Annotated in this window: 52 protein-coding genes and 1 tRNA gene (2 of these 53 running past the window's edge); 26 read left to right on the forward strand and 27 right to left on the reverse strand. The window is 72.3% G+C overall.

Going from position 1 to position 55,782, the window contains the following annotated elements; all coding sequences use genetic code 11:
- Positions 1-72: the beginning of an MFS transporter gene (locus tag ACZ6CV_RS31925; RefSeq protein ID WP_469254653.1), read on the reverse strand. The gene continues 1,248 nt to the left of window position 1, outside the view; the window shows 72 of its 1,320 coding nt (coding positions 1-72); the start codon lies at positions 70-72; its stop codon lies off the left edge, out of view.
- A gap of 186 nt (positions 73-258) precedes the next feature.
- On the opposite strand from ACZ6CV_RS31925, the gene ACZ6CV_RS31930 reads away from it, so the two are divergent.
- Genes ACZ6CV_RS31930 through ACZ6CV_RS31940 form a run of 3 tightly spaced genes read left to right on the forward strand, consistent with a single transcriptional unit; the run spans position 259 to position 3,323 of the window.
- Complete coding sequence (locus ACZ6CV_RS31930; RefSeq protein WP_469254776.1) at positions 259-1,026, forward strand: SDR family oxidoreductase; 768 nt, start codon at positions 259-261, stop codon at positions 1,024-1,026.
- Positions 1,023-2,705, forward strand: coding sequence for a class I adenylate-forming enzyme family protein (locus ACZ6CV_RS31935; protein ID WP_469254654.1), 1,683 nt, complete (start codon positions 1,023-1,025; stop codon positions 2,703-2,705). The genes ACZ6CV_RS31930 and ACZ6CV_RS31935 overlap by 4 nt, the downstream gene beginning before the upstream one ends.
- Positions 2,706-2,726: 21 nt before the next feature.
- Positions 2,727-3,323 carry a TetR/AcrR family transcriptional regulator gene (locus tag ACZ6CV_RS31940; protein ID WP_355810144.1) on the forward strand — a complete coding sequence of 199 codons (597 nt, stop codon included), beginning with the start codon at positions 2,727-2,729 and terminating at the stop codon, positions 3,321-3,323.
- Between the two features lie 89 nt (positions 3,324-3,412).
- Here ACZ6CV_RS31940 and ACZ6CV_RS31945 read toward each other — a convergent pair whose 3' ends face one another.
- The 3 genes from ACZ6CV_RS31945 to ACZ6CV_RS31955 all read right to left on the reverse strand — a co-directional run bounded on the left by ACZ6CV_RS31945 (position 3,413) and on the right by ACZ6CV_RS31955 (position 6,182).
- Positions 3,413-4,645, reverse strand: coding sequence for an acyl-CoA dehydrogenase family protein (locus ACZ6CV_RS31945; RefSeq protein ID WP_469254656.1), 1,233 nt, complete (start codon positions 4,643-4,645; stop codon positions 3,413-3,415).
- A 9-nt stretch (positions 4,646-4,654) separates the two neighbouring features.
- Entirely contained in the window at positions 4,655-5,701 is a 1,047-nt protein-coding gene (locus ACZ6CV_RS31950; RefSeq protein ID WP_469254658.1) for a phosphotransferase family protein, read from the reverse strand.
- A 184-nt stretch (positions 5,702-5,885) separates the two neighbouring features.
- Positions 5,886-6,182 carry a hypothetical protein gene (locus tag ACZ6CV_RS31955; RefSeq protein ID WP_362371111.1) on the reverse strand — a complete coding sequence of 99 codons (297 nt, stop codon included), beginning with the start codon at positions 6,180-6,182 and terminating at the stop codon, positions 5,886-5,888.
- 145 nt (positions 6,183-6,327) lie between these two features.
- Between ACZ6CV_RS31955 and ACZ6CV_RS31960 the strand changes: the two genes are divergently transcribed.
- Positions 6,328-7,263, forward strand: coding sequence for an NADP-dependent oxidoreductase (locus tag ACZ6CV_RS31960; RefSeq protein ID WP_469254660.1), 936 nt, complete (start codon positions 6,328-6,330; stop codon positions 7,261-7,263).
- Positions 7,264-7,313: 50 nt separating this feature from the next.
- On the opposite strand, the gene ACZ6CV_RS31965 is transcribed toward ACZ6CV_RS31960, so the two are convergent.
- The 6 genes from ACZ6CV_RS31965 to ACZ6CV_RS31990 form a co-directional block, all read right to left on the reverse strand.
- Positions 7,314-7,646 carry a DUF202 domain-containing protein gene (locus tag ACZ6CV_RS31965; protein WP_355810157.1) on the reverse strand — a complete coding sequence of 111 codons (333 nt, stop codon included), beginning with the start codon at positions 7,644-7,646 and terminating at the stop codon, positions 7,314-7,316.
- Positions 7,634-8,026, reverse strand: a complete 393-nt coding sequence (locus tag ACZ6CV_RS31970) for a YidH family protein (protein WP_355810159.1) — start codon at positions 8,024-8,026, stop codon at positions 7,634-7,636. Before ACZ6CV_RS31970 ends, ACZ6CV_RS31965 begins: the two co-directional genes overlap by 13 nt.
- 76 nt (positions 8,027-8,102) lie before the next feature.
- Entirely contained in the window at positions 8,103-8,642 is a 540-nt protein-coding gene (locus ACZ6CV_RS31975) for an NUDIX hydrolase (protein WP_469254662.1), read from the reverse strand.
- Between the two features lie 36 nt (positions 8,643-8,678).
- Positions 8,679-9,464, reverse strand: a complete 786-nt coding sequence (locus ACZ6CV_RS31980; protein ID WP_469254664.1) for a glucose 1-dehydrogenase — start codon at positions 9,462-9,464, stop codon at positions 8,679-8,681.
- Positions 9,461-10,120, reverse strand: coding sequence for a TetR/AcrR family transcriptional regulator (locus ACZ6CV_RS31985; RefSeq protein WP_469254666.1), 660 nt, complete (start codon positions 10,118-10,120; stop codon positions 9,461-9,463). Before ACZ6CV_RS31985 ends, ACZ6CV_RS31980 begins: the two co-directional genes overlap by 4 nt.
- A 341-nt stretch (positions 10,121-10,461) precedes the next feature.
- Entirely contained in the window at positions 10,462-11,349 is an 888-nt protein-coding gene (locus tag ACZ6CV_RS31990; protein WP_362371129.1) for a DMT family transporter, read from the reverse strand.
- 259 nt (positions 11,350-11,608) lie between these two features.
- Between ACZ6CV_RS31990 and ACZ6CV_RS31995 the strand changes: the two genes are divergently transcribed.
- From ACZ6CV_RS31995 to ACZ6CV_RS32005, 3 genes are all read left to right on the forward strand, one after another.
- A complete protein-coding gene (locus ACZ6CV_RS31995; RefSeq protein WP_469254669.1) occupies positions 11,609-13,264 on the forward strand; it encodes an FAD-binding dehydrogenase in 1,656 nt (551 codons plus the stop codon).
- Between the two features lie 155 nt (positions 13,265-13,419).
- Entirely contained in the window at positions 13,420-14,382 is a 963-nt protein-coding gene (locus ACZ6CV_RS32000; RefSeq protein WP_469254671.1) for a hypothetical protein, read from the forward strand.
- Positions 14,383-14,453: 71 nt separating this feature from the next.
- On the forward strand, positions 14,454-15,965 hold the full coding sequence (locus ACZ6CV_RS32005; protein WP_469254673.1) for an APC family permease: 1,512 nt from the start codon (positions 14,454-14,456) through the stop codon (positions 15,963-15,965).
- A 242-nt stretch (positions 15,966-16,207) separates the two neighbouring features.
- Here the strand turns inward: ACZ6CV_RS32005 and ACZ6CV_RS32010 are convergent, their stop codons facing one another.
- Both ACZ6CV_RS32010 and ACZ6CV_RS32015 read right to left on the reverse strand, forming a co-directional pair.
- Entirely contained in the window at positions 16,208-17,605 is a 1,398-nt protein-coding gene (locus ACZ6CV_RS32010) for a GntT/GntP/DsdX family permease (RefSeq protein ID WP_362371141.1), read from the reverse strand.
- A 131-nt stretch (positions 17,606-17,736) separates the two neighbouring features.
- Positions 17,737-18,252, reverse strand: coding sequence for a gluconokinase (locus tag ACZ6CV_RS32015; RefSeq protein WP_469254778.1), 516 nt, complete (start codon positions 18,250-18,252; stop codon positions 17,737-17,739).
- Positions 18,253-18,390: 138 nt separating this feature from the next.
- Here ACZ6CV_RS32015 and ACZ6CV_RS32020 point away from each other — a divergent pair, with 138 nt between their 5' ends.
- From ACZ6CV_RS32020 to ACZ6CV_RS32030, 3 genes are all read left to right on the forward strand, one after another.
- Complete coding sequence (locus tag ACZ6CV_RS32020) at positions 18,391-19,092, forward strand: FadR/GntR family transcriptional regulator (protein WP_362371143.1); 702 nt, start codon at positions 18,391-18,393, stop codon at positions 19,090-19,092.
- A 102-nt stretch (positions 19,093-19,194) separates the two neighbouring features.
- Entirely contained in the window at positions 19,195-19,602 is a 408-nt protein-coding gene (locus ACZ6CV_RS32025; protein ID WP_469254675.1) for a YchJ family protein, read from the forward strand.
- A gap of 339 nt (positions 19,603-19,941) precedes the next feature.
- Positions 19,942-22,806 (forward strand): peroxidase family protein, encoded by a 2,865-nt coding sequence (locus ACZ6CV_RS32030; protein ID WP_469254677.1) that lies wholly within the window; start codon positions 19,942-19,944, stop codon positions 22,804-22,806.
- Positions 22,807-22,909: 103 nt separating this feature from the next.
- On the opposite strand, the gene ACZ6CV_RS32035 is transcribed toward ACZ6CV_RS32030, so the two are convergent.
- Both ACZ6CV_RS32035 and ACZ6CV_RS32040 read right to left on the reverse strand, forming a co-directional pair.
- Positions 22,910-23,149, reverse strand: coding sequence for a hypothetical protein (locus tag ACZ6CV_RS32035; protein WP_469254679.1), 240 nt, complete (start codon positions 23,147-23,149; stop codon positions 22,910-22,912).
- Between the two features lie 39 nt (positions 23,150-23,188).
- The gene (locus ACZ6CV_RS32040; protein ID WP_469254681.1) at positions 23,189-24,247 is read right to left on the reverse strand and encodes a GlxA family transcriptional regulator; all 1,059 of its coding nucleotides are present in this window, start codon (positions 24,245-24,247) and stop codon (positions 23,189-23,191) included.
- A gap of 52 nt (positions 24,248-24,299) precedes the next feature.
- On the opposite strand from ACZ6CV_RS32040, the gene ACZ6CV_RS32045 reads away from it, so the two are divergent.
- From ACZ6CV_RS32045 to ACZ6CV_RS32065, 5 genes are all read left to right on the forward strand, one after another.
- Positions 24,300-24,731 carry a cupin domain-containing protein gene (locus tag ACZ6CV_RS32045; RefSeq protein WP_469254683.1) on the forward strand — a complete coding sequence of 144 codons (432 nt, stop codon included), beginning with the start codon at positions 24,300-24,302 and terminating at the stop codon, positions 24,729-24,731.
- A gap of 187 nt (positions 24,732-24,918) precedes the next feature.
- Complete coding sequence (gene kdpF / locus ACZ6CV_RS32050; RefSeq protein WP_355810199.1) at positions 24,919-25,008, forward strand: K(+)-transporting ATPase subunit F; 90 nt, start codon at positions 24,919-24,921, stop codon at positions 25,006-25,008.
- A gap of 8 nt (positions 25,009-25,016) precedes the next feature.
- Positions 25,017-26,726 carry a potassium-transporting ATPase subunit KdpA gene (gene kdpA, locus ACZ6CV_RS32055; protein ID WP_469254685.1) on the forward strand — a complete coding sequence of 570 codons (1,710 nt, stop codon included), beginning with the start codon at positions 25,017-25,019 and terminating at the stop codon, positions 26,724-26,726.
- Positions 26,723-28,921 (forward strand): potassium-transporting ATPase subunit KdpB, encoded by a 2,199-nt coding sequence (gene kdpB / locus ACZ6CV_RS32060; RefSeq protein WP_469254687.1) that lies wholly within the window; start codon positions 26,723-26,725, stop codon positions 28,919-28,921. Before kdpA ends, kdpB begins: the two co-directional genes overlap by 4 nt.
- A 7-nt stretch (positions 28,922-28,928) precedes the next feature.
- Positions 28,929-29,606: a potassium-transporting ATPase subunit C gene (locus ACZ6CV_RS32065; protein WP_469254689.1), complete on the forward strand. Its 678-nt coding sequence runs from the start codon at positions 28,929-28,931 to the stop codon at positions 29,604-29,606.
- A 37-nt stretch (positions 29,607-29,643) separates the two neighbouring features.
- Here ACZ6CV_RS32065 and ACZ6CV_RS32070 read toward each other — a convergent pair.
- A tRNA-Leu gene (locus ACZ6CV_RS32070) sits at positions 29,644-29,731 on the reverse strand.
- Positions 29,732-29,919: 188 nt separating this feature from the next.
- Between ACZ6CV_RS32070 and ACZ6CV_RS32075 the strand changes: the two genes are divergently transcribed.
- The 3 genes from ACZ6CV_RS32075 to ACZ6CV_RS32085 all read left to right on the forward strand — a co-directional run bounded on the left by ACZ6CV_RS32075 (position 29,920) and on the right by ACZ6CV_RS32085 (position 32,608).
- The gene (locus ACZ6CV_RS32075; protein WP_362371171.1) at positions 29,920-31,245 is read left to right on the forward strand and encodes a M20/M25/M40 family metallo-hydrolase; all 1,326 of its coding nucleotides are present in this window, start codon (positions 29,920-29,922) and stop codon (positions 31,243-31,245) included.
- Between the two features lie 187 nt (positions 31,246-31,432).
- Entirely contained in the window at positions 31,433-31,666 is a 234-nt protein-coding gene (locus ACZ6CV_RS32080) for a chaplin (RefSeq protein ID WP_355810214.1), read from the forward strand.
- Between the two features lie 138 nt (positions 31,667-31,804).
- On the forward strand, positions 31,805-32,608 hold the full coding sequence (locus ACZ6CV_RS32085; protein ID WP_469254691.1) for a chaplin: 804 nt from the start codon (positions 31,805-31,807) through the stop codon (positions 32,606-32,608).
- 157 nt (positions 32,609-32,765) lie between these two features.
- Here ACZ6CV_RS32085 and ACZ6CV_RS32090 read toward each other — a convergent pair whose 3' ends face one another.
- The gene (locus ACZ6CV_RS32090) at positions 32,766-32,954 is read right to left on the reverse strand and encodes a DUF5703 family protein (protein WP_355810220.1); all 189 of its coding nucleotides are present in this window, start codon (positions 32,952-32,954) and stop codon (positions 32,766-32,768) included.
- Between the two features lie 47 nt (positions 32,955-33,001).
- On the opposite strand from ACZ6CV_RS32090, the gene ACZ6CV_RS32095 reads away from it, so the two are divergent.
- The gene (locus tag ACZ6CV_RS32095) at positions 33,002-33,769 is read left to right on the forward strand and encodes a hypothetical protein (protein ID WP_469254693.1); all 768 of its coding nucleotides are present in this window, start codon (positions 33,002-33,004) and stop codon (positions 33,767-33,769) included.
- A gap of 64 nt (positions 33,770-33,833) precedes the next feature.
- On the opposite strand, the gene ACZ6CV_RS32100 is transcribed toward ACZ6CV_RS32095, so the two are convergent.
- A complete protein-coding gene (locus ACZ6CV_RS32100; RefSeq protein ID WP_469254695.1) occupies positions 33,834-36,122 on the reverse strand; it encodes a helix-hairpin-helix domain-containing protein in 2,289 nt (762 codons plus the stop codon).
- Positions 36,119-37,099 (reverse strand): aldo/keto reductase, encoded by a 981-nt coding sequence (locus tag ACZ6CV_RS32105; protein WP_469254697.1) that lies wholly within the window; start codon positions 37,097-37,099, stop codon positions 36,119-36,121. The genes ACZ6CV_RS32100 and ACZ6CV_RS32105 overlap by 4 nt, the downstream gene beginning before the upstream one ends.
- A gap of 186 nt (positions 37,100-37,285) precedes the next feature.
- Here ACZ6CV_RS32105 and ACZ6CV_RS32110 point away from each other — a divergent pair, with 186 nt between their 5' ends.
- Positions 37,286-38,341, forward strand: coding sequence for an LLM class F420-dependent oxidoreductase (locus tag ACZ6CV_RS32110; protein ID WP_469254780.1), 1,056 nt, complete (start codon positions 37,286-37,288; stop codon positions 38,339-38,341).
- 236 nt (positions 38,342-38,577) lie between these two features.
- Entirely contained in the window at positions 38,578-39,366 is a 789-nt protein-coding gene (locus tag ACZ6CV_RS32115; protein ID WP_469254699.1) for a ferritin-like domain-containing protein, read from the forward strand.
- 20 nt (positions 39,367-39,386) lie between these two features.
- Here ACZ6CV_RS32115 and corA read toward each other — a convergent pair whose 3' ends face one another.
- Positions 39,387-40,388 (reverse strand): magnesium/cobalt transporter CorA, encoded by a 1,002-nt coding sequence (corA, locus tag ACZ6CV_RS32120; RefSeq protein ID WP_469254781.1) that lies wholly within the window; start codon positions 40,386-40,388, stop codon positions 39,387-39,389.
- A gap of 62 nt (positions 40,389-40,450) precedes the next feature.
- Here corA and ACZ6CV_RS32125 point away from each other — a divergent pair, with 62 nt between their 5' ends.
- The 5 genes from ACZ6CV_RS32125 (at position 40,451) to ACZ6CV_RS32145 (ending at position 47,178) form a co-directional block, all read left to right on the forward strand.
- On the forward strand, positions 40,451-41,137 hold the full coding sequence (locus tag ACZ6CV_RS32125; protein WP_355810237.1) for a histidine phosphatase family protein: 687 nt from the start codon (positions 40,451-40,453) through the stop codon (positions 41,135-41,137).
- A 73-nt stretch (positions 41,138-41,210) separates the two neighbouring features.
- A complete protein-coding gene (locus ACZ6CV_RS32130) occupies positions 41,211-41,801 on the forward strand; it encodes a DUF3090 domain-containing protein (RefSeq protein WP_355810240.1) in 591 nt (196 codons plus the stop codon).
- Positions 41,765-42,586 (forward strand): SCO1664 family protein, encoded by an 822-nt coding sequence (locus ACZ6CV_RS32135; RefSeq protein ID WP_469254702.1) that lies wholly within the window; start codon positions 41,765-41,767, stop codon positions 42,584-42,586. The genes ACZ6CV_RS32130 and ACZ6CV_RS32135 overlap by 37 nt, the downstream gene beginning before the upstream one ends.
- A gap of 121 nt (positions 42,587-42,707) precedes the next feature.
- Positions 42,708-43,937, forward strand: coding sequence for a cysteine--1-D-myo-inosityl 2-amino-2-deoxy-alpha-D-glucopyranoside ligase (gene mshC / locus ACZ6CV_RS32140; protein WP_362371199.1), 1,230 nt, complete (start codon positions 42,708-42,710; stop codon positions 43,935-43,937).
- Positions 43,938-44,118: 181 nt separating this feature from the next.
- Entirely contained in the window at positions 44,119-47,178 is a 3,060-nt protein-coding gene (locus ACZ6CV_RS32145; RefSeq protein WP_469254704.1) for an NPCBM/NEW2 domain-containing protein, read from the forward strand.
- A 65-nt stretch (positions 47,179-47,243) separates the two neighbouring features.
- On the opposite strand, the gene ACZ6CV_RS32150 is transcribed toward ACZ6CV_RS32145, so the two are convergent.
- The 8 genes from ACZ6CV_RS32150 to glpK all read right to left on the reverse strand — a co-directional run.
- Positions 47,244-48,272, reverse strand: a complete 1,029-nt coding sequence (locus tag ACZ6CV_RS32150; protein WP_469254705.1) for a PAC2 family protein — start codon at positions 48,270-48,272, stop codon at positions 47,244-47,246.
- Positions 48,273-48,423: 151 nt separating this feature from the next.
- Entirely contained in the window at positions 48,424-49,095 is a 672-nt protein-coding gene (locus ACZ6CV_RS32155; RefSeq protein ID WP_362371208.1) for a FadR/GntR family transcriptional regulator, read from the reverse strand.
- A gap of 96 nt (positions 49,096-49,191) precedes the next feature.
- A complete protein-coding gene (locus ACZ6CV_RS32160) occupies positions 49,192-49,959 on the reverse strand; it encodes a ferredoxin reductase (RefSeq protein ID WP_469254707.1) in 768 nt (255 codons plus the stop codon).
- A complete protein-coding gene (locus ACZ6CV_RS32165) occupies positions 49,952-50,581 on the reverse strand; it encodes a sulfite oxidase-like oxidoreductase (protein WP_469254709.1) in 630 nt (209 codons plus the stop codon). Before ACZ6CV_RS32165 ends, ACZ6CV_RS32160 begins: the two co-directional genes overlap by 8 nt.
- Positions 50,578-51,927 carry an amidohydrolase gene (locus ACZ6CV_RS32170; protein ID WP_469254743.1) on the reverse strand — a complete coding sequence of 450 codons (1,350 nt, stop codon included), beginning with the start codon at positions 51,925-51,927 and terminating at the stop codon, positions 50,578-50,580. Before ACZ6CV_RS32170 ends, ACZ6CV_RS32165 begins: the two co-directional genes overlap by 4 nt.
- Before the next feature lie 59 nt (positions 51,928-51,986).
- On the reverse strand, positions 51,987-52,757 hold the full coding sequence (locus tag ACZ6CV_RS32175; protein ID WP_469254783.1) for a phosphorylase family protein: 771 nt from the start codon (positions 52,755-52,757) through the stop codon (positions 51,987-51,989).
- Between the two features lie 106 nt (positions 52,758-52,863).
- Complete coding sequence (locus ACZ6CV_RS32180) at positions 52,864-54,474, reverse strand: glycerol-3-phosphate dehydrogenase/oxidase (protein ID WP_355810263.1); 1,611 nt, start codon at positions 54,472-54,474, stop codon at positions 52,864-52,866.
- Positions 54,475-54,479: 5 nt separating this feature from the next.
- Positions 54,480-55,782, reverse strand: partial view of a glycerol kinase GlpK gene (gene glpK / locus ACZ6CV_RS32185; RefSeq protein WP_355810265.1) — the 3' portion only. The gene runs 242 nt beyond the window's last position; the window shows 1,303 of its 1,545 coding nt (coding positions 243-1,545); its start codon lies off the right edge, out of view — the gene reads right to left on this strand; it ends in the stop codon at positions 54,480-54,482.

Genomic DNA, 55,782 nt, shown 5'->3' on the forward strand with positions numbered 1-55,782 from the left:
GCGCAGCCGCTCGGGACTCGCCTCCGCGCCCTGGACCTGGGGGTTCTCTGTTGCTGTCGCTTCGCTGTGCACGAGCGGCACTCTCTTGGTGGATGCAGGGGGCAGTCAATACCTGGGACGCAGTGTCTCGGAGCGTGAGACCGGGCGTGCGGGAGCGGTGTGCGCCCGCCGGATTCCGGTACCCCCCGACCCCCTTTCGCCTCGACATACCGACTGGTTAGTCTGCCGGGGAGGCCGAGCCGCTGGCGAAGGAGAACCATCGTGGAGACCCTGCAGGACAAGGGAGTCGTCGTCACCGGCGGCGGAGGCGGCATCGGTGCCGCGCTGGCCCGCCGGTTCGCCGCCGCGGGAGCGCGCGTCGCCGTCAACGACCTGGACGGCGCCAAGGCGAAATCCGTCGCCGACGAGGTGGGCGGCGTCGCCGTGCCGGGCGACGCGTCCACGATCGTGGAGCAGGCCCGCGAGGCGCTCGGCGGCACGATCGACGTGTACTGCGCCAACGCCGGGCTCGGCTCCGGCGGCAGCGAGGCCGCGCCCGAGGAGGTGTGGGCCGCGGCCTGGGACGTCAACGTGATGGCGCACGTACGGGCCGCGAACGCGCTGCTGCCCGCGTGGCTGGAGCGCGGCGAGGGCCGGTTCGTCTCGACGGTCTCCGCGGCCGGCCTGCTCACCATGATCGGCGCAGCCCCGTACAGCGTCACCAAGCACGGGGCGTACGCCTTCGCCGAGTGGCTCTCGCTCACCTACCGCCACCGCGGCGTCAAGGTCCACGCGATCTGCCCGCAGGGCGTGCGCACCGACATGCTCGCCGCCACCGGCACCGCGGGCGAGCTCGTGCTCACCCCCACCGCCATCGAGCCCGCCGACGTCGCCGACGCGCTCTTCGCGGGCATGGCCGACGACCGCTTCCTGATCCTGCCGCACCCCGAGGTCGACGCGTACTACCGGGCGCGCGCCGCCACCCCCGACACCTGGCTGACCGGCATGAACCACCTGCAGCAGAAGTGGGAGGCGACCCAGCGGTGAACGACGTCGCCCCCACCGGGTCCCCGTACGCGGCCAAGCCCTGGCTGGCCCGGCTCAACGACGCCCAGCGCGGCCCCGTGCACCCCCCCGCCTCCGTGCCCCACGCCTTCCGGGCGGCCGTCGCGCGGGCCCCCGAGCACACCGCGCTCGCCTACTTCGACGGCAGGCTCAGCTACCGCGAGACGGACGCGCTCTCGGACTCCGTCGCCGGACACCTGGCCGCGCGCGGCATCGCCCGCGGCGACCGCGTCGCGATCCTCCTGCAGAACACCCCGCACTTCGTCCTCGCGCTGCTCGGCGCCTGGAAGGCGGGCGCGACCGTCGTCCCCGTCAACCCCATGTACAAGACCGCGGAGGTCGGGCACGTCCTCGCGGACGCCGGGGTGAGCGCGCTGATCTGCGCCGACCGCGCCTGGGAGACGTATCTGCGCGACACGGCCGCAGGCTCCGCGGTGCGCGTCGTCCTGACCGCCTGCCAGCTCGACCTGCAGAGCCGCAACGACACCCGCGTCCTCGACCTCGAACGGCTGCCCGTCCCCGGCGACGCCGACGACCTCGTCGCCGTCGCCCGGCAGGGGCTCCCCGCCCCCGGCGACCGCGAGCTGGGCCCCGCGGACGTGGCGCTGATCAGCTACACCTCGGGCACCAGCGGCACCCCCAAGGGCGCCATGAACACCCACGGCAACATCACCTACAACGCCGAGCGCCAGCGCGTCGGCGCCGGGATCCCGGAGGGCGCCTGCTACTTCGCGATGGCGCCGCTCTTCCACATCACCGGCATGGTCGCCCAGGTCGCCGCGTGCATCGCCAACGCCGGCACCCTCGCGCTCGCCTACCGCTTCGAGGCCGGCGTGGTCCTCGACGCCTTCGCCGAGCACCGCCCCGCCTACACGGTCGGGCCCTCCACCGCGTTCATGGCGCTGGCCGCCCACCCGGCGGCGACCCGCGCGCACTTCGACTCGTTCGCGATGATCTCCTCGGGCGGCGCGCCGCTGCCGCCCGCCCTGGTGGAGAAGTTCCGCGCCGACTTCGGCCCCTACCTGCACAACGGGTACGGCCTCACCGAGTGCACCGCGCCCTGCGCCTCCGTGCCGCCGGGACAGGAGGCGCCGGTCGACCCGGTCTCCGGCACCCTCGCGGTCGGCGTCCCGGGTCCCGAGACGGTCGTACGCATCCTGGACGACGCCGGCCAGGAGGTGCCGTACGGGGAGCACGGCGAGATCGTCGTGCGCGGACCCCAGGTGGTGCCGGGCTACTGGCGGCGCGCCGAGGCCACCGCCGAGGCCTTCCCCGACGGCGAACTGCACACCGGCGACATCGGGTTCATGGACCCGGCCGGCTGGCTCTACGTCGTCGACCGGAAGAAGGACATGATCAACGCGTCCGGCTTCAAGGTCTGGCCGCGCGAGGTCGAGGACGTCCTCTACGGCCACCCCGCCGTGCGTGAGGCGGCCGTCGTCGGGATACCCGACAGCTACCGGGGCGAGAGCGTCAAGGCGTACGTCAGCCTGCGTCCGGGCACCGGCACGGGCCCCGAGGAGCTCACCGCGTACTGCAAGGAGCGGCTCGCCGCGTACAAATACCCGCGCGACGTGGAGATCCTGCCGGAGCTGCCGAAGACGACAAGTGGGAAGATCCTCCGGCGGGAACTGCGTTCCCGCGCATCGAACGACACGTGACGCGAAAGGCAGGTGGCGGCAGTGGCCAGAACGACGGACGGTGACGGCACGCCCGTCCCGCAGCGCCTGCTGGCCGCCGCCACCAGGCTCTTCGCCGACCGCGGCTACGACCGCACGTCGGTGCAGGAGATCGTGGAGGCCGCCGGCGTCACCAAGGGCGCGCTCTACCACTACTTCGGCTCCAAGGACGACCTCCTGCACGAGGTCTACGCCCGCATGCTCCGCGTCCAGCAGGAGCGGCTCGACGCCATCGCCGACGCGGACGCCCCCGTGGAGCGGCGGGTGCGCGACGCCGCCGCGGACGTCGTGGTCACCACCATCGACAACCTCGACGACGCGTCGATCTTCTTCCGCTCCATGCACCACCTCAGCCCGGAGAAGAACAAGCAGGTCCGCGCGGAGCGGCGGCGGTACCACGAGCGTTTCCGCGCCCTGATCGAGGAGGGCCAGGAGGCCGGGGTCTTCTCCACCGCGACCCCCGCGGACCTGGTGGTGGACTACCACTTCGGCTCCGTCCACCACCTGTCCACGTGGTACCGCCCGGAGGGCCCGCTCACCCCGCAACAGGTCGCGGACCACCTGGCGGACCTCCTCCTGAGGGCCCTGCGGGCGCCCTAAGGGGCGCGGGGAGCTGCGCGAGCGGCCCTCGACGAGCCGCACGCGCCGTGGAACCTGCCGCGGCAGACGCGACCGCGCCCCTTGAGGCCCTACACGTACCGCTTCAACTCGCGCCGTGCGAGGGAGCGTTGGTGCACCTCGTCCGGCCCGTCGGCGAGCCGCAGCGTCCGCGCCGCCGCCCACAGCTCGGCCAGCGGGAAGTCCTGGCTGACGCCGCCCGCGCCGTGCAGTTGCACCGCGCGGTCGAGGATGTCGACCACCGCGCGCGGCGTCGCGATCTTGATGGACTGGATCTCCGTGTGCGCACCCTTGTTGCCGACGGTGTCCATCAGCCAGGCCGTCTTGAGGACGAGCAGCCGCAGCTGCTCCACGGCGACCCGCGCGTCCGCGATCCACTCCTGCACGACGCCCTGCCGGGCCAGCGGCTTGCCGAACGCGGTACGGGCCACCGCCCGCTCGCACATCAGCTGGATGGCCCGCTCCGCCATGCCGATCAGCCGCATGCAGTGGTGGATGCGGCCGGGACCGAGCCGCGCCTGCGCGATGGCGAAGCCGCCGCCCTCCTCGCCGATGAGGTGCGACACCGGCACCCGGACCCGGTCGAAGACGACCTCCGCGTGACCGCCGTGGTAGTGGTCCTCGTACCCGTACACCCGCATGGCGCGGCGCACTTCGAGGCCCGGGGTGTCGCGCGGGACCAGGACCATGGACTGCTGGCGGCGGATGTCGGCGCCGTCCGGGTCGGTCTTGCCCATCACGATGAAGATCTCGCAGGCCGGGTTCATCGCCCCGGAGATGTACCACTTGCGGCCCGTGATGACGTAGTCGTCGCCGTCCCGCTCGATGCGGGTGGTGATGTTGGTGGCGTCGGACGAGGCCACCTCGGGCTCGGTCATCGCGAACGCCGAGCGGATCTCACCGGCGAGCAGCGGCTCCAGCCAGCGCTTTTGCTGTTCCGCGGAGCCGAACTGCGCGAGCACCTCCATGTTGCCGGTGTCGGGCGCCGCGCAGTTCAGCGCGGTGGGCGCCAATTGCGGGGAGCGGCCGGTGATCTCGGCGAGCGGCGCGTACTGCAGGTTGGTCAGACCGGCGCCGTGCCCCGCGTCGGGCAGGCTGTGCTCATCCACGAAGAACAGGTTCCACAGGCCCTGCCTGCGGGCCTCGGCCTTCAACTCCTCGACCACGGCCGGGGTGTCCCACGGCGAGGTCAGCTCGGCGCGCTGCGCGTCGGCGACGGCCTCGGCCGGGTACACGTGCTCGTCCATGAAGGCGAGCAGCTTGGCGCGCAGCTCTTCGGTGCGGGCGTCGAATGCGAAGTCCATGGCGCTGTCTCAGCCTTCCTGTCGTGCCTGGGGGGTCTGGCCCCGGAGCGTGGCGCGGCCGTGCTCGATGAACACCGGCACCAGCTCGCCGATCCGGTCGAATCCCGCGCCGACCGTCTGGCCGAGCGTGTAGCGGTAGTGGATGCCCTCCAGGATCACGGCGAGCTTGAACCACGCGAACGCCGTGTACCAGGAGACGGCCGACACGTCGCGCCCCGAGCGCGCGGCGTACCGCTCGATCAGCTCGGCCGGGTCGGGGTGCCCTGGCGCGCCCGCCGTGGTGCTGACGGGGGAGTCCGGCACCTCCAGCTTCGCGCTGTACATCACCAGCAGCCCCAGGTCGGTGAGCGGATCGCCGAGCGTGGACATCTCCCAGTCGAGGATGGCCTTGATCCGGTCGTCGTCGCCGATCAGGACGTTGTCCAGGCGGTAGTCGCCGTGCACGACCGTCGGCGCGGGGGAGGCGGGCAGGGCGCGGCCGAGGGCGGCGTGCAGCTCGTCGATGCCGGCGAGCTCGCGGTTGCGGGAGGCGTCCAGCTGCTTGCCCCAGCGGCGCAGCTGCCGGTCGAGGAAGCCTTCGGGGCGCCCGAAGTCGCCGAGCCCGACCGCCGCCGGGTCCACGGCGTGCAGGTCGACCAGGGTGTCGACGAGACCGAGCACCGCGTCCCGGGTGCGCTCGGGGCCGAGCGGCGCGAGCTCGTCGGCGGTGCGGTACGGGGTGCCGTCGACGAACTCCATCACGTAGAACGGCGATCCGATGACGGACTCGTCCTCGCAGAGCAGCACCGGCGCGGGCACCGGCACGTCCGTCGGGTGCAGCGCCTCGATCACCCGGTGCTCGCGCCTCATGTCGTGCGCGGTGGCCAGCACATGGCCCAGCGGGGGCCGCCGCACCACCCAGCGCGAGGCGCCGTCCGTCACCGCGTACGTGAGGTTCGACCGGCCGCCCTCGATCAGCCGGGCGGTGAGCGGCCCGCCGACCAGGCCGGGCCGCTCGCGGTCGAGGTGGCCGCGCACCTGGTCGAGGTCGAGGCCCGGCGGGTGGTCTGCGCTCATCGTCTGCTCCTGATCGGACGGGAGGTGGCGGTGTTCCCCCTCGTGGTCCCCTCATGATGCCGACCAGTCGGTATGTCGTCCAGAGGCTGCCGGGCGCGAAGCCCCCGGAAACGCGTGATCCCCCGCACCAGCCTGCCATCCGGCGCCGGTACGGGGGAACCACGGGACACGTGCGGGGGAGGGGTCAGTGGTCGTCCCAGTGTCCGTCGTGCGCCGCGTGCCGGTGCCCGTCGTGGAGGTAGTCGACGTGGTCCCCGTGCGTCACGGCGTCGTGGCCGCAGCCGTCCCCGTGCTGGTGGTCGTGGCTCTGGTGGGCGGTGTGACCGGTCGGCTCGCACTCGTCGTAGTGGTCGGAGTGCAGCCGGTGCAGGTGACCGTCGTGCGCGTAGTCGACGTGGTCGCCGTGCGGCACCTCGGGGTGGCCGCAGGCCGGGCCGTGGATGTGGTCGTGCACCGGGTGTTCGTGGTGGAGCGTGGTCATGACGCGCACCTTCTGTGACTGCCGGGGAGGGGTTGACCCTCTCAGGCTAGCCCTTGATGCCCCATTAATTCCGTTATGGAACCCTGGGCGGTGTTCCCTTTCCCGCGTTTTCCCGCGTTTCCCCGACCCCTGCGAAGGCGACCCGATGAAGGCGATCAGCTACCGCGGCTACGGCGGACCCGACGTCCTGGAGTACGGGGAGGTGCGCGACCCCAAGGTCGGCCCCGACTCCGTCCTGGTGAAGGTGCGCGCCGCGGCCGTGAACCCCGTCGACTGGAAGTGCCGCCAGGGGCACCTCGACGGGCTCATCGACCCCGTCTTCCCCGTGATCCCCGGCTGGGACGTCTCCGGTGTGGTGGTCCAACCGGGCGCTTCGGTACCGGAGTACGCGGTCGGGGACGAGGTCATCGGCTACGTCCGCGAGGACTTCCTCTCGCGCGGCACCTTCGCCGAGTACGTCGCGGCACCGGTGCGCACCCTCGCCCGCAAGCCGCGCAACCTCACCTTCGCGGAGGCCGCGGGGCTGCCGCTCGCCGGGCTCACCGCCTACCAGGTCATCGGCGACGCGCTGCGGGTGAGCGAGGGTGACGTCGTCCTCGTGCACGCGGCGGCGGGCGGCGTCGGCTCGATCGCGGTACAGCTCGCCCGGCACGCGGGCGCCCGCGTCATCGGCACCGCGAGCGAACGCAACCACGACTTCCTGCGCGAGCTCGGCGCCGAGCCGGTCACCTACGGGGACGGCCTCGTCGACCGGGTCCGCGCGCTCGCCCCGGACGGCGTCGACGCGGCCTTCGACACGGTCGGCGGCGCCACGCTCAAGGCCTCCGCCGAACTGCTCGCGCCGGGCGGCCGGTTGGCGTCCATCGCGGACGGCGGGGTGGTCGACCTGGGCGGCGTCTACTGCTTCGTACGCCCCGACGCCGCGGACCTCGGGCACCTCACCGAACTGGTGGAGCAGGACGTGGTGACCGTCCACGTCGACGCGACGTTCCCGCTGGAGCGCGCGGCCGAGGCGCACCGGCTGAGCGAGGAGGGCCGCACCCGCGGCAAGATCGTCGTCACGGTGGACTGGGACGACTGAGCCCCGGGAGCCGAGGCACCGGGACGCGCCGGGGGCCACCACAAGGGCCTTCAGACCACCATCGCCGCCGCGCACACGGCCAGCGCGAGTGTGCACAGCGCCGCCGTCCGCGCGGCCCGCAGCGTCATCGTCCGGGGCTCGCGCGTGGTCAGGGCCACCATCCTGCGGTGCGCGACGGCGAGGAAGCCCAGCCACAGGAGCAGACAGACCGCGCAGGCCAGCACGCCCGGCGCGGTGGCCCCGGAGTGCAGCACCGCGCGGGCGGCGAGCACCGCGGCGACCGTGGCCGACAGCGTCGTACGGCGCCAGGCGAGCCGGGTGCGCTCCGGCTGCAGCCCCGGGTCGCGGGCGTCGTCCTCACCGGCCGATGTCACCCCGCCCACCCGAAGAGCACGACGATCACCATGGCCAGCGCCACCACGGCGACCGCCAGGCTCAGCACCGTCGGGAAGCGGCCGGCCGGCAGGTCCTCGCCGCGCCGCATGGCCCGCTCGCAGCGCACCCAGTGGTCGACCGCGCGCAGTGAGCAGAGCACGCCGGCGGCGAGCAGCGCGAGGGCGAGCCCGATCCGCCAGCCCCAGCGCAGGTCCGGCAGGAACTGGTCCACGGCGAAGCCGCCGCCGATCAGCGCGAGGGCGGTGCGCAGCCAGGCCAGGAAGGTGCGTTCGTTGGCGAGCGAGAAGCGGTAGTCGGGGGTGTCGCCCTCCTCGCGGATGCGCTCGGGGGCGAACCACAGCCTCAGACTTTGTACGAAATTGCTCACGGCCGCACCATAAGCCGTGCCGCCCGGCCGGTACGGAAGGGGCCTTGCGGGGCCTGACGCGCCGGGCGTGCGACGGTCAGCCGCCCGCGCGGAACGCCTGCAGGCGACGGTGGGCGGCCAGCCCGTCGGGCACCCACTCCCACTCGGCCAGCCTCCGCTCCAGCTCCTCGTCGGTGAGGAACGTGTGCCAGGCGACCTCCTCGGCCTGCGGGTCCACCGGAAGGTCGCAACGGACCTCGTAGAGGTACGACCACCAGCTGTGCCCCGCGCCGTCGTCGTACAGGAACGTGAACAGCGGGGTGGGACGCGGCAGTCCGTGCACCCCGAGCTCCTCCTCGGCCTCGCGCAGGGCCGCATCGTCGCACGACTCGCCGGCGCCGACCACACCGCCGACGAACATGTCGTACATCGACGGATAGACCAGCTTGGTCGCGGTGCGGCGGTGCACGAAGAGGCGGCCCCACGCGTCACGGACCTGGATGAACACACAGCGGTGGCGCAGCCCGCGCGCGTATGCCTCCCCGCGCGGGGCCTCGCCGATCACCTGGTCGTTCTCGTCGACGATGGTCAGCATCTCTTCGCGGGGATCGGGCGCGGGCCCACGGGACGACGTCATGGGCCCATCCAACCGCACACCCGCATCACTTCGGCCTCACTGCCCCATGACGTACTGCACCGTGGGCCCGGCCGTCCAGCCGCCGTCGACGGCGAGCTCCGCGCCGGTCACGTAGGCCGCGGCGGGGGAGAGCAGGAAGACCACGGCGCCCGCGATCTCGTGCGCCTCGCCGACCCGGCCCATCGGGGTGTTGGGGTAGTTGCCCTCACCCTTCTCGATGCCGACCCGGGCGGTCATCGGGGTGTACGTCATGCCGGGGTGGACGGAGTTGACGCGGACCCGGGCCGTGCCGAGCTCCACGGCGCCGATCTTGGTGAGGCCGCGGACGCCCCACTTCGACGCGCCGTACCCGGCGGTGAGCGCGAGGCCTATCAGGCCCGCGGCGGAGGAGATGTTGACGATCGAGCCGCCGCCGGCCTCCTTCATGGCGGGCACGGCGGTCTTCATGCCGATGAACACGCCGGTGAGGTTGATGTCGAGGACCTTGCGGAAGTGCTCGACGGACTCCGACTCCAGGAACTGGCCGGTGGATATCCCGGCGTTGTTGACCAGGCCGTGCAGGTCGCCGAACTCGCGTACGGCGAAGTTGACGACGGCCCGCCAGTCCTCCTCGGAGGTCACGTCGTGACGGACGAACCGGGCACGCTCGCCGAGTTCGGCCGCGGTGGCCCGCCCTTCGTCGTCGAGCACGTCGGTGAGGACGACGTTCGCCCCCGCGGCGACGGCCTGGCGCGCGGCCTCGGCGCCGAGCCCGCGCGCGGCGCCGGTGATGACGACGGTCCGGCCGGTGAGGTCGTGCGGATGGGTCTCCTGCTGGCTCATGAGGTGTCTCCAGGTCCAGGGGTGGGATGCGGGGCCAGCAACAGCGCCGCGGTCGTCTCGACGAGGTCGGCGAGGAAGACGTCCTCGCCGGTCAGGGGGGTGGTGCCGGCCAGGTACTGGCGGGCGCGGTCGGCCAGGGCGGCGCCGATCAGGGTGAGGGCGAGGTCGAGCCGTTCGAGCCGCAACGGCTCCGGGAGGCCGGGCGCGACCCGGCCGACCCGCTCCTCGACGTGCCCGATCAGCATCCAGTAGAGGGTGCCGTCGAGGGTGGGATGTGGGGTGCGGGTGCGGACACCGCTCTCGTGGCTGAGCTGGGCGGAGATACGGAGGCAGCGGCGCCCCCGCTCGGTACGCAATTCGCTCGCCTCGGCGTTCACCAGGGCGGTGAGCAGTCCACGCAGATCGGCCCCGGTACCGCCGACCCGCTCCAACTCGACGCCGAGCACCCGCTCCGTACGACGCTGGCGCTCGGCCATGACGGCATCGAGCAACCCGGCCCGCGAGCCGAAGTGGTACTGCACGGCTGAGGGATTGCCCTGCCCGGCCAGCCGAACGATGTCCCGCAACTGGCCCCCGTCCACCCCTTGAGCGGCAAACACCTCCTCACCGGCACGCAGCAATTTCTCGCGGGTCGCGGAACCGAATGTAGGGGCCATGGGTACGAGTATAATGCTGGCCATTATTAAAAACGAGGCCTGACGAAGAACATCAGAGCCCGTCCGGCGTCTGAGGAGGAGCAAGGCGCAGCCGGCGACGGAGTTCAGAAGCCGGTCCGGCGTTTGAGGACGAACTCGGCGGAGCCGGCGATGGAGATAAAAGCCCGTCCGGCGTTTGAGGACGAGCCTGGCGCAGCCGGCGACGGAGTTCAGAAGCCGGTCCGGCGTTTGAGGACGAACTCGGCGGAGCCGGCGATGGAGATAAAAGCCCGTCCGGCGCTTGAGGACGAGCCAGGCGCAGCCGGCGACCCCGCGCCCCGAGCAACGCAGGGCCGAGCCCCTCACCGCCGGTGAAGCACCCCCACAGGCCCCCGGCCATGACCCGGCATGGCCGGATGCATCCCGAGCAGCACCACCCCCACCACCACGGAGGCCAGCCCCGCCGCCTCCCAGGCGAGCGCCCCCGTGTCGGTCCGCAGCCGGTCGCCGAGGAATCCGACGCCGCAGGCGATCCCGGCCAGCGGCTGCGCGGCGGTCAGCGCGGGCAGCGACATCCGCAGCGGCGCCGTCTCGAAGGCGCTCTGCACCAGGACGAGCCCCACGACGCCGAGGACGAGCACCCCGTACGGCTGCCAGCCGGTGAGCACCTCCACGAACCCGCCCTCGGCGAACCGGTCACCCGTCACCCGGGTCAGCGAGTCCTGCACCCCGTACAGCAGCCCCGCCGCGACCGCCAGCAGCGTGGGCGCCGCGCCGAGCCGGGACTTCTTCGCGTACGCCGTCAGGACCAGCGCCGCGCCCACCATCACCCCGACGATGAGCCAGTGCCGCAGCGGGCTGGTGACCGCGTCGCCGCCGCGCGGCTCGCCCGCCACGATGAACGCGGTGACCCCGCCAGCGAGCAGCACGAGCCCCGCCCACCCCTGCCGGCCGAGCGGCTGGCCGGTCTGGTGGCGGGAGAGCGCGAGGGCGAACAGCAGCTGGGTGGCGAGCAGCGGCTCGACGAAGGAGATCTCCCCGCGGCCCAGGGCGAGCGCGCCGAGCACCATCCCGCACACCATCAGCCCGATCCCGGCCAGCCAGCGCGGCACCCGTACCAGGTCCAGGAGGAGCCGCAGCGACAGGAAGTCGCTCAGCGGCGCCTGGCGGGCCACGTTCTGCTGGAGCACGAATCCGAGGCCGAGACAGCAGGCGGCACCGACGGCGAGGGCGAGGACCAGGACCGACACGTCACATACCTGAGGAGTGGGGGCGGAGGGGGCTGGAACCGGGAGGGAAGGGGTGAGTGGGACGGGAAGGGTCAAGCCGGGGTGGAAGGGGGAGACTTGGCCCGACGATAGCGGCGATCCGTGCGCGCCGCTCCCCGGATCTTGACGGGTTCCCCCTCTCTGTCGGTTGACGTGCGTCACTCGGCTCTCCAGGATTCGACCTGTCCGGGATCTGACCGGTCGGTAACCTGGCAAGGCCCTGTCGAGGAGGACGAGCGCCATGGCGTACGACGCAGATGTGATCGTGATCGGAGCGGGGCTCGCCGGACTGGCGGCGACCGCGGAGCTCGTGGACGCGGGGCGCCGCGTCATCCTCGTCGACCAGGAGCCCGAGCAGTCGCTCGGCGGGCAGGCGCACTGGTCCTTCGGCGGCCTCTTCTTCGTCGACTCGCCGGAGCAGCGGCGGCTGCGGATCAAGGACTCGCACGCGCTCGCGCTGCAGGACTGGATGGGGACGGCCGGGTTCGACCGTCCGGAGGACCACTGGCCGCGCCAGTGGGCCGAGGCGTACGTCGACTTCGCCGCGGGCGAGAAGCGGTCCTGGCTGCACGGGCAGGGCGTGCGCTTCTTCCCGGTGGTCGGCTGGGCCGAGCGCGGCGGCTACGACGCACAGGGCCACGGCAACTCCGTGCCGCGCTTCCACATCACCTGGGGGACCGGGCCGGGGCTGCTCGCGCCGTTCGTGCGGCGGGTGCGCGCCGGGGCGGCCCGCGGGCTCGTCCAGTTCCGGTTCCGGCACCGCGTCACGGGGCTCGGGCGCAGCGCGGGCGACATCGACACGGTCAGCGGCGAGATCCTGGAGCCGTCGTCCGTCGAGCGGGGTCAGGCCAGCGGCCGCGCGGTGACCGGGAACTTCGAGTTCCGGGCCCAGGCGGTGATCGTCACGTCGGGCGGCATCGGCGGCAACCACGACCTCGTCCGCGCGCACTGGCCCGAGCGGCTCGGCACCCCGCCGGAGAAGATGATCTCCGGGGTGCCCGCGCACGTGGACGGCAAGATGCTCGGCATCGCCGAGGAGGCCGGCGGCCGGCTCATCAACCGCGACCGGATGTGGCACTACACCGAGGGCATCGAGAACTGGAACCCCATCTGGGAGCGGCACGGCATCCGCATCCTGCCGGGGCCCTCGTCCCTGTGGCTGGACGCCCGCGGCGACCGGCTGCCCGTGCCGCTCTTCCCCGGCTTCGACACGCTCGGCACCCTCGACCACATCATGAAGACCGGGTACGACCACACCTGGTTCGTGCTCAACCAGCGCATCATCGGCAAGGAGTTCACCCTCAGCGGCTCCGAGCAGAATCCCGACCTGACGGGCAAGTCCGTGCGCGGCGTCATCGACCGGGCGCGCGCCGACGTGCCGGGGCCGGTCAAGGCGTTCATGGACCACGGCGTCGACTTCGTCGTCGAGAAGGACCTCGGCGCGCTGGCGCGCGGCATGAACGCGCTCACCAAGGAACCGCTCATCGACGAGGCCGCGCTGCGCCGCACCCTCGCCGCGCGCGACCGCGAGATCGCCAACCCCTTCACCAAGGACCTCCAGGTGACGGCCATCCGGGGCGCCCGCAAGTTCCTCGGCGACCGGCTCATCCGTGCCGTCGCCCCACACCGGATCCTCGACCCCGCGGCGGGCCCGCTGATCGCCGTGCGCCTGAACATCCTCACCCGCAAGACCCTCGGCGGCCTGGAGACGGACCTCTCCTCGCGCGTTCTGACCGAGGGCGGCGAGCCGCTGCGCGGGGTGTACGCGGCCGGCGAGGCCGCCGGGTTCGGCGGCGGCGGAGTGCACGGCTACCGCTCGCTGGAGGGCACCTTCCTCGGCGGCTGCCTCTTCTCCGGGCGCACGGCGGGCCGCGCCGCCGCCCGCGCGGTGAACTGACCGGGCGGACGACGTCGAGTGGGGCGAAGTCGGCGGATCGTGGGACGAGTTGGTGAAGGGGGTTGACTTCGGCGGGCCTTGACGCGGAGCCGTGCCTACCGGTTTGCTGTGCGTGATCATCCGTACGCAAACCGCGCCGGGGAGGACGTCCCGCGGTGTCACCACCCCCACCCCCACTGGGGCGTTCCCGCAGAAAAGCCGCAGGGCACGCCTTCGACGCCGCACTCGACGACATCGAACTCGCCACCGCCCGGACGGCGTTGGCGCAGGGCCGCTGGACGGAGGTCCGTGCGCTGCTCGCCGCGACCGGCGACGACTGGGACCGCAGGGGCCACCGCTTCGACGTCCTCGCGCAGGAGCCCACCACCACCGCGTGGGCCCGCGACTGGCGGCTCGCCGAACCCGAGAGCCACGACGCCGAGGTGCTGCTCGCCTTCGCCGCGGTGCACCGGGCGCTGCGCGGCAAGGAGCGCTCCGACCGGGCGAGGGAGCGGTGCCGCGCCGCCGCGGCCGGCGCCCCCGCCGACCCGACGCCCTGGCTCGCGCTGCTCGTCCTCGAACGCTCCCTCGGCCGCGAGGAGGACGTCGTACGCCTCTTCGACGAGGTGCGGCACCGCCACCCCGAGCACCACCACGCCCACCACCTGATGGTGGCCAGACTCGCCGAGCGGCGCCCCGGCGCGGGCCAGGACCCGCTGCACGAGGTGTACGACTTCGCCGCCTGGGCCGCCGAACAGGCGTCCGCCGACTCGCCGCTCGCGGTCCTGCCGGTCGTCGCGCACGCCGAGCGCTACCGCGTCCTCGCCGCCGCAGGCCTGGAGTCCGCCGACCCCGTCAGGTCCGGGCACTGGGCGGGGCGTCGCGCCCGCGGGGTCATGAAGGGCGCCTTCGACTGGTGGCTGGAGTGGCGGACGCCCGAGGGGCCGGGCCATCCCCGCTGCCTCGTCGACCTCAACTTCCTCGCGCACGCCAAGTCCGGCGAGGGCAGGGCCGCCGAGGCCGCCGCGCTCTTCCACCGCATCGGACGGCACGCGACCCCGGCCCCCTGGTCGTATCCGGACCGGGACCCCTACGCGGCGTTCCGCGCCGCCCGGGCCGCCGCGTTCGGCGCGGCCTGACCCCCCGCCCCCGACCCCCGATCCGTAACCCCTCAGTACTCCCTCAGTACCCCTGAAAGGACTACCGCGCCATGGCCGGGATCAGCACGTACAAGGGACAGGAGCGGGCGCTGCGCGCGGGCCGGCTCGGCACGGCGGGCCTGTTGCTCTCCGTGCTCGCCGCGACGGGCCCTCTGATGGTCGTCGCCGGCGTCATGCCCACCACCTTCGGCGTGATGGGCGTCGTCGGACAGCCCCTGCTCTTCCTCATCCTCGGCGTCGTCCTCGCGCTCTTCAGCTTCGGATACGCGGAGATGAGCCGGCACGTGCACAACGCCGGCGCCTTCTACGCGTACATATCCCGCGGCCTCGGCGGCACCGCGGGTGCGGGCGCCGCCGTGGTCGCGCTCGTCGCCTACAGCGTCCTGCAGGCCGGCCTGTACGGCATGCTCGGCTTCGAGGTGTCCGGGCTCCTGCGGACGTACGCCGACGTCGAGGTCGCCTGGTGGATCCCGGCCCTGTGCGCCGTCGCCGTCGTCGCGGTCCTCGCCTGGCTGAAGATCGACCTCAACGCGCGCGTGCTCGGCGTGCTGCTCCTCATCGAGGTGGCGCTCGTCGTCGTCTTCGACATCGCGGCCGTCGTCGACCCGGCCAAGGAGGGCCTGTCGCTGCACGCGTTCAACCCGGACACGCTCACCGGCGCGGGCGTCGCCACCTCCCTGTGCTTCTGCATCGCCGCCTTCACCGGCTTCGAGCAGGCCCCCGTGTACGCGGAGGAGACCAGCCGCCCGCAAGTCGTGGTCGCCCGCGTGATGTTCTTCGCGGTGGGCTTCGTCGCGGTCTTCTTCGCGCTCAGCTCGTGGGCGCTCACCGTCGCGGCGGGGCCCTCCGGCATCGTCCCCGCGGCGCGCGAACAGAGCGCGGGGCTGCTCTTCGGGCTCACCGAGTCACGGCTCGGCGGGACGTTCACCGACGTACTGCACGTCCTCTTCGTGACCGGCATGTTCGCGGCGATCCTCAGCTTCCACAACGTGGTCGCGCGGTACGCGTTCGCGATGGGGCGCGAGAAATTGCTGCCCGCCGCGTTCGGCCGCACCAACACCTCCACCGGCGCGCCCGGCACCGGCTCGCTCCTGCAGACCGTCGTCTCCGTGGTCGTCGTCGCGGCGTTCGCGGTCACCGACGACGGCGCGGCGGGCGACCCGACGGCGCCCGTCCTGCACCTGTTCACCTGGGGCGGGAACATCGGGGCGCTCGGCGTGATCCTGCTGATGGCCACCGCGTCCGTGGCCGTCATCGTCTTCTTCGCCCGGCGCGGCGCCGCGCGCGCCCAGGTCTGGCGGATCACCGCCTCCGCGCTCGCCACGGTGGGTCTCCTGGGCATCGCGGGTTACACGGTCAAGGACTTCGACGTCCTGGTCGGCGCGGGGGAGGGCTCCACGCTCAGCTGGGTGCTGCCCGGGGTGATCTTCGCGGCGGCGATCGTGGGCGTGGTGTACGGGAGGGTGCTGCGCTCCCGGGACCCCGAGGCGCATGCGCGGATCGGGTTGGGGAACGAGGCGTTCCAGCTGGAGAAGACGGCGGCGGCGTCGCCGGGGGCGTGACCGTCGCCGGGGGCGTGACGGGTGTACGGGGCTCGGTTGTGTCACCGGCTTCGCCGAGTTCGTCCTCAAGCGCCGGACGGGCTGAATAGGTCCGCCGTGCGCCGGGGTGGTGTCTCGGGTGCCGGTGGGCTGAATGGGTCCGCCGTGCGCCGGGGCGGTGGCCCGGTCGCCGGTCGCTGAATAGGTCCGCCGTGGCCGCGCTTTGACGATCAGCGCGGCCACGGCGGTTCGTATCTCGGAAGCTAGACGATCAGTGAGAGCAGGAGCACCAGGGCGCCCGCCACCACCGAGATGATCGTCTCCATCACCGACCACGTCTTGATCGTCTGGCCGACGTCGAGGCCGAAGTACTCCTTCACCAGCCAGAAGCCCGCGTCGTTGACGTGCGAGAAGAAGAGCGAACCCGCACCGATCGCGAGCACGAGCAGCGCCGTGTGCGCGGTCGACATGTCGGCGGCCAGCGGCGCCACCAGACCGGCCGCGGAGATCGTCGCGACCGTCGCCGAACCCGTCGCGAGCCGGATCGCCACAGCGATCAGCCAGGCAAGCAGCAGCGCAGGGATCGACCAGTTCTTGGAGAAGTCCAGGATCATCTGGCCCACGCCGATGTCGATGAGGGTCTGCTTGAAACCGCCGCCCGCGCCCACGATCATCAGCACGCCCGCGATCGGGGCGAGCGACTTCTCGACGGTGGTGGAGAGGCGGCCCTTGGTGAAGCCGGCCGCCCGGCCCAGCGTGAACATGGCCACGATCACCGCCGCGAGCAGGGCGATCAGCGGTGAGCCGATGACGTCGAAGACCCGCTGCACGGTGGTCTCGGGGTCGTCGACCACGATGTCCACCAGCGCCTTGGCCAGCATCAGGACGACGGGCAGCAGCACGGTGGCCACCGTCGCGCCGAAGCCGGGGCGCTTCTCCAGGTCCTCGGAGGGACGCTGCGGGATCATCTTCTCGGGGGCGGGGACGTCCACCCAGCGCGCCGCGACCTTGGAGAACAGCGGCCCGGCGACGATCACCGTCGGGATGGCGACGAGCACGCCGAAGGCGAGCGTCACGCCGAGGTTGGCCTTGACCGCGTCGATGGCGACGAGCGGGCCGGGGTGCGGCGGGATGAGCCCGTGCATCACGGAGAGACCGGCGAGCGCCGGGATGCCGATCCGCATCAGCGAGTAGTTGCCGCGCCGGGCGACCATCAGGACGACCGGGATCAGCAGCACGATGCCGACCTCGAAGAAGAGCGGCAGACCGATCACCGAGGCGATCAGGACCATCGCCCAGGGCATCGCGCGCCCGCCCGCCTTGGCGAGGATCGTGTCGACGATCTGGTCGGCGCCCCCGGAGTCGGCGAGCAGCTTGCCGAGGATCGCGCCGAGCGCGATGAGCACGCCGACGCCCGCGACGGTGTCGCCGAGCCCGCCGGTGAAGCTGGTGATGGTCTTGTCGAGCGGTGCGCCCGCGAACGCCCCGAGCGCCAGCGACCCGACGGTCAGCGCGAGGAACGCGTGCATCTTGAACTTGGTGATGAGCAGGACGATGACGGCGATGCCCGCGAGGACGGCGATCCCCAGCTGGGCGTGGCCCGCGGAGGTGATCGGCTCGACGGACTCCGCTGCCACCATCTCGACGCTGAGATGGGTCACGGTGGGTTCCTTGTACGTGGGTACGGGGGTGCGCCCCGGAAGGGGCGCGGGGCTGTTACATATGCGGCTCCGCCGCGTGGGCGCGACCAGCCATATGCGGCCCGCAGTCAGAGAACTACTGGCGGGAGCGCTCAGCCAAGACGACCGAGCGCCTCGACGGCCCGATCGGCAATCTCCTCGGGGGACCCGGCGACATCGACGCCGACGCCCGCCTCATCCGCCCCAAGAGGCTGAAGCGTGGCGAACTGGGAGTCGAGCAGCGCCGCAGGCATGAAGTGCCCCTGCCGGTGCGACATCCGGTCCTCGATGAGAGCCCGGTCACCGGTGAGGTGGACGAAGACGACGCCGGGTGCGGCCGCCCGCAGCCGGTCGCGATAGCCCCGCTTCAGCGCGGAGCTGCTGACCACGCCGCCGAGCCCGGCCCGCCCGTGCGCCCAGGCGCCGATCGCGTCGAGCCAGGGCCACCGGTCGTCATCGGTGAGCGGCGTACCGGACGACATCTTCCGGATGTTCTCCGGCGGGTGGAAGTCGTCGCCCTCGGCGTAGGGAACGCCGAGCCGGGCCGCGAGCAGGGGGCCGATCGTGGTCTTGCCGGTTCCTGCCACGCCCATGACTACGACGACGTGGGGGGTGCGCCGTTCCTGCATCGCGTCCTGCCTCGCTGTCCTCATCGACATCGGTCGGTTGTTCACGTCACTGAAACTCATTAGGTCCGACAAATTCAAGAGGCTGTGACATAAAAGTCTGACTTATTGTTCGGGCCTCCGGCCTCGTAGGCTTTCGGCATGACCGAACCGGCCCGAGGGCTGCACTCCCGCGTACTGGAAAGCCTCGGGCCCGCCATCACGGCCGGCGAGTACCCGCCGGGCAGTGTGCTGCGCACCGACGAGCTGGCCCAGCGCCTGGAGGTGTCCCGCTCCGTGATGCGCGAGGCGGTGCGGGTCCTGGAGTCCATGCACCTGGTCGCCTCCCGCCGCCGGGTGGGCGTGACCGTGCGGCCCGCCGAGGAGTGGAACGTCTACGATCCGCAGGTCATCCGCTGGCGCCTGGCCGGCCCGGACCAGCCCCGGCAACTGCGCTCGCTGACCGTGCTGCGCTCCGCCGTCGAACCGGTCGCCGCGGGGCTCGCCGCCCGGCACGCCACCGCCGCCCAGTGCGCGGAGCTCACCGAGTGCGCCCTCGGCATGGTCGCCCACTCGCGCGGCCACCAGCTGGAGGGCTACCTGAAGCACGACGTCGCCTTCCACCGGGTGATCCTCAACGCGTCCGGCAACGAGATGTTCGCCCGGCTCGGGGACGTCGTCGCCGAGGTCCTGACCGGCCGTACCGCCCACCAGGTCATGTTCGAGGACCCGGACCCGCCCGCCGTCACGCTGCACGTGAAGGTCGCGGAGGCGGTCAGGGAGGGCGACGCGGTCCGCGCGGAGGCGCTGACCAGGGAGATCGCGCTGGGCGCCCTGGAGGAACTGGACATCCTGGCTCCCTGATGGCCCCGGCGGGCTGCGGCACAGGCGTCCGGCACAGGCATCTGGCACAGGCCTCCGGCACCCGTGCACGCCTGCCTCCGCCGGTCGGCGACAATGGGCTCCATGCCCCGACGCGCCACCCGCCCCGCCGCCACGCCCTGCCCCTGCGGGCACCCCCTGCCGTACGAGAAGTGCTGCGGCCGGCTGCACCGGGGCGAGGCCGCCGCGACCACCCCCGAGGAGCTGATGCGCTCCCGCTACAGCGCCTTCGCCGTACGGGACGAGGGGTATCTGCTGCGCACCTGGCACCCCCGGACCCGGCCGCCCCGCGTCGAGTTCGACCCGGCGATGCGCTGGACCGGCCTGGAGATCCGGGCGACCTCCGAGGGCACCGCCTTCCACACCACCGGCACGGTCACCTTCCGGGCCCGCTACACCGACGGCGGCCGCCCGGACGCCCTGCACGAGAAGAGCCGCTTCGAACGGCTCGACGGCGCATGGGTGTACGTCGACGGCACCTTCATCGAGTAGGCGTTCGCAGCCGTCGGCGTCCCGGACCCGCACGTCCGCGGCCCGCGCCACGCCCACCCGTCGCGACCCGGCCACCGCGCACCCCGCTCGCGTGGGACTGCTGGGGAGCGTGCACGCACACGGGGTGTGAACGCCCCGCCGCACGTCGGCCCCCGTACACCCTTGACCGCCGCCCACAGGCCCAAATGTCCAGCCCCGCCCGCCTGTTCGAACCCGGGAACCCGCCCCGCACATAGGCGGGAACCGCCGCTGCGGGCCGCCGGTGCCGCCAGTAGCGTCTGCCTGCCCCCTGTCCCGTACGCACTCCCGCAAGCAGCCGTGCGAAGGAAGAGGCGCCCGATGGCCGACACCGGACAGCACCAGCAGAGTTACGAGCGCTACCTGGGCGGCAGTCCGGAGGCGGAGCGCCGGCTGTTCCAGCGCCTGGCTCTGGAACTGATGAAGGTGCAGGAGAAGAACCGCCGGGCGGTCAAGGGGGCCGGGATCGAGCGCGCCCTGCACGCCAAGGCCGCCCTCGGCGTGGAGAACGCCCGGCTGCGCTTCCACGACGACCTCCCCGAAGCCCTGCGCTGCGGCTTCGCCCGGCCCGGCGCCGCCTACCCGGCGACCGTGCGGCTCTCCAACGCGAGCGGCATCCGGCAGGCCGACGGCGCCCCCGACCTGCGCGGCATCGCCGTGCGCGTGGCCGTCACCGCGGACGAGAGCCACGACCTGCTGGCCACCGACCACCCGGTCTCGCACGCCCGCGACGCCCGCGAGTTCGTCGCCTTCGCCCGCGCCATGGCGGGCGCGACCACCCGGCGGAAGAAGGCCGTTGCTCTCTTCGTCAAGCTCCCGCTCGCCGTCGGCCCCAGCACGGCCACCCGGATGCGGCGCAACGTCCGGGCCGCCACCCGGCACCCGGTCGACAGCCTCGCCGCGCAGACGTACTGGTCCCGCAGCGCCATCCTGTGGGGCCCCGCGGGACCGGTGCGCTATCTGCTGCGCCCCGCGGGCCCCGCCGGCCGCTCCCGGAACACCGGCGGCCGCCGCGACCCCCAGTACCTGCGCCGCGAACTGGAGACGCGGCTCGCCCGCCACGACATCGTCTTCGACCTGTGCGTCCAGCGGTACGTCGACGAACGCCGCACCCCCATCGAGGACGGTACGGCGGCGTGGCCGGAGAACGTCGCGCCCGCCGTGCCCGTCGCCACCCTCACCGTCCCCGGCCAGGACCTCGACACCGCCGAGGCGCGCGCCGCCGCGGGCCGCGTCGAGGCCATCGGCTTCAACCCCTGGTACACCACCGACGACTTCCGCCCGCTCGGCAACCTCAACCGGGCCCGCAAGTCCGCCTACGAGGCCGGCGCCGCACACCGCCACGGACTGCGCTTCGTCACCGGGGAACCGCTGCGCAACAAGGCGCTCGGCGCGCCCGTCGGCGTCGCGTTCCGCCTCCTCAACCGCCAAGTACCGTGGCACAAGCTGCCGTTGGCGGCGAGCCTGCTCAACCTCGTCTTCCTGCGCAAGGCACTGCGCCGCTTCAACCTCATCGACACCGACGTGCACGAGGCGCCGCCCCGGGCCGTGCCCGTGCCGGCCCCGTTCGACGAGCGGCTGCGCACCGCCCGCTCCTACGACGGCACATACAACGACCTTTCCCGGCCCACCATGGGCGCCGTCGGGGCGCCCTTCGGGCGCAACCTCGCCCCGGTCTACCGCCCCGACCTCTTCGACGTGCCGAACCCGGTCACGGTCAGCCGCCAACTGCTGCAGCGCGACACCTTCCTGCCCGCGACCTCGCTGAACGTGCTGGCCGCCGCCTGGATCCAGTTCCAGGTCCACGACTGGGTCAACCACCGGCGCCACAAGCCGGGCGGCAGGACCGTCGAGGTGCCGCTGCCACCCGGCACCGTCTGGCACAACACCCCGGGCGGGCCCGCCGAGAAGGTGATGCGCTTCGCCGAGAACGAGGCCATCGAAGTGCCCGGCGACCGGCCGCCGCTCCTCTTCGCCAATGCCGCGTCCCACTGGTGGGACGGCTCCGAGGTGTACGGCGAGAACGAACAGACCGCCATGTACCTGCGCGAGCCCGGCGGCGGAGCCCAACTCCGCCTGGACGAGGGCCACTTGCCCCTCGGCGCGGGCGGTATCCCGCTGACCGGCTTCGCCGAGAGCTGGTGGATGGGGCTCAGCGCCCTGCACACCCTCTTCGCCCGCGAGCACAACGCGGTCTGCGCCGCGCTGCGGCACGCCTACCCCTCGATGAGCGAGGAGAGCGTCTACCACACGGCGCGCCTGGTCGTCTCGGCCCTCATCGCCAAGATCCATACGGTGGAGTGGACCCCGGCGATCCTCGCCACCGAGGCGATCGACCTGGGCCTGCACACCAATTGGGACGGCCCGCCCGACAAGTGGCTGCAGAAGCTCGGCCTGTGGCTGCTCGAATCCCACTCGCTGACCGGCATCCCCAGGACCCTGCCCGACCATCACGGCGCCCCGTACTCCCTGACGGAGGAGTTCGTCACCGTCTACCGCATGCACCCGCTGATCCCCGACGACTTCGAGCTGCGCGAGCACCGCTTCGGGCAGCGCCTGGAGACGCTCGGCTTCCGCGACATCCAGGGCGGCGCCGCGGAGGCGGCCATCCGCAAGACGGGCCTCGCCGACACGCTCTACTCCTTCGGCATCTCCCACCCCGGTGCGATCACCCTGCACAACTTCCCGCGCGCGCTGCAGCAGTTCGAGCGCGACGGCGAGATCATCGACCTCTCCGTCGTCGACCTGGTCCGCACCCGCAGGCGCGGCGTGCCCCGCTACAACGACTTCCGTGCGGGCCTGCACAAGCAGCGCATCCGCCGCTTCGAGGACCTGTCGCAGGACCCCGAGACCGTCGCCCGGCTGAGGGACGTCTACCGGTCCGTCGACGAGATCGACACCGTGGTCGGCCTGTTCGCCGAGAACCCGCCGCACGGCTTCGGCTTCAGCGACACCGCGTTTCGCGTCTTCATCCTGATGGCCACCCGGCGGCTGCAGAGCGACCGCTTCCTGACGGTCGACTTCCGCCCCGAGATCTACACCCCGCTCGGCATCGACTGGGTCCAGAAGGGCGGCATGAACTCCGTCCTGCTGCGCCACTGCCCGGAACTGGCGGGTCTCCTGCCGCGCGGCGCCACAGCGTTCGCACCGTGGCGGCAGGTGCAGCCGGCGAACGACGGGAGTTGAAACGCAACCCCTCCGCGGTTTGAGGAGCGGGGTCCGGGGCGGAGCCCCGTGGCGGGGGTGCGTGGCGGGCGTACGGGCGTGCGCGCCGAGCAGCGATGCCCCATCAAGCCAGCGCCGCGACCTGCGCCGGCGCGACGAAGTCCAGTGGCGGGCCCGACCGGTCGAGGAGCCGCCGCGCCCGCGCACCGCCCCCGCCCACCGCCCCGAGCTCCAGGCCGAGGATCGCGTACGAACGGTTGGCGAAGACGACCGTCGTGACGTCGAGGCCCTCCCGAGGCCGTCGATCAGGATCTGCGCTCCGTTCGGCAGGGCGGTCCGCCTCTGCTCGGTGACGTGGGCGCACGGTGGGCGGCGGCGCCCGCCGGGTGGGGGAGGCCAGTCTTCACGGGGGCGGGGTCCGGGCCGCGGCGGCATCCGGGAACCGGCCAGCCCCCGCCGGGTCCGCGGGCCCCGCGGGGCCGAACCGCTGCCGGTAACCGGACGGGCTGAGCCCCGTCTCGCGGCGCAGCCTGGCCCGCAGATTGGCCGCGGTGCCCAGGCCGCTGCGGCGCGCGACCACGTCGAGGCGCTCCTCGCCGCGCTCGATGAGCCGGCAGGCCAGCGCCACCCGCTCGCCCGTCAGCCAGGCCAGCGGGGTGGTGCCGAGCTGGGCGCGGAACCGGCGGTGCAGGGTCGCGGGGCTGACCCCGGCGCGGGCCGCGAGGCCGGCCACCGTGAGGGAGTCGGCGAGCTGTCCCTGCGCCCAGGCGAGAAGCGGTGCGAGGGACTCGTCCGGCACCGTGGGCACGGGCCGCTCGATGAACTGCCGCTGCCCGCCGTCCCGGTGGGCGGCGAACACGAGCCGCCTGCTCACGGAGTTGGCGACCTCGGCGCCGAAGTCCTTGCGCACGAGGTGCAGGCCCAGGTCGAGTGCGGCGGAGCTGCCCGCCGCGGTGAGGATGTCGCCGTCGTCGACGAAGAGCACATCCGCCTCGAGCCGTACGGCCGGAAACCGCTCCCGGAAGGCGTCCGCCCACTGCCAGTGCGTGGAGGCGCGGCGCCCGTCGAGAATGCCCGACTCGGCGAGCGCGAAGGCGCCGGTGCAGAAGCTCACGATCCGGGCGCCGCGCGCGTGGGCCCGCCGGACGGCGGTCAGGACGTCCGGGGCGCGCGGCACGGTGTGGTCGGGCCGCCCCGGCATGATCAGGGTGTCCGCGGTGTCCGCCGCCTCGAGCCCCGGCACGCCGGTGAGGGTGAAGAAGCCGTGGTTCATGCGGACGTCCGGCCTCGTGGTGCACAGCACGATCTCGTACAGGGCGCCCGGCAGGCCGAGTTCGGGCCGCGGCAGTCCGAAGACCTCGGTGGCGACGCCGACTTCGAAGGGATTGGTGCCCTCGTCGACGACGACCACGACGCGATGCGCCCGTCGTCCGGCGGGCGGTTGCGAGGATCCTTGCGCCATGTGCGATTTCTAGCACTCGTGGCGGCGGCGGGTCACGTCGCAGGATCACTCCATGAACACCGAACCCACTGAACCCACTGAACCCATCGCTCTCGACCAGGCCCTCGCCTCCTTCGACGCCCTGTGGAGCCCCCGCATCGTCACCTCCGTCAACGACTACGACGTCCGCGTCGCCAAGGTCGAGGGCGAACACGTCTGGCACGTCCACGACGACACCGACGAGTTCTTCCTCGTACTCGGCGGCGAGCTCCACATCGACCTGCGCGAGCCGGCGGGGGAGCGCCGGGTCACGCTTCCGCGGGGCTCGGTCTTCACGGTGCCGCGCGGCACGGAGCACCGGCCGAGCGCCCCGGACGGCGCCCGCATCCTCCTCTTCGAGCCCACCGGCACGCCGACGGTCGGCGACCGCCACGACGAGGTCCCGGCCCACGTGGACGTGACGACGGGGCACGCGCTGACGTATGAGAGCCGTCAAGACGGCTGAACGCGCCGTATGGAGGGTGTCAACGACGGCTGTGGACGGCGAAAAGGGCGGTTACCTCGGACCGTCCGAGCACGTGCTGCACCGTCCACTTCCTCCAGGAGCTCACGATGGCCGACCTGGCCTTCGTCGTCACCACGATCGCGGTCTTCGCGCTGGTGGCATTCGTCGCCAAGGGGGTGACGAAGCTGTGACCGCCGAGAACATCGTCGGCCTCGTCGTGGCCGTCACCCTCCTTGGCTATCTCGTCCTCGCCCTCGTCTTCCCGGAGAGGTTCTGAGCACGAACATGAGCCCCGTTCTCGCTGGCGTGCTCCAGCTCCTCGCCCTGACCGCGGCGCTCGCCCTGGTCCACCGCCCACTGGGCGACTACATGGCCCGCGTCTACTCCTCGAAGAAGCACCTCCGCGTCGAGAAGTGGATATACAAGGCCATCGGCGCCGACCCCGACGCGCAGATGCGCTGGCCCGCGTACCTGCGCGGGGTCCTCGCCTTCTCCGCGGCCGGCGTCCTCTTCCTCTATCTGCTGCAGCGGCTGCAGGGCTCGCTGCCCGGCTCGCTCGGCTTCCGGTCCATCGACCCGGACCAGGCGTTCAACACCGCCGCGTCCTTCGTGGCCAACACCAACTGGCAGTCCTACTCCGGCGAACAGGCCATGGGCCACGTCGTGCAGACCGGCGGCCTCGCCGTGCAGAACTTCGTCTCGGCGGCCGTGGGGATCGCCGTGGCGGTCGCGCTCGTACGGGGCTTCGGCGCCGTACGAACAGGGGGGACCCCCACTCGTACCGGTGAACCCGGCCCCCTCCGCACCGGTGAACTCGGCAACTTCTGGGCCGACCTGGTGCGCGGCACCGTCCGCGTCCTGCTGCCCATCTCGGTCGTCGGCGCCCTCGTCCTGGTCGCCTGCGGGGCCCTGCAGAACTTCGCCGGCATCCACGAGGTCGGCCAGTTCATGGGCGGCACACAGCAGTGGAACGGCGGAGCGGTCGCCTCCCAGGAGGTCATCAAGGAGCTGGGCACCAACGGCGGCGGCTACTTCAACGCCAACTCCGCCCACCCCTTCGAGAACCCGAACCCGCTGTCCAACCTCTTCGAGATCTTCCTGATCCTCGTCATCCCCTTCGCGCTGACCCGCACCTTCGGCCGGATGGTCGGCTCGCTGCGGCAGGGCCATGCGATCCTCGCGACGATGGCGGCCATCTGGCTCGGCTTCACCGCGCTGATGATGTGGACCGAATTCCACCACGGCGGCCCGGCGTTCGACCTGGCCGGCGGGGCGATGGAGGGCAAGGAGACCCGGTTCGGGATCGGCGGGTCGTCGATCTTCGCGGTGGCCACCACGCTGACCTCCACCGGCGCCGTGAACTCCTTCCACTCCTCCTACACGGGCTTCGGCGGCGGCATCGAGATGCTCGGCATGCAACTCGGCGAGATCGCGCCGGGCGGCACCGGATCCGGCCTCTACGGCATGCTGATCATGGCGATCATCGCGGTGTTCATCGCCGGCCTGATGGTCGGGCGCACCCCGGAGTACCTGGGCAAGAAGATCGGCACCCGCGAGATCAAGCTGGCGGCCTGCTATCTCCTCATCACCCCCGCGCTGGTCCTCGGCTTCACGGCCGTCGCGATGGCGCTGCCCACCCCGGGCCACTCGATGACCAACTCCGGCGCGCACGGCTTCTCCGAGATCCTGTACGCGTACACGTCCGGCGCCAACAACAACGGCTCCGCCTTCGCGGGCCTGAACGCCGACACGCAGTGGTTCAACACCACCCTCGGCATCGCGATGCTGCTCGGCCGCTTCCTGCCGATGGTGTTCGTCCTCGCGCTCGCCGGATCGCTCGCCGGGCAGCGGCCGGTCCCGGTCACCGCGGGCACCCTGCGCACCGAAAAACCGCTGTTCACCGGGTTGCTGGTCGGCACCATCATGATCATCACCGGTCTCACCTATTTCCCCGCGCTCGCGCTGGGACCGCTTGCCGAGGGGCTGGCGTCATGAACACTCACACCACGAAGCACGAGCGGGACGACCGGCCCACGGACACGGTCGCCCCCCAGGATCCCGCAACCCACGATCCCGCTACCCAAGAACCCGCCACCCAGGATCCCGCCCCCCGACAGCCGGCACCCCCCGCCCACCAGAGCGCCGACGCGGGCAAGGTCGGCGCGGGTCTCTTCGACCCGGCCCAGCTCCTGAAGTCGCTGCCGGACGCCGTCCGCAAACTGGACCCGCGCGTGATGGTCAAGTCGCCCGTCATGTTCGTCGTCCTCATCGGCTCGGTGGTCACCACCGTCCTCGCCGTCAAGGACCCGGGGGACTGGTTCGGCTGGGCGATCACCGTCTGGCTCTGGCTGACCACCCTCTTCGCCAACCTCGCGGAGGCGGTCGCCGAGGGCCGCGGCAAGGCCCAGGCCGACACCCTGCGCAAGGCCAAGACCGACACCGTCGCCCGCCGTCTGACCGGCACCACGGAAGAGTCCGTGCCCGGCACCGACCTGCGCATCGGCGACCTCGTCGTCTGCGAGGCCGGCGACATCATCCCCGGCGACGGTGACGTCGTGGAGGGCGTGGCCTCCGTCGACGAGTCCGCGATCACCGGTGAATCGGCCCCCGTCATCAGGGAGTCCGGGGGCGACCGCTCGGCCGTCACCGGCGGGACGAGGGTGCTCTCCGACCGCGTCGTCATCAAGATCACGACGAAGCCCGGCGAGACGTTCATCGACCGCATGATCAACCTGGTCGAGGGCGCTGCCCGGCAGAAGACGCCCAACGAGATCGCGCTGAACATCCTCCTCGCCTCCCTCACCATCGTCTTCCTGCTCGCCGTCGTCACCCTCAAGCCCTTCGCGATCTACGCGGGCGCCGACGACCAGACCTCGATGATCGTCCTGACCGCGCTCCTGGTCTGTCTGATCCCGACGACCATCGGCGCCCTGCTCTCCGCGATCGGCATCGCCGGCATGGACCGACTGGTCCAGCGCAACGTCCTCGCCCTGTCCGGCAGGGCGGTCGAGGCCGCCGGCGACGTCTCGACCCTGCTGCTCGACAAGACCGGCACCATCACCCTCGGCAACCGCCGGGCGGCGGAGTTCGTTCCGGTGCGCGGCACCACCGCGGCCGAACTCGCGGACGCGGCCCAGCTCTCCTCGCTGGCCGACGAGACGCCCGAGGGCCGCTCCGTCGTCGTACTCGCCAAGGAGAAGTACGGGCTGCGCGAGCGGCACCGGGGGGAGCTGACCGGCGCCGCGTGGGTGCCGTTCACGGCGCAGACCCGGATGTCCGGCGTCGACGTGGACGGCCGCAAGGTGCGCAAGGGCGCCACCGGTTCGGTCATCGCCTGGGTCGAGGAGCGCGGGGGAGCCGTCGCCGAGGACGCGCGGGAACTCAACGACACGATCTCCCAGGCCGGCGGCACACCGCTGCTCGTGGCCGTGGAAGACGCCGACGGCGCCCGGGTCCTCGGGGTGATCCACCTCAAGGACGTCGTCAAGGAGGGCATGCGCGAACGCTTCGACGAGCTGCGCCGCATGGGTATCAAGACCGTCATGATCACCGGCGACAACCCGCTCACCGCCAGGGCCATCGCGGACGAGGCGGGCGTGGACGACTTCCTCGCCGAGGCCACGCCCGAGGACAAGATGGCGCTCATCAAGCGCGAGCAGGCCGGCGGCAAACTGGTCGCGATGACCGGCGACGGCACCAACGACGCCCCCGCGCTCGCCCAGGCCGACGTCGGCGTCGCGATGAACACGGGCACGTCGGCCGCCAAGGAGGCCGGCAACATGGTCGACCTCGACTCCGACCCCACCAAGCTCATCGAGATCGTCGAGATCGGCAAGCAGCTCCTCATCACCCGGGGCGCGCTCACGACCTTCTCGATCGCCAACGACGTCGCGAAGTACTTCGCGATCATCCCGGCCATGTTCGCCGTCGCCCACCCGAGCCTCGACAAGCTCAACATCATGAACCTGTCGTCGCCCGAGTCCGCGATCCTCTCCGCGGTCGTCTTCAACGCGCTGATCATCGTCGCGCTCGTCCCGCTCGCCCTGAAGGGCGTCCGGTACCGGCCCATGAGCGCGGACCGGATGCTCCGCCGCAACCTCGGCGTCTACGGCCTCGGCGGCCTCGTCGCCCCGTTCATCGGCATCAAGGTCATCGACGTACTCCTCTCTCTCCTCCCCGGCATTGGGTGACGTGCTCATGAACAACTCCGTACGAAGCTCCGCCCGGCTGCTCGGCGCGGGACTGCGCGCCCTGCTCGTCCTGACCGCACTCTGTGGCGTCCTCTACCCGCTCGCGGTGACCGGCGCCGCCCAGGCCCTCTTCCCCGACCGGGCCAACGGCTCCGAGGTGCGGGCCGACGGCCGGGTCGTCGGCTCCGAGCTCATCGGCCAGCGCTACGACCTGCCGCTGAAGAAGGGGCAGGAGACGGCCGCGCCGGACCTGAGGTGGTTCCAGCCCCGCCCCTCGAACGGCCTCGGCGAGAACAGCGTGAACACCCGTTACCAGCTGCTCCTGTCCGGCGCCACCAACCTCTCCGGCGACAGCAAGGAGCTGATCGAGCAGATCAAGGCCGCCAAGGCGGCCGTCGTCAGGGACAACTCCACCGCCGGCCACCGCGTCCGCCCCGCCGACGTGCCCGCCGACGCGGTCACCTCATCGGGCTCCGGCCTCGACCCGCACATCTCCCCGGCCTACGCCGACCTCCAGGTCCACCGCGTGGCCGCCAGGAACCACCTGCCGGTGGCGCGGGTCCAGAAACTGGTCGACGACCACACCGACGCCCGCGTCCTCGGCTTCGTGGGCGACCCCCGGGTCAACGTCCTGCGGCTCAACATCGCCCTGAAGGAACTGACCGGACAGGCCGGAATGGGGTGACACGCAAAAGGCCCCAGTCTTTCGACTGGGGCCTTGTTGGTGTCCGAGGGGGGACTTGAACCCCCACGCCCGATAAAGGGCACTAGCACCTCAAGCTAGCGCGTCTGCCATTCCGCCACCCGGACCAGGTGTCTGTCTTCGCGGGGCGTTGCCCGCGGCGACACAGAGAACATTACCAGGCTTCCAGGGGTACTCGATCACCCCCTGAGTCCGCTGTGAACGGCCGATGACGACCCCCGCCCGGCCTTGGGCGCACGGCCGCGGAGAGAGAGGATGAGGGGGACCACCAGCAGCGAATGCGGGAGGAACCAGCGTGAGCGGGTCCAGCACGGGCAAGGCCGTCACCGGTGAGGACGAGGTCGTCGACCTCTGTCGCGAACTGATCCAGATCGATACGAGCAACTACGGCGACCACTCGGGCCCGGGGGAGCGCAAGGCCGCCGAGTACGTGGCCGAGAAGCTCGCCGAGGTCGGGCTCGAACCGAAGATCTTCGAGTCCCACCCCGGCCGGGCCTCCACGGTCGCGAGGATCGAGGGCGAGGACCCGTCGCGGCCCGCGCTCCTCATCCACGGCCACACGGACGTCGTCCCCGCCAACGCCGTCGACTGGACGCACCACCCCTTCTCCGGGGAGATCGCGGAGGACTGCGTGTGGGGCCGGGGCGCCGTCGACATGAAGGACATGGACGCGATGACCCTCGCGGTCATCCGTGAGCGGATGCGCAGCGGCCGCAAGCCGCCGCGCGACATCGTCCTCGCCTTCCTCGCCGACGAGGAGGCCGGCGGCACCTACGGCGCCCGCTACCTCGTCGACAACCACCCCGAGCTCTTCGAGGGGTGCACGGAGGCGATCAGCGAGGTCGGCGGCTTCTCCTTCACGGTCAACGAGAACCTGCGGCTCTACCTCGTCGAGACCGCCCAGAAGGGCATGCACTGGATGAAGCTGACCGTGGACGGCACCGCGGGCCACGGTTCGATGATCCACAGGGACAACGCGATCACCGAGCTCTCCGAGGCCGTCGGGCGCCTCGGCCGGCACAAGTTCCCGGTGCGGGTCACCAAGACGCTGCGGCACTTCCTCGACGAGCTCGGCGACGCCCTCGGCACCGAGCTCGACCCGGAGAACATGGACGAGACGCTCGCCAAGCTCGGCGGCATCGCCAAGCTCATCGGCGCCTCCCTGCAGAACACCGCCAACCCGACGCAACTCGGCGCCGGCTACAAGGTCAACGTGATCCCCGGCCAGGCCACCGCGCACGTCGACGGCCGCTACCTGCCGGGGTACGAGGAGGAGTTCCTCGCCGACCTGGACCGGCTGCTCGGCCCGCACGTCCGGCGCGAGGACGTGCACGCCGACAAGGCGCTGGAGACCACCTTCGACGGCGCGCTCGTCGACGCCATGCAGACGGCGCTGCGCGCCGAGGACCCGATCGCCCGCGCCGTGCCCTACATGCTGTCGGCCGGCACGGACGCCAAGTCCTTCGACGACCTCGGCATCCGCGGCTTCGGCTTCGCGCCGCTGAAGCTGCCGCCGGAGCTGGACTTCGCGGGCATGTTCCACGGCGTCGACGAGCGGGTGCCGGTCGACGGCCTGAAGTTCGGCGTCCGGGTCCTGGACCGGTTCATCGACGCCTCCTGACGTGACGCGGCCGGGACCGATCGGAATCGGCCGCTTTGCGTGCTGAAACGACTCTCCAATAATCGCCAGCGCGTACGTACTTGACTGAAAAGAGTGAAAGCAACCCGAGGCTCGTAGCCCCCTCACTTCCCCCTCGTTACAGGTGTGCAGTCCGCGGCTGGGACTGCATTGCCAACAAGGAGGAATAATGATCAAGAAGATCGTCGCCGCTGTGGCTGCCACGGGTGGTCTCGTGCTCGCGGGCGCGGGTATCGCCGCCGCCGACGCCGGTGCCCAGGGTGCCGCCGTGAAGTCTCCCGGTGTCATCTCGGGCAATGTTGTCCAGGTTCCCGTCCACGTGCCGGTGAACGCCTGTGGCAACACGGTCTCCGTGATCGGCCTGCTGAACCCCGCCTTCGGCAATGCCTGCGTCAACAAGTGACGTTGTAGTGCCTCACCCCTTGAGGGTCTGAGTCCATCGGCCCCGGAGTGCGCGCCACGCACTCCGGGGCCGACGGGCATTCCCCGTCCGGGCACCCACGTCCGGGCGTCTTCCGTAGGGCAAAGACAGGAATCAGCTATGCGACAGGTCACGCGCAAAGGCCTGATCACCGTGGCGGCCGCGACCGGCGTTCTCGCCGCGTCCGGCGGCTACGCACACGCGGACTCGGGGGCCCGCGGCGGCAGTTCGGACTCGCCCGGCGCGCTGTCGGGCAACGCCGTCCAGCTTCCCGTGGACGCGCCGGTCAACGTGTGCGGCAACACCGTCAACGTGATCGGCGTCCTCAACCCGGCCATGGGCAACGGTTGCGCCAACGGCTCCCACGGCGGCGGTCACAAGGGTGGCGGTCACCAGGGTGGCGGTCACCAGGGTGGCGGCGGTGCTCAGGCCGGCGGTCACACCGGCGGCTCGCCCGGCGTCGGCTCGGGCAACGACATCCAGCTGCCGATCGACGCCCCGGTCAACATCTGCGGCAACAGCGTCACCATCGGCGGCCTCGGCAACCCGGCCATGGGCAACGACTGCGCCAACGAGTCCGGCCCCGCGGCGCCCCCGACCCACCCCGGGCACCCGGGCAAGCCGCACCACCCCGGAAAGCCGCACCACCCGGGCAAGCCGCACCACCCGCAGACTCCGGTCACGCCGGGCAGCTCGCAGGACCGGGCCATTCCGAACCACCCGGGCGCGCAGCAGGCCGCCGAGCCCAAGGGCACCTCGCGGCTCGTCGCGCCCGAGGTACCCACGCGAGTCGTGGAGCCGGCGGCGACGGCGCAGCTCGCCTCGACCGGCAGTGAGCTGCCGCTCGGCCTCGTCCTCCCGGCGGGCGCGGGCGCGCTGCTCGCGGGCGCCGTGCTCTACCGCAGGGCCCGGACGAACGTCTGAGCCGCCGCGTCGCGAGCACACTGAACGGAGCGGGTCCCCGCGGTCGCGGGGCCCGCTCCGTTCCGCGTCCGCGCCGCCGCGGGCCGTCACAGGGCACGGCGGAGCGCCGCGCGGCCCCATGGACAGCCCTCAGCAGGCAGCTCTCATCGAGCCGCCCTCACCAGGTGGCTCTCACCTGGCGGATGATCCGTCGCTTCAGCCGCACCCGGCGGCTGCCGTCGGGATGCAGCCTCAGGCGGTCCAACTCCCAGTGTCCGTACTCCGCGTGGTCCGTCAGCAGACGTGTGGCTTCCTTGCGGGTGACCCCGCGGGGCACGTACACGTCGACAAATTCGTATTCCGGCATCGCATCTATTGTGCGGGCATGGGCCCGGTACGGATAGCGTCTGCACTATGTCTGATGCTGCGCAGCCCACCGCTGCCGAGGTACGCGCCGCCGCCGAGGCGGTCAAGACCGCGCTCGACCGCCACCTGGCCGCGGTCGAACGCAGGTCGGGCGAGGACGATCCGGCCGTCTACGAAGCGTTCAACGAACTCGCCGCCGCGGCCGAGGAGTACGACGAGCTCCTCTACGACCGCTACGACGAGGTCACCCCCTTCGAGATCCCCGGCACGGACGACGCGCTGCCGCCGTACCAGGGCCCGGAGGAGGCGAACGCGCTGAGCGTGCTGATCCGCCGGGACTACACCGTGGTGGAGTCGCAGCGGCTGCTCGCCCAGGCCCAGCGGGTCGCCGACCTCGATGCGGGCGGCAGGGGCTCGGGCGGCTCGGCCGACACCGTGCACAGCGCGCTCGGCGTCCTCTTCGGGGAGTTCGAACCGGACGAAATCTCCTCCCGGCACAAGGAGTTCGGCCTGGAGGAGGGTGATTCGACGCTCTGGGTCACCGCGGTGGACGGCCCCGCCGAGCCCGGGGAGTGGCTCGACGCCCCCTTCGACCAGGCGGATCCGCACCGGGTGGTGTGCCGCTTCGACGTGAGCGTGGTCTTCGACGACGAACTGGACGACGAGGGACTCCACGGGCTCGACGGACTCGACGCGGACGTCGACATCGATCCGGACGTGGCGGTGCCCCTCGACGAGATCGACATCGACTCCGACGCCGACCCCGGGCCGGACTCCGACTCCGACGTCCGGGGCGTCGGGCGAGCCGGTCGCTGACCGCCGCGCGCGCCCGCCGCTCCCTCGGGGCGGCGGACGCGCGCTCGGCGGGTGAGCGGGCGGCTCAGGACGTCGCGGCGGGCACCTGCGGGCGCAGCAGCGTCTGCAGCCGCGTCGTACGGTCCTTCCAGAGGCGCTCCGCCACCGCGCGCGGCAGCGCCTGCTCCACGCCCTGCACGACCGACAGATGGCGCTCCCCGCGGCTGAACGCGGTGTAGACCCACGGCCGGGTCAGCAGCTGCGCCGCGTCGCCCGGCAGCACCACGACCACCGCGGGCCAGCGCAGCCCCGCCGCCTGGTGCGCGGTGAGCGCCCACGCGTGCCGCACCTCCCGCTCCACCCGCTCCTTCGGTACGACGACGGGGGAGCCGTCGCACTCCAGGTGCAGGCCCTCCGCGTCGGCGCGCACCACCCGGCCGAGCGTCGTCCGGCCGGCCGCCGGGACGTGCGCGACCCGGTCGGCGGGGTCGAAGCCGCCGAACCGGCCGGGGCCGGGATTCAGCCTTTCCTTCAACGCGGCGTTGAGCGCGCGGGTGCCGGCGGCGCCACCGTGTCCCGGCGTGATGACCTGCGTCTGGTCGGCGGGCACCCCGATCGCCCGCGGCACCGAGTCCGCGACGAGCTGCACGGTGCGGTGGATCGCCTCGGGGGCGTCGCGCACCGGGACGAGGACGACCTCTTTGCCGGGCGCCTCGACCTGGTTCAGCTCGCCGATCGCGATGCCGGACGTCAGCTCCCCGACGGGGCCCGGGTCCGGGGTGCGCGAGACGACCTGCGGGCAGCAGCGCGCGGCGACGAGGTCGGCGAAGACCCGGCCCGGACCGGCGGACCACAGCACCCCCGGGTCGCCGCTCAGCACCAGACGGGCCCCGTCCGGCAGCGACTCCACGAGCATCGCCGCGCTCTCCACGTCCAGCTGCGGCGCGTCCAGGACGATCAGGAGGTCGAGGGCGAACGCGCCGTCCGGGTCGCGGCCCGGACCCTGGTCGCCGGAGAGCAGCCCCGCCACCGTCGCCGCGGTCTCGTCCGAGCCGGTCGCGCGGGCGAGCCGGCGGCGGCCGTCGGCGCTGTGGGCCGCGGCGCACACCCGCAGGCCCAGCGACGCCGCGGCGGCCGCCAGCGCGGCGGGCTCGGCGCGCGCCTCCTCGCCGCCGGAGTGCAGCACGAGGCCGTGCCCGGCGACCGCGCGGATCAGCTCGGCGGTGGACCCCGACGCCTGCGCGGCGGCGGCCTCCCAGTCGTCGGCCACGGGGTCCGAACCGCTCTCCCCGGGGCGGGAGTTGACGATGCGGGCGAGGCCGTCGGCGAGGCTCTCCTCCGCGAGTGCGTACCGTTCGAGGCCGATCAGGACCCGGACCGGGCGCTCCGGCTCCTCGCCCTCCTCGTCCGCCGCGTCGTCGGCGGGCCCGCCGCGCGCCTCCTCCTGCGAGCGCTGGACCGGCACGTCGGCGCCTTCGACGGCGTCCTGGAAGACCAGCGCGTCGCCCTCGGCGAGGGCGTTCTGCACGGCCGCGTCCGGATCCGGCACCGCGCGCTGCCCCAGGGCGGCCGTCAGCGCCGCGGAGTCGAGCGCGGTGTGCCCCGCGACGGCGGCCTGCTCCAGGAGCCACACCGTGACCGCGCGGCCCCTGCGCTCGTCGTCCGGCCCGCACTCCGCGCCGAGCAGGGCCCGGGCGAACCCGTCGGCCTGCTCGGGACGCACACCGGAGACCCGCAGCAATTGCCAGGGATCGGCACGCAGGTCTTCCTCGGCGCCCTCGCCGAGCGCGGCGGCCGTCGGCTCGGCGAGCGCGGGCGGCGCGCCCCCTTCGGCGAGCACGGCGCGGATCGCCTCGACGGACTCCGTCGAGGGCGCCTGCGCCGCCGCGGGCTGCTGCGGACGCACGGGCTCGGGCGCGCGGGCCGGCGCGGGCCTGCGGGGCGCGGGGCCGGACTCCTGGAACGCGCTCGCGACGGGCTTCTCGCCGCTCTCCACGGCGCGCACGGCGGCCAGCAGGTCGGCGGCGGTGCCGCTCAGCTTCGTACCGGCCTCGATCGGCGCCTGCTTCGCCGCCTTCCGCTGCTCGATGCGCTCCCGCAGCGCGCGCTGCGCGGCGATCTCGGCCTCGGTCTCGGACAGCTGCTCGGAGCTCTCCCCCTCGGACGCGCCCTTGCCGTCGGCCTCGGTTTCGGCGGTCGTGTCAGCGTCGGCGTCAGCGGAGACGTCCGGATCGTCGGTGTCCTCGGTCTCATCGACCGGCGCGGTCTCGTCGACCGGTGCGGTCTCGTCCGGAGTGGGCTCGGAGTCGTCCGCGGCCCCGCCCTCCGGCGTCCCCGGCGTGGCGTCCTCCGTGGCGGCGGGTTCCGTACTCACAGCATGCTCCAGTCGTGATCGGGATAGCGGTGCACGGGCGCCGACACGTCGTCGAGCGCCCGGCAGATCTCGTCAGGAAGACTAAGGGTCTCCACTGACAACGCGGCCGTGAGCTGCTGCGCGTTGCGCGCGCCGACGATCGGGGCGCTCACTCCGGGGCGGTCGCGCACCCAGGCGAGGGCGACCTGCAGCGGGGTGGCCGCAAGCCCGTCGGCGGCCGTCGCGACCGCGTCGACGATGCGGCGCGCCGTGTCGTCGAGGTACGGCGCCACGAAGGGCGCCATCTGGTCGGAGCCGCCGCGCGAGTCGGCCGGGGTGGCGTGCCGGTACTTGCCGGTGAGCACGCCCCGGCCGAGCGGTGACGAGGGCAGCAGGCCCACGCCCAGGTCGACGGCGGCGGGCAGTACCTCGCGCTCGACGCCGCGCTGCAGCAGGGAGTACTCCATCTGCGTACCGGCCAGGCGGGTGCGGGTGCCCGGCTGGGCCAGCTGCCAGGTGGCGGCCTTGGCGAGCTGCCAGCCGCTGAAGTTGGAGACCCCCGCGTAGCGGGCCCGCCCGCTGGTCACCGCTATGTCGAGGGCCTGCAGGGTCTCTTCGAGCGGGGTGCCAGGGTCGAAGGCGTGCACCTGCCACAGGTCCACGTGATCCGTGCCGAGCCGGGTCAGCGACGCGTCGAGCGCGGCGAGCAGATGGCCGCGCGAGCCGTCGAAGCGCCGCTCGGGGTCCGGCACGCTGCCCGCCTTGGTCGCGATGACCAGGTCGCGCCGCGGCACGAGCCGCTCCATCAGGCGCCCGAGAAGATACTCGGCCTCCCCGTCGCCGTACACATCGGCCGTGTCGACGAGGGTGCCGCCCGCCTCCCAGAACACCTTCAACAGGTCGGCGGCGTCGTTCTCCTCGATGTGGCCCCAGGTGAGGGTCCCGAGTCCGATGCGGGACACGCGCAGGCCGGTGCGGCCGAGATGCCTCTGCTCCATGGGCGCTGAGATTACTGGCCGGGCCCCGGTGGTGGGCGGGGCTGTGGACAAGCCGGTGATTGTGGAGAACCGGCTCACCCGTTCCCTCCGGCACCGACGGGTGCGGCACTGACGGATCCGGCACCGCGCGCTACAGTCCCCGGCACAGGGACGTTACTCATGAGTACAGCGGTAAGGGGATCGGTCATGCAGCTCGGGATCAACCTCGGCTACTGGGGCGCCGGGATGGACGCGGACAATCTCGCCGTCGCCAAGGAGGCCGACAAGCTGGGCTATGCGGTCTGCTGGGCCGCCGAGGCGTACGGCTCGGACGCCGCGACGGTGCTGTCCTGGGTGGCGGCGCAGACCGAACGCATCGACATCGGGTCCGCGATCTTCCAGATCCCGGCGCGGCAGCCCGCGATGACGGCGATGACGGCCGCCACCCTCGACTCGCTCTCCGGCGGCCGGTTCCGGCTCGGCCTCGGCGTCTCGGGCCCGCAGGTCTCCGAGGGCTGGTACGGCGTGAAGTTCGACAAGCCGCTGGCGCGCACCCGGGAGTACGTGGAGATCGTCCGCAAGGCGATGACCCGCGAGCGCCTCAGCTACGAGGGCGAGCACTGGACGCTGCCGCTGCCCGGCGGTCCCGGCAAGCCCATCAAGCTGACCGTCCACCCGCAGCGCGAGCACATCCCGCTGTACGTCGCCGCGATCGGCCCGAAGAACCTGGAGCAGACCGGCGAGATCGCCGACGGCGCCCTGCTGATCTTCCCGGCCGCCGAGCACCTGGAGGACACCGCGGTCCGCCACCTGCGCGCCGGGCGCGAGAAGGCCGGCAAGACGATGGACGGCTTCGACGTCGTCCCGACGCTGCCGCTGGCCGTGGGCGAGGACTCCCAGGTCGACGCGCTCGCCGACATGTTCCGGCCGTACACCGCGCTCTATGTGGGCGGCATGGGCAGCCGCAAGCAGAACTTCTACAACCAGCTCGCGCAGCGCATGGGGTACGAGAAGGAGGCCGCAGAGATCCAGGACAAGTATCTGGGCGGCGACAAGGACGGGGCGGCCGCGGCCGTGCCGCGCCGGCTGATCGACTCCACCACGCTGCTCGGTTCCGTCGAGCGCATCGCCGACCGGATGCAGGCCTACGCGGCGGCCGGGGTCACCACGCTGACGCTGGCCCCGGCGGGCTTCACGCTGGAGGAGCGGCTCACCGCGCTGCGCGCGGGCACCGAGGCCCTGGAGCGCGCCGGTCTGGCCTAGCCGAAGGGGCTGGGGGAGGGGGAGAGAAGTCTGCGGCCGTGGTGGGGGCTCGGGGGGTCTTCCCCGCCACGGCCGTCACGGGGAACAACGCGTCACGGGGGCCGCGGTTACGGCCTCGTGGCGGCGGCATGTCCTTCGTTCGGCGGAGCCGACCACTACAGCTGTTGCCCGATGGGGCACCTCGGACTTGAGTGATCTCTGCGGAGGTTCCCGCCCAGGGCATGGAGGTGCCAGTGATGCTGTCGGCCAAGAGTGTCTTCGGGGAGATCCTCGACGACGACGAGTCGTTCCGGCTCTTCTGCTCCATCGCCGCCGGCGGCGAATCGCAGGGCGGCTGGGAGAACGGCCGCATCGCCGCCCTCGTACCGCCGGACGAGCGCGCGCTCGCCCCGAAGATCGCCCGGCACGGCGCCGACGAGGACAAGCACGGCAGGATCTTCCAGGCCCTCATGAAGAAGCGCGGGCTGCAGCCGGTCGACGTACCGCACGACACCGACTACACGATGCTCCTGGAGCAGCACGGCATCGGCCTCGCGCACGAGCGCCTGAAGACCGACGAGCCGCTCTCCGTGCAGGACATCGTCACCTACCTCGCCCACAGCAGGGTCACCGAGCAGCGCGCCTCCGAGCAGATGCGGCTGCTGCTCAAGTACTTCGCCGACCACCCGGACATCGGCCGCGCGGTGCGGATGATCTCGCACGACGAGGACAACCATCTGGCGTACTGCCACGAGGAGTTGCTCCGGTTCGCGCACGCCGGACACGGCCGCGCCATCCAGCGCACCCTGCACGCCTGCGCCCTCGCCGAGATCCGCATCTACCGCGACGTGAGCCTCGCCGTGATGGACCGGATGGGGCGCATCCTGCACTGGCCGCACGCCAAACGGCAGCTGCTCACCGCGGGCATCCACGCCCTGTACGGGTACGAGCGGGCCGGCGGCTGGCGGCGCATGGTCTCCCTGAAGATGCCGGCCCGGCGCGACGCCCTGGGCGGCCCGGCCGCACCGGCCCCCGAGTTCGCCTGACACCCGCACCGGCGACGGCGCTACAGCCAGCCGCGGCGCTTGAACATCCGGAACAGGACGACCTCCAGGACGGCCATCAGCAGGATCACCGCCGGGTACGTCCACCACCAGTGCAGCTCGGGCATGTGGTCGAAGTTCATGCCGTAGACGCCCGCGATCATCGTGGGCACCGCCGCCATCGCCGCCCACGCCGAGATCTTCCGCATGTCGTCGTTCTGCCGCACGCTCATCTGCGCCAGATGCGCGGACAGGATGTCGGACACCAGCCGGTCCAGGCCCTCCACCGACTCGTTGACGCGCGTCAGGTGGTCGTTGACGTCCCGGAAGAAGGGCTGCGCCGTCTCGTCCACGAAGGGCACGGACGGGGCGTACGGGCCCGCTCCGGAGAGGCGTGCCACGGGCAGCGCCAGCGGTCCGGTCGCCCTGCGGAACTCCAGGATCTGCCGCTTGAAGGTGTAGATCCGCGACGCCGTGTTCCGCGACGCGCTGCCGCCGTCCGGCGAGAAGACCTCCGCCTCCAGGACCTCCAGGTCGGCCTGCAGCTCGTCGGCGACCTCCAGGTAGTGGTCCACGGAGGCGTCGGCGATCGAGTACAGGACGGCCGTCGGGCCGTGCTTGAGCACGTCGGGGTCGGCTTCCAGGCGGTGCCGTACGACACCCAGCGGCGCGCCCTCGCCGTGCCGGACGGTCACCACGAACGAGTCGCCCATGAAGATCATGACCTCGCCGGAGGAGACCGTGTCGCTGTCCTGCTCGTACACGACCGGCTTGAGGACCATGAACATCGAGTCGTCGTAGACCTCCAGCTTCGGCCGCTGATGGGCCTTGAGGGCGTCCTCGACGGCCAGCGGATGCAGCCCGAACTCCTGACTGACCTTGGCGAACTCCTTCTCGGTCGGTTCGTGCAGCCCGATCCACACGAACGCGTTCTCCGCCGCCCGTGCCTCGTCCAGGGCGTCGGAGAAGTCCTCGGGGCCCTCGGTCCGGCGGCCCTCCCGGTAGATGGCGCAGTCGACGATCACATCGCGCATTCTCCCCAACCCGTCCGGGCGCCGCACCCCCTCGGCCGCTTAGGCTGAACCGCATGCCCACGCTGATCCTCGTCCGGCACGGACGTTCCACGGCCAACACCGCCGGTCTGCTCGCCGGGTGGACCCCCGGCGTGGCCCTCGACGAGCGCGGCACCGCACAGGCCGCCGCGCTCCCGGAGCGGCTCGCCCCGCTGCCCATCGCCGAGGTCGTCACGAGCCCGCTGCAGCGCTGCCGGGAGACCGTCGCGCCGCTGCTCGCCGCCCGGCCCGGACTCCAGGCGCACCAGGAGGACCGCATCGGCGAGTGCGACTACGGCGACTGGTCCGGCCGCAAGCTCGCCGAACTCGCCGACGAGCCGCTGATGGAGGTCGTCCAGCGGCACCCGTCGGCCGCCGCGTTCCCCGGCGGCGAGTCCATGCGGGCCATGCAGACGCGGGCGGCCGAGGCGGTCCGCGAGTGGAACGCGCGCGTGGAGCGCGAGCACGGCGAGGACGCCGCCTACCTGATGTGCTCGCACGGCGACATCATCAAGTCCCTTGTCGCGGAGGCCCTCGGACTCCACCTCGACCTCTTCCAGCGCATCTCCGTGGAGCCCTGCTCCGTCACCGTGATCCGCTACACGCGGCTGCGCCCCTTCCTCGTACGCCTGGGGGACACCGGTGACTTCGCCTCGCTCGCGCCGCGCGAGGAGCCGCCGGGCGACGACGCGACGGTGGGGGGTGGTGCGGGCGCACCGTGATCGTCACGCGCAGTAGGGTGAACCGGGCTGGAACAGCCCTCCGTACTTTGCAGTCGATCAATGGAGACAGGACGTGTCCCGTCAGGTGTTCCTCTACGACCCGCCGGAGCGCTTCGTCGCGGGAACGGTCGGGCTGCCCGGACGGCGCACCTTCTTCCTCCAGGCCTCCGCGGGGATGCGGGTGACCAGCGTCGCCCTGGAGAAGACCCAGGTGGCCGCGCTCGCCGAGCGCATGGAGGAGCTCCTCGACGAGGTCGTGCGCCGCAGCGGGGGCAGCGCCGCGGTGCCGGCCGTCACCCCCTCCGAGGTCGCCGACAGCGCGCCGCTCGACTCGCCCGTCGAGGAGGAGTTCCGCGTCGGCACGATGGCGCTCGCCTGGGACGGCGAGGAGGAGCGGATGATCGTCGAGGCGCAGGCGCTCGTCGAGCTGGACGCGGACTCCGAGGACGACCTCGCCGAGGCGGAGGAAAGGCTTCTGCAGGACGAGGAGAACGGTCCGCCGATGCTCCGGGTCCGGCTCACCGGGGCGCAGGCCCGCGCCTTCGCCAAGCGCGCCCTCGACGTCGTCAACGCAGGCCGCCCGCCGTGCCCGCTGTGCAGCCTCCCGCTCGACCCGGAAGGACACGTATGCCCGCGCCAGAACGGATACCGGCGGGGAGCGTGAGCGCCGACGCCGTCCCGCTCCTCACCCACGGGGAGCTGACCGTGCGCGGGCGCATCCGGGAGGCCTCGAACGCCGTGCTGTACTGCACGGTCGCGTACGAGGGCCGGGAGGCCGCCTGCGTCTACAAGCCGGTGGCCGGGGAGCGCCCGCTGTGGGACTTCCCCGACGGCACGCTCGCGCAGCGCGAGGTCGCTGCGTACGAGGTGTCGCTGGCCACCGGCTGGGATCTGGTGCCGCCGACCGTGCTGCGGGAGGGGCCGCACGGCGAGGGCATGTGCCAGCTGTGGATCGAGGGCACCGACGACGTGGAGCTGCTCGCCCTGGTCGACGGCGATGAGCCGGGCGAGGGCTGGAAGGCGGTCGGTCTCGCGCAGGTCGACGAGGAGCGCACGGCGCTCCTGGTGCACGCGGATGACGCGCGGCTGCGCCGGCTCGCCGTCCTCGACGCCGTGATCAACAACAGCGACCGCAAGGGCGGCCACCTGCTGCCGTCCGGCGGCCACCTCTGGGGCATCGATCACGGGGTCACCTTCCACGCCGAGAACAAGCTGCGGACGCTGCTGTGGGGGTGGGCGGGGGAGCCCCTGACGGAGGAGGCGGTCGAGGTCCTCCAGGGCCTGCGGGACGGCCTCAAGGAGGGCGCCGCGCTCGCCGAGCGGCTGGCCGTGCTGATCACCGGGGCGGAGACCGAGGCCCTGCGCACCCGGGTGGCGGAGCTGCTGCGGTCGGGGCGTCATCCGGAGCCGACGGGGGACTGGCCGCCGATTCCGTGGCCGCCCGTATAGCCCCTCCGGCGGCCCCACTGGCCCCCGCACATCCGTCGCGCTCGCGCAAGAGTGACCAACCGGCCACCGTTTCGTTGATCCCCACTCGTATGCGGACGCCCCGTCCGGTTAGGCTCATGGCATGCATGCCTGGCCCGCTTCTGAGGTCCCCGCCCTTCCTGGCAAGGGCCGCGACCTCCGGATCCACGACACCGCGACCGGTGAGCTCGTCACCCTCGACCCCGGTCCCGTCGCCCGTATCTACGTCTGCGGCATCACCCCGTACGACGCGACCCATATGGGTCACGCGGCGACCTACAACGCGTTCGACCTCGTGCAGCGCGTGTGGCTCGACACCAAGCGGCAGGTTCACTACGTCCAGAACGTGACCGACGTGGACGACCCGCTCCTGGAACGCGCCAACCGCGACGGCAAGGACTGGGTGGAGCTCGCCGAGGGCGAGACCGCGCTCTTCCGTGAGGACATGACCGCGCTGCGGCTCCTGCCGCCGCAGCACTACATCGGAGCCGTCGAGGCGATACCCGGCATCGTGCCGCTCGTCGAACGGCTCCGCGACATGGGCGCCGCCTACGAGCTCGAGGGCGACGTCTACTTCTCCGTCGAGTCCGACCCCCACTTCGGGGAGGTGTCCGGGCTCGACACGGCCGCGATGAAGCTGCTCTCCGCCGAGCGCGGCGGCGACCCGGAACGACCGGGCAAGAAGAACCCGCTCGACCCGATGCTCTGGATGGCGGCCCGTGAGGGCGAGCCGAGCTGGGACGGCGCCAGCCTGGGCCGTGGCCGGCCCGGCTGGCACATCGAGTGTGTGGCCATCGCCCTCGAACACCTGGGGATGGGCTTCGACGTGCAGGGCGGGGGGTCGGATCTCGCCTTCCCGCACCACGAGATGGGCGCGTCCCACGCCCAGGCGCTGACCGGGGAGTTCCCCTTCGCCAAGGCGTACGTGCACGCGGGCATGGTCGCCCTGGACGGCGCGAAGATGTCGAAGTCCAAGGGCAACCTCGTCTTCGTCTCGCGGCTGCGGCGCGACGGGGTCGACCCGGCGGCGATCCGGCTCGCCCTGCTCGCGCACCACTACCGGGCGGACTGGGAGTGGACGGACGCGGTGCTCGACGAGGCCGTCGCACGGCTCGGGCGCTGGCGTGCGGCCGTGTCCCGTCCCGACGGGCCCGCCGCCGAGGGGCTCGTCGAGGAGATCCGCGAGGCCCTCGCGAACGACCTGGACGCGCCGGCCGCGCTCGCCGCGGTCGACCGCTGGGCCGCGGGGCAGGCTGCCGCCGGCGGGACGGACGAGGGGGCGCCCGGTGTGGTGTCGCGCGCCGTCGACGCGTTGCTTGGCGTGGCCTTGTAGCGGTTGGGCCTGCGCGTTGTCCTTGCCGTCGTCCTGCGCTGAGGTCTGTCGCCCTTCGGGCTCGTCCTCACGCGCCGGACGGGCTGAGAATGGGCCGGTGCCGGTGGGTCGCTCCGGAAGTCCAGGAGCGGCCCAGCAAAGTCCATGGCCCCGGGGCCCGTTCCCGCGCTAGACCTCCGCCATGAGATCTTCCACGCGCTTCAGATCGGTGGCCGCCGCCGCTTTCCTGGGCCTGCTCGCGGTCTTCGCGGGCCCCGGCGGCGGTTCCGCGCAGGCCGCCGACGAACCCGCGACCACCGTCGGCGACGTCACCGGATTCACCCACGAGGGGCCCGTCTACCGCCTGTCCGCGGGCAAGGCCGAGGCCCGCGTCAGCTTTGTCTCCGAGGAGACCTTCCGGCTCGAACTCGCACCCGACGGGCAGTTCACCGACCCCGCCGGCCAGGACATCGTCCTGCCGCAGGGCAAGGCGCCGCGCACCAAGTGGGCGGACAAGGGCGACCGTTACGAGCTGCGTACCTCCGCCGTGACCCTGCGCGCCTACAAGTCGCCGCTCCGGTTCGCGCTGTACCGCGCCGACGGGAGCCGGGTCTGGACCGAGTCCAAGGGGCTCTCCTGGACCAAGGACGCCACCACGCAGAGCCTCGCGCGCGGCGCCGACGAGCAGTTCTACGGCGCCGGGATGCAGAACGGCCGCGGCAACACCTCGCACCGCGGCAAGAAGGTCGAGGTCGGCGTCGACTACAACTGGGACGACGGCGGGCACCCCAACTCCGTGCCCTTCTACCTGTCTTCGGCCGGATACGGCGTCTTCCGGAACACCTACGCGCCCAACACCTATGACTTCGCCGAGCCCGTGACCGCCACCGCGAAGGAACAGCGCTTCGACGCCTACTACTTCGCGGGGCGCGGCGACGACGCGGCCAAGGATGTCATCGGGCAGTACACGAAGCTCACCGGCAAGCCCTTCATGCCGCCCGTCTACGGCATGGAGATCGGTGACGCCGACTGCTATCTGCACAACGCCAACCGCGGGGAACGCCACACCCTGGACGCGCTCAAGGTCGCCGACGGCTACGTCGAGAACGACATGCCCAACGGGTGGATGCTCGTCAACGACGGCTACGGCTGCGGCTACGAGAACCTCGCCGAGGTCTCCAAGGGCCTCGCCGAGCGCAAGATGAAGATGGGGCTGTGGACCGAGGACGGCCTCGACAAGATCGCCGAGCAGGTGAAGGCGGGCCAGCGCGTCGCCAAGCTGGACGTCGCCTGGGTCGGCGACGGCTACAAGAAGGCGCTCGACGGCTGCAAGGACGCGTACCAGGGCATCGAGGACAACAGCGACGCCCGCGGCTTCACCTGGGCGCCCGAGAGCTGGTCGGGCGCGCAGCGCTGCGGTGTGCAGTGGTCCGGCGACCAGAGCGGCAGCTGGGAGTACATCCGCTGGCAGATCCCCACGTACGCCGGGTCCACGATGTCCGGCATGGCGTACACGACCGGTGACGTCGACGGCATCTTCGGCGGCAGCCCCAAGACGTACGTACGCGATCTGCAGTGGAAGATGTTCCTGCCCGTCACGATGACGATGGACGGCTGGGCCGCCAGCGACAAGCAGCCCTTCCGCCAGGGCGAGCCCTACACCTCCATCAACCGCAAGTACTTGAAGCTGCACGAGTCGCTGCTGCCCTACCTCTACTCGTACGCCCATGAGGCGACCAAGACCGGTGTGGGCGCGGTGCGGCCGCTGGCCCTGGAGTACCCCGACGACCCGAAGGCGGCGACCGACGCCGCCAAGTACGAGTTCCTGACCGGCGAGGACTTCCTCGTCGCGCCCGTGTACAAGGACACCACCACGCGGGACGGCATCTATCTGCCCAAGGGCACCTGGACCGACTACTGGACCGGGCGGACCTACCAGGGGCCGACCACGATCGACGGCTACAGTGCGCCCCTCGACACCCTGCCGCTGTTCGTCAAGGGCGGCGCGAGCGTACCGATGTGGCCGGGCGGCATCCGCTCCCACCAGGACCGCGAGGCCGACTCGCCGCTCGCCTGGGACATCTACCCGCAGGGCCGGTCCTCCTTCGAGCTGTACGAGGACGACGGCGTGACCCGGCAGCACCGCGACGGCCGGTACGCCACGCAGCGCGCGGAGGTGCGGGCACCGCGCTCGGGCGCGGGTGACGTGAGCGTGCGGATCGGCGCGAGCAAGGGCCGGTTCCACGGGAAGCAGTCGAGCAGGCCCTACGCGTTCACGCTGCACACCGGGGACGCGCCGAGCCGGGTCCAGCTCGACGGACACCGGCTGCCGCGCCTCACGTCGAAGAGCGCGTACGACAAGGCCGCGCAGGGCTGGTTCTACGACCGGGACGACCGGGGCGGGGTCGTACAGGTGAAGACGGCCACCCGCCGCACCGACCGCTCCTTCGAGCTGACTCTCGACGACACCAGCGCCGTCGGCGGCGCGGTGCCCGGCGCCAGTGCCGCGGTGAGCGTCCCGGCCGGCCAGGAGCTCGGCGCGGGCACGCCCGGCAAGGTCACCGTCGACGTCACGGCGGGCACCAAGGACGCCACCGGCGTCGAGGTCACCCTCGACGCCCCGAAGGGGTGGACCGTCCAGGCGGCGAAGGCCGACCGCATCCGTGCGGGCGCCACGCGCCGCGTCGAGCTGGCCGTCACCCCCGCCAAGGACGCCGACCCCGGCGACCTGCCGCTCACCGCGCGCGCCCGCTACCGCTCGGCGGGCCAGGAACGCACCGCCACCGGACGGTTCGCGCTCGGCGTGATGCCCGAGGCGCCCGGCAAGGACACCTGGGCGAGCGACATGGTGTGGCTGAAGTCCACCAACGGCTACGGTCCCGCCGAACACGACCGCAGCAACGGCGAGTCGGCCGCGGGCGACGGCAAGACGCTGACCCTCGCCGGAAAGACGTACGAGAAGGGGATCGGCACGCACGCCGACTCCGAGATCGAGGTCTACGCGGGCGGCCGCTGCTCGACGTTCACCGCGGACGCCGGCATCGACGACGAGATCAACGGCTACGGAGAGGTGGCCTTCTCGGTCGAGGCCGACGGCAAGGTGCTGTGGACCTCGCCGAAGGTGACGGGCGCGTCGGCGACCGTGCCGGTCGATGTCGACGTGCGCGGGGCCCGGCACGTGCGGTTGAAGGTGAGTGACACCAACGGTTCCAAGAGCGGGGATCACGCGGACTGGGCGGCGGCCCGGTTCACCTGCGCGTAGCGCACGGGAGCACGAACAGGGGGCGGTACCGGTACGGGTGCCGCCCCCTTGTGCGATGTCTGGCCTCAGTCGTCCGAGGAATCCGCCGGACCTGACGGACCTGACGGACCAGAGGGGCCGGATGACGGTCCTGCGTCGTCGCCGTCGCTCTCGCCCTCGGCGCCCTGCCCCGGCCGCTGTGTCGGCTTCGGCTTCGGGGGCCGGGTGCGGTCGCTGGGGGCGTCCCGCAGATACGCCGCCCCGTCACCGCCCCCGCCGTCGCGCCGCCGCAGATAACGCTCGAACTCGCGGGCGATGGCCTCGCCCGACGCCTCGGGGAGCTCCGCGGTGTCCCGCGCCTCCTCGAGCGACTGCACGTACTCCGCGACCTCGCTGTCCTCGGCCGCCAGTTGGTCCACGCCCACCTGCCAGGCACGCGCGTCCTCGGCCAGCTCGCCCAGCGGGATGCGCACGCCGATGAGGTCTTCCAGGCGGTTGAGCAGTGCGAGCGTGGCCTTGGGGTTGGGCGGCTGCGACACGTAGTGCGGGACGGCGGCCCAGAGGCTGACGGCGGGGACGCCCGCGTGCGTGCACGCCTCCTGGAGGATGCCGACGATACCCGTCGGGCCCTCGTACTTCGTCTCCTCCAGGTCCATGGTGCGCGCCAGATCCGCGTCGGAGGTCACACCGCTGACCGGGACCGGGCGGGTGTGCGGGGTGTCGCCGAGCAGCGCGCCCATGATCACCACCAGCTCGACGCCCAGCTCGTGCGCGAAGCCGAGGATCTCGTTGCAGAACGACCGCCAGCGCATCGACGGCTCGATGCCCCGCACCAGGACGAGGTCGCGCGGCTTGTCGCCGCCGACGCGGACCACCGAGAGCCGGGTCGTCGGCCACGTGATCTTGCGCACCCCGCCGTCCAGCCAGACCGTCGGGCGGTTGACCTGGAAGTCGTAGTAGTCCTCGGCGTCGAGCGCCGCGAACACCTCGCCCTTCCACTCCTTGTCGAGATGCGCGACCGCGGCGGAGGCGGCGTCGCCGGCGTCGTTCCAGCCCTCGAACGCGGCCACCATGACCGGGTCGACCAGCTCGGGTACCCCCTCGAGCTCGATCACCCAGGCCTCCTTCCGACGTTCCCTTGCGTACGCCCCAACCTTACGGCGTCGACGGGGTCCGTCCGCAGCCCCCTTGCGTGGGGGAGTGCGTGATCACTGCCCACCTCCGGGGCCGGGAAACAGGGCCTTCACACACAGGAGCGGAGCGGTCTCACAGCGTCGAACGCAGCCACTGCTCCACGCTCGCGATGTGCACCGTCGCCCACGACCTGGCCGCCTCCGCGTCCCGGTCCCGCAGTGCGGCGAGGATCGCCCGGTGCTCGTGCAGCGTGCGGCTGACGGCGTCCTCCTGGGTCAGGCCGCGCCAGACGCGGGCCCGGGTGGTGGGGCCGGAGAGGCCGTCGAGCAGCGAGCACAGGACGGAGTTGCCGGACGACTGGACGATGCCGCGGTGGAACTCCAGGTCGCAGCCGACCAGCTCCTCCACGGACGGTGCCTCGCCCAGGGCGTCCAACTGCTCGCCCAGCGCGTCCAGTTCGGCGTCGGAGATATGGGCGCAGGCCATCGCCGTGGCGGCCGGTTCCAGGATGCGGCGCACCGCGAGGAACTCCAGGACCGTGTCGTCGCGGTGGAAGTCGACGACGAAACTCAGCGCCTCCAGGAGGAGTTGGGGGTCCAGGCTGGTGACGTACGTGCCGTCGCCCTGGCGTACGTCGAGGATGCGGATCAGCGCCAGGGCGCGCACCGCCTCGCGCAGCGAGTTGCGCGAAAGGCCGAGGCCTGCGGCGAGTTCGCTCTCCTTGGGCAGCCGGTCGCCGGGGCGCAGGGCGCCCGAGACGATCATGCCCTTGATCTTCTCGATGGCCTCGTCGGTGACAGCCATGGGAACCTCGCCTCGCCGGTCAGAAGTGTCGAAGTCGACGGTGTCGAAAAGACATCCGATGTGTCAGGCGATTATGGGCCCGTGGCGCGGCCTCGGTCAGCCGAAGCGCTCGATCCTGATCCGGTCCACCGGCTGGCCGCCGTCCACCAGCAGCCGCGAGGCGTGCTCCGCGAAGCCGTTGGAACCGCATATGTACGCCTCCCAGCCGCCCTCGGGCCGCCCGTCCGCCTCCAGCAGGCCCGCCAAGTGGCCCGCGTTCAGGCGGCCTTCGGAGCGGGTGAGGACCACGGTGGTCTCGTCGCCGTACTCGTCCGCGTAGATCAGATCCTGCGGCGTGCGCGCCGAGACGATCAGCCGCAGCGGGACGTCGAGCCCCGCCAGGCGGCGGTGGCGGACCATCGACATCAGCGGCACCACGCCCGAGCCGGCCCCGAGCAGCAGCGCGGGACGGTCGCCCGGCCAGGCGAAGAACCCGGCCAGCGGACCGCGCACCTCGACCGTGTCGCCGACGCGCGCCACGGTGTGCAGATGCCCCGACACCTCGCCGTCCCGCACATGGTCGAGGGTCAGCTCGATCTCGCCGCCGCCGTCCGGCGCGGAGGCGATCGAGTAGTGCCGCTGGGCGACGTAGCCGTCCTCGGCGGTGAGCCGCAGCATCAGGTGCTGACCCGGCACGTGCCCCTCCCACTCGGGCACCTTCAGCCGGAACGTCGAGACGAGCGGGGTCTCGCGCCGCACCCCGACGATGGTGGCCCGCTGCCACAGGGCGGCCGAGCGGCTGCTCACGTCGATGCGGCCGGGCACGGCGAACGCGGTCGGCGGCACGAACGGCGCCGCGCTGTGGGTGTACGAGGGGTCAGTCACCGCGGTAGCGCTCCTCGGCCCACGGGTCGCCCCGGTGGTGGTAGCCGTTCTGCTCCCAGAAGCCCGGCTCCTCGCGGTCGGTGAGGCGCAGCCCCGCGACCCACTTGGCGCTCTTCCAGAAGTACCGGTGGGGGACGATCAGCCGGGCCGGGCCGCCGTGTTCGGCGGGCAGCGGCGCGTCGCCGTACTCCCACACGATCCACGCCTTGCCGCCGGTCACGTCGGCCAGCGGCAGGTTCGAGGTGTAGCCGGTGTGGGAGTACGCGATGACGTGGCTCGCCGCGTCGAGCGGGCGGGCCTCGGCCAGGAACGAGTCCAGGCTCACCCCGCCGAACCGCACCCCGAACTTGGACCAGCCGGTCACACAGTGGATGTCGCCCCGGTACTCGGCGGCGGGCAGCGCGTGCGCCTCGTCCCAGCTCCAGGTGCGCGGGGCCGCGACCAGGCCGTCGACGCGGAACGTCCAGTCGGCGGCGGCCAGTTGCGGCGTCACCTCGGCGGACAGGACGGGCCAGCTGTCGCCCGCGTCGTACTGCCCGGGCGGCAGCCGCGGGTCGCGGTCGGCGGCGCGGGAGCGGCCGGTGAAGCCGCGGGTCGGTTCGAAGTCGGTGCCCGGGGTCATACCGCGCTCGTCTCCTGCCGGGCGGCCGCGGTCAGCTCCCGCAGCACGGCGGGCTCGTCGAGGGTCAGCAGGGCGCGGTCGCGCATCAGGACACGGCCGTCCACCACGGTGTCCCGGACATCGGCGGCCGACGCCGCGTACGCGAGCGTCGACCACGGGTCGTGGCGGGGCGCCAGGTGCGGCCGCGCCAGATCGAGGACGATCAGATCGGCGCGCTTGCCCGCCTCCAGCGACCCCAGCTGGTCGTCGAGGCCGAGGGCCCGCGCCGACTCGACGGTCGCCATCCGCACCGCCTGCTCGGCGCCGACCGCCGTCGGATCGCCGCCCGCCTTGTGCACGAGCGCGGCCACCTTCACCGCGCCCAGCAGGTCCAGTGTGTTGGAGCTCACGGCGCCGTCCGTGCCGAGGCCCACCGTGACGCCCGCGTCGAGCAGCTCGGGCACCCGCGCGATGCCGCAGCCCAGCTTCAGGTTGGACACCGGGCAGTGCGCGACGCCCGTGCCCGTGCGGGCCAGCGTCGCGATCTCCGCGTCGGTGAGGTCGACGGCGTGCGCGAGCAGCGTGTCCGGGCCGAGCACCCCCAGCGAGTCGAGCAGCTCCACCGGCCGCATGCCGTGCTGCTCGGTGACGACTCCCACCTCGCCCGCGTTCTCCGCGGCGTGCAGGTGGAGCAGCGCGCCGTGCTCACGCGCCAGCGCGGCGATCGCCGTCAGCTGCTCGGGCGCCAGGGTGTACGCGGAGTGCGCGAAGACGACCGGGCGGGTCCCCGGCGCCGGCGTGCGGGCGGCCAGGTCGGCCGTGGCCCAGCCGAGCCGCTCCGCGTAGGGGCGCCCGTCCGGCGGGCCCGGCACGTCCATGAAGGTGGGGCCGGTGAGCAGCCGCCACCCCGCCTCACGGGCCGCGACCTCGGCCGCCTCGTGGAACCAGTACATGTCCAGCGCGGTCGTGACACCGCCGCGCACGGACTCGGCGATCGCGCCGCGGATGCCCGCCGTCACCGTCTTGGGGGAGAGCAGCTCGGCCTCCCGCGGGATCACCCGGGCCAGGAAGCCCTGCAGCGTGACGTCGTCGGCGATGCCGCGCAGCAGCGTCATCGCGAGATGGGTGTGCGTGTTGATCAGGCCGGGCAGTACGAGACAGCCGCGCGCGTCGATCTCCTTGGCCGCCTCGTACGCCGTGCGCAGCCGCTCGGCGGGCCCCACCTCGACGACGCGGCCCTCGCGGACGGCGACCGCGCCGTCCGTCACGACGGTGCCCGCGGCGTCGACGGTCAGCACGTCGCCGCCGTGCACCAGCAGGTCGATGGAGCCGCCGCGGTCCTGGGCCGGCAGGTCGGTGGGGTGCATCGCTTCCGTTCCTTCGCCCGGGTCGTCCGGGGGCGCGGGTCGTTCGTACGGCGGGTCGTTCAGTGGCTGGTGGAGGCCAGCAGGCGCAGTGCGTCCAAGGTTATCCGGGCGCCGCGGTCGACCCCGGCGGCGACCACGTCGCGGTGCGGGTCGTAGGCGCCCGTCCCGTGTGCGGCCTCCTCGTCGACCAGCTCGTCGGCGTTGGCGCCGTCCACGACGAGCGCGCCGCCCGCGGTCAGCCCGTGCGTGGCGGCGAAGACGAGCAGCGCCGAGAGCTCCATCTCGATCGCGGCGATCCCGGCCCGCGCGTACGCCTCGCCGGGCAGCGGCAGGAAGCCCGGCTGGAACGCGGCCCGCGTCCACACCACGCCCCGGTGGTGCGGGGCGCCGGCCGCCCGCGCCGCGCGCTGCAGCGCGAGGACCGCCTCCGGCGCCGAGAACGCCGGGTACTCGGCGGGGATCAGCTGCTGGGTGACGCCGTCGTCGCGCACCGCGGCGTCCGCGATGACCAGGTCGCCGTCCCTGATCCCCGGCCGGATCGCGCCCGCCGTGCCGAGCCGCAGGATGGTCCTGACGCCGGCCTCGGCGAGCTCCTGGAAGAGCAGCAGCGCGCCGGGCGCGCCGACGCCGTGCGAGGCGACGACGACCTGCGTGCCCTGCCAGCCGCCCGTGAAGGTGCGGTACTCGCGGTGGTACGACACCTCCTTGGCGTCGGCGAGCAGGTCCGCGACGGCGACCGCCCGGCCCGGGTCGCCGACGACCACCGCGTGTGCGGGCAGGCCGGTGCGGGGGACACGGGTGACGGGCAGCGCGTCGGAGGGCGACGTCATGGGAGAGCTCACGCGGGTGATCGTACGCAGCGCCGGGCACGGGTGAGGGGCGGCCCCCGACGGGAGCCGCCCCTCAGCGCCTGTGTGACGTCCCCGGTCGCCGGGGTCAGGCCTTCTTGCCCAGCAGGTCCTCGACCTTGCTCCGCACGTCGTCCGTGGCCAGGCCGCGGATCGTCAGCGTCGTACGGCGGCGCAGCACGTCGTCCGCCGTCTCGGCCCACTCGTTGTCACGGGCGTAGACGACCTGGGCCCAGATCTCCGGGGCGTCCGGGTGGACGCGCTCGGCCAGCTCCGGGTTCTCGTTCGCCAGGCGGGCGATGTCGAAGGAGAGCGAGCCGTAGTGCGTCGCCAGGTGCTTGGCGGTGTCGGCGGCCATCCGCGGGCCGGGCGCGGGGCCGTCGACCAGGAGGCGGTGGGCGACGGCACGCGGGTTGGCGATGCCGGGCAGCGGCAGCTTCTTCGGCAGCTCGGAGATCGGCTCGTAGTCGTCGCCGAGCGGGTGCCCCGGCAGCGCCTCCAGCTTCTTCATCACCGTACGGCCGATGTGCCGGAACGTCGTCCACTTGCCGCCGGCCACCGACAGCATGCCGCCGGTGCCCTCGGTGACGACCGTTTCGCGCTTGGCCTTCGAGGTGTCGCCGGGGCCGCCGGGCAGCACCCGCAGACCCGCGAAGGAGTACGTGATCAGGTCGCGCGACAGCTGCTGGTCGCGGATGGAGAAGGCGGCCTCGTCCAGGATCTGGGCGGTGTCCTGCTCCGTGACGCGCACGTCCGCCGGGTCGCCCTCGAACTCCTCGTCCGTGGTGCCGAGCAGCAGCATGTCCTCCCAGGGGAGGGCGAAGGTGATGCGGTACTTGTCGATCGGGGTCGCCAGCGCGGCCTTCCAGGGGGCGGTGCGCTTGAGGACCAGGTGCGCGCCCTTGGAGAGGCGGATGGAGGGCGCCGCGTCGGGGTTCTCCATCTTGCGCAGGTGGTCGACCCAGGGGCCGGTCGCGTTCAGGACCAGACGGGCGTTGACGCCGAACTCGTCGCCGCTCATGCGGTCCTTGAGCTCCGCGCCGGTGACCCGGCCCTTGGTGAAGCGCAGGCCGGTGACCTCGGCGTGGTTGAGGACGGAGGCGCCCGCCTCGACGGCCGCGCGGACCGTCATCAGCGCCATGCGGGCGTCGTTCATCTGGTCGTCGCCGTAGACCGCGACGGCCTTCAGGTTGTCGGTGCGCAGCTCCGGCACGTCCTGCGCGGCCTTGGCCGGCGAGAGCAGGTGGCCGACGCCGTCACCGAAGGCGGAGAGCGCGCTGTACGCGAACACGCCCGCGCCCAGCTTGGCCGCACCGTGCGGGCCGCCCTTGTAGACCGGCAGGTAGAAGGTGAGCGGGTTCGCCAGGTGGGGGGCCACCTGGCGGGAGACCGCACGGCGCTCGAAGTGGTTCTCCGCCACCAGCTTCACGGCGCCGGTCTGCAGGTAGCGCAGGCCGCCGTGCAGCAGCTTGGAGGAGGCGGAGGAGGTGGCGCCGGCGAAGTCGCCGGCGTCCACCAGGGCCACCCGCAGTCCCGACTGCGCGGCATGCCAGGCGGTGGAGATGCCCAGGATCCCGCCGCCGATCACCAGGAGGTCGTACGTCGCCTTGGAAAGCTGCTCCCGGGTCTCGGCGCGGCTCTGGTGCGAACCGGCGGCCGGATGCGTCCCGAGGGCAGGGACGCTCTGCAGGGTGGTCATGTGTCTTACTCCTCGCCACTCTCGTCGAGCCAGCCCATGGACCGTTCCACGGCCTTGAGCCAGCTCTTGTACTCACGGTCGCGGGTGCCCGCGTCCATGTGGGGGGTCCATTCGGCGGCCCGGCGCCAGTTGGCGCGCAGCTCGTCGGTCGAGGACCAGAAGCCGACGGCGAGACCGGCGGCGTAGGCGGCGCCGAGGCAGGTGGTCTCGGCGACCATCGGACGCACCACGGGCGCGTCGAGGAAGTCCGAGATGGTCTGCATCAGCAGGTTGTTGGAGGTCATGCCGCCGTCGACCTTGAGGGCCGCGAGCTCGACGCCGGAGTCCTTCGTCATGGCGTCGGTGATCTCGCGGGTCTGCCAGGCCGTGGCCTCCAGGACGGCGCGCGCGATGTGCGCCTTGGTGACGTACCGGGTGAGACCGGCGATCACACCGCGGGCGTCGGAGCGCCAGTACGGGGCGAACAGGCCGGAGAAGGCCGGCACGAAGTAGGCGCCGCCGTTGTCCTCGACCGAGGACGCGAGCGTCTCGATCTCGGCGGCGGAGTTGATCAGGCCCATCTGGTCGCGCATCCACTGCACCAGCGAACCGGTGACGGCGATGGAGCCCTCCAGGGCGTAGACCGGCTTCTGGTCGCCGATCTGGTAGCCGACCGTGGTCAGCAGGCCCGAGTAGGAGTTGATGGCCTTGTCACCGGTGTTCAGGAGCATGAACGTGCCGGTGCCGTACGTGGACTTGGCCTCGCCCTCGGCGAAACAGGTCTGGCCGAAGAGGGCCGCCTGCTGGTCGCCGAGCGCGGAGGCGACCGGGATGCCGCCGAGCACGTCGCCGAGCGTGCCGCCGGTGACCTCGCCGTAGACCTCGGCGGAGGAGCGGATCTCGGGGAGCATCGCCGTGGGCACGCCGATGGACTCGCAGATCTTCTCGTCCCACTGCATCTTGTGCAGGTTCATCAGCATGGTGCGCGAGGCGTTGGTGACGTCGGTGACGTGCTTGCCGCCGTTGACGCCGCCGGTCAGGTTCCAGATGACCCAGGAGTCCATGGTGCCGAAGAGGATGTCGCCGGCCTCGGCGCGCTCGCGCAGGCCCTCGACGTGGTCGAGCAGCCAGCGGGCCTTGGGGCCCGCGAAGTAGGAGGCCAGCGGCAGGCCGGTCTCGCGGCGGAAGCGGTCCTGGCCGACGTTGCGGCCGAGCTCCCTGCAGAGCGCGTCGGTGCGGGTGTCCTGCCAGACGATGGCGTTGTGCACCGGCTCACCGGTGTTCTTGTCCCACAGCAGCGTCGTCTCGCGCTGGTTGGTGATGCCGATG

It is taken from the genome of Streptomyces sp. NPDC041713, assembly GCF_055591085.1.

Excerpts from the sequence above, each read along its gene's own strand:
- ACZ6CV_RS32180 (WP_355810263.1), bottom strand. The coding sequence starts at position 54,474 with ATGACCACCCTGCAGAGCGTCCCTGCCCTCGGGACGCATCCGGCCGCC.
- ACZ6CV_RS32105 (WP_469254697.1), bottom strand. The coding sequence starts at position 37,099 with ATGGAGCAGAGGCATCTCGGCCGCACCGGCCTGCGCGTGTCCCGCATC.
- ACZ6CV_RS31955 (WP_362371111.1), bottom strand. The coding sequence starts at position 6,182 with ATGACCACGCTCCACCACGAACACCCGGTGCACGACCACATCCACGGC.
- ACZ6CV_RS31985 (WP_469254666.1), bottom strand. The coding sequence starts at position 10,120 with ATGGCCCCTACATTCGGTTCCGCGACCCGCGAGAAATTGCTGCGTGCC.
- ACZ6CV_RS32170 (WP_469254743.1), bottom strand. The coding sequence starts at position 51,927 with ATGCACCCCACCGACCTGCCGGCCCAGGACCGCGGCGGCTCCATCGAC.
- ACZ6CV_RS32030 (WP_469254677.1), top strand. The coding sequence starts at position 19,942 with ATGGCCGACACCGGACAGCACCAGCAGAGTTACGAGCGCTACCTGGGC.
- ACZ6CV_RS31980 (WP_469254664.1), bottom strand. The coding sequence starts at position 9,464 with ATGAGCCAGCAGGAGACCCATCCGCACGACCTCACCGGCCGGACCGTC.
- ACZ6CV_RS31995 (WP_469254669.1), top strand. The coding sequence starts at position 11,609 with ATGGCGTACGACGCAGATGTGATCGTGATCGGAGCGGGGCTCGCCGGA.
- mshC (WP_362371199.1), top strand. The coding sequence starts at position 42,708 with ATGCATGCCTGGCCCGCTTCTGAGGTCCCCGCCCTTCCTGGCAAGGGC.
- ACZ6CV_RS32155 (WP_362371208.1), bottom strand. The coding sequence starts at position 49,095 with ATGGCTGTCACCGACGAGGCCATCGAGAAGATCAAGGGCATGATCGTC.
- ACZ6CV_RS32065 (WP_469254689.1), top strand. The coding sequence starts at position 28,929 with ATGAACAACTCCGTACGAAGCTCCGCCCGGCTGCTCGGCGCGGGACTG.
- ACZ6CV_RS32110 (WP_469254780.1), top strand. The coding sequence starts at position 37,286 with ATGCAGCTCGGGATCAACCTCGGCTACTGGGGCGCCGGGATGGACGCG.
- ACZ6CV_RS31945 (WP_469254656.1), bottom strand. The coding sequence starts at position 4,645 with ATGGACTTCGCATTCGACGCCCGCACCGAAGAGCTGCGCGCCAAGCTG.
- ACZ6CV_RS32040 (WP_469254681.1), bottom strand. The coding sequence starts at position 24,247 with ATGGCGCAAGGATCCTCGCAACCGCCCGCCGGACGACGGGCGCATCGC.
- ACZ6CV_RS32095 (WP_469254693.1), top strand. The coding sequence starts at position 33,002 with ATGTCTGATGCTGCGCAGCCCACCGCTGCCGAGGTACGCGCCGCCGCC.
- ACZ6CV_RS31975 (WP_469254662.1), bottom strand. The coding sequence starts at position 8,642 with ATGACGTCGTCCCGTGGGCCCGCGCCCGATCCCCGCGAAGAGATGCTG.
- ACZ6CV_RS32135 (WP_469254702.1), top strand. The coding sequence starts at position 41,765 with ATGCCCGCGCCAGAACGGATACCGGCGGGGAGCGTGAGCGCCGACGCC.
- kdpB (WP_469254687.1), top strand. The coding sequence starts at position 26,723 with ATGAACACTCACACCACGAAGCACGAGCGGGACGACCGGCCCACGGAC.
- ACZ6CV_RS32085 (WP_469254691.1), top strand. The coding sequence starts at position 31,805 with ATGCGACAGGTCACGCGCAAAGGCCTGATCACCGTGGCGGCCGCGACC.
- ACZ6CV_RS32005 (WP_469254673.1), top strand. The coding sequence starts at position 14,454 with ATGGCCGGGATCAGCACGTACAAGGGACAGGAGCGGGCGCTGCGCGCG.
- ACZ6CV_RS32145 (WP_469254704.1), top strand. The coding sequence starts at position 44,119 with ATGAGATCTTCCACGCGCTTCAGATCGGTGGCCGCCGCCGCTTTCCTG.
- ACZ6CV_RS32080 (WP_355810214.1), top strand. The coding sequence starts at position 31,433 with ATGATCAAGAAGATCGTCGCCGCTGTGGCTGCCACGGGTGGTCTCGTG.
- ACZ6CV_RS32015 (WP_469254778.1), bottom strand. The coding sequence starts at position 18,252 with ATGCAGGAACGGCGCACCCCCCACGTCGTCGTAGTCATGGGCGTGGCA.
- ACZ6CV_RS31950 (WP_469254658.1), bottom strand. The coding sequence starts at position 5,701 with ATGAGCGCAGACCACCCGCCGGGCCTCGACCTCGACCAGGTGCGCGGC.
- ACZ6CV_RS32090 (WP_355810220.1), bottom strand. The coding sequence starts at position 32,954 with ATGCCGGAATACGAATTTGTCGACGTGTACGTGCCCCGCGGGGTCACC.
- ACZ6CV_RS32175 (WP_469254783.1), bottom strand. The coding sequence starts at position 52,757 with ATGACGTCGCCCTCCGACGCGCTGCCCGTCACCCGTGTCCCCCGCACC.
- ACZ6CV_RS32165 (WP_469254709.1), bottom strand. The coding sequence starts at position 50,581 with ATGACCCCGGGCACCGACTTCGAACCGACCCGCGGCTTCACCGGCCGC.
- ACZ6CV_RS31960 (WP_469254660.1), top strand. The coding sequence starts at position 6,328 with ATGAAGGCGATCAGCTACCGCGGCTACGGCGGACCCGACGTCCTGGAG.
- ACZ6CV_RS32115 (WP_469254699.1), top strand. The coding sequence starts at position 38,578 with ATGCTGTCGGCCAAGAGTGTCTTCGGGGAGATCCTCGACGACGACGAG.
- ACZ6CV_RS32020 (WP_362371143.1), top strand. The coding sequence starts at position 18,391 with ATGACCGAACCGGCCCGAGGGCTGCACTCCCGCGTACTGGAAAGCCTC.
- ACZ6CV_RS32125 (WP_355810237.1), top strand. The coding sequence starts at position 40,451 with ATGCCCACGCTGATCCTCGTCCGGCACGGACGTTCCACGGCCAACACC.
- ACZ6CV_RS32045 (WP_469254683.1), top strand. The coding sequence starts at position 24,300 with ATGAACACCGAACCCACTGAACCCACTGAACCCATCGCTCTCGACCAG.
- ACZ6CV_RS32025 (WP_469254675.1), top strand. The coding sequence starts at position 19,195 with ATGCCCCGACGCGCCACCCGCCCCGCCGCCACGCCCTGCCCCTGCGGG.
- kdpA (WP_469254685.1), top strand. The coding sequence starts at position 25,017 with ATGAGCCCCGTTCTCGCTGGCGTGCTCCAGCTCCTCGCCCTGACCGCG.